This is a genomic window from Chloroflexaceae bacterium (assembly GCA_025057155.1).
GTDB lineage: Bacteria > Chloroflexota > Chloroflexia > Chloroflexales > Chloroflexaceae > JACAEO01.
Map to the genome: position 1 here is coordinate 1 of JANWYD010000002.1, position 57671 is coordinate 57671.

A 57671-nucleotide genomic window follows, 5' to 3' on the forward strand; every position below is an offset into this window, starting at 1 on the left:
CCCGGGCCCCCCGGGGGGCGGCGGGGGTTGTGCGGGGGGGGGGGGGGGGGGGTCCCCCCCGCCCGGGCGGCCGGCCCCACCCCCCCGCCTTTGGGTCGGCTCCCTCCCGCCATTGGGCCGGGGCCTTGCCACGATCAGGCGCCGCGATGGGCCGGCGGAACGCTCGAAAATAAGCCCTGGCAGACCAGGAACGAAAAATGATCCTGTCGCGCAACCATGCCGCCCCGGCCCCTGCTGCCAGAGGTGGACTTTGCACCAGCCCTGCCCCTCCCCGGTTGCGCGAACTCCCCGAACATGGTATACTTATGCCGCTGATATGAACACGACCCCGTAGCTCAGTGGATTAGAGCGTTTCCCTGCGGAGGAAAAGGTCGCGCGTTCGAGTCGCGCCGGGGTCGCCAGAAAGCCGGAGCCGTATGGCTCCGGTTTTGTCATCGTGAACACCGGCGCCCGCACGCCGACCCAGGCCTATGTCCGATATTTATGCCGCCTACGCTCCTATCTACCACGCCATCGGCCAGGGCGCGTTCGCCGAGGCCCTGGCGCGCCGCATCCTCGCCGCCCTCCCCGCCCCCCCCGAACGGGTCCTCGACCTGGCCTGCGGCGCCGGCGCCGCTACCCTGGTCTTTGCTGCCAGCGGCGCGGCAACGATAGGTGTTGATCGCTCCGAGGCTATGCTCGCCATTGCCCGCGCCCGCGCCGGCGATCTGCCCGTCACATGGCTCGCCGCCGACATCCGGCGCCTGCCCATAGGCGAGATGCTCGCGCTGGCGTCGTTTGATCTGATCACCTGCCTCTACGATAGCCTCAACTATCTCACCGGCGATGATGATCTGGCCCTGGCTATCGGCCACGCGGCGCGCCTGCTGCGTCCCGGCGGGCGCCTGATCTTCGATCTCAATACCGAACATGAGTTTGCCCTGTGGGGAGAGGGGTTGGATCAGGTCGTGCACGATGCCGATGGCCTCCTGGTCTACCACCGCCTCAGCTATGACGCCGCGGTGCGTCTGGCCCACGGGCGCGTGGTCTGGTTCGCGCACGAGGACGGACGCTGGCGGCGGGGGGAAGAGCGGCACGTTGAGCGGGCCTGGAGCGACGCGGAGGTGCTGGATGCCCTCGCCGGCGCCGGGCTGCGCCTCGCCGCGCGCCGCACGCCATCCTGGGAACCGGCGCCCCCCGATGCTCCGCGTGTCGTCTATGAGGCCATTCGCGCTTCCTGAAGGGGAAACCAGGTTTCTCCCGGTCTCCGCTCGCCGGGAGGGGTTAGCGAGGGCGAAACCACCGTCTGTGGAGAGGGCGTAGGAGGGCAAAGCCCTCCCACGAATTTCTAGCCCGCCGTTGACGCGGCGTTCAGGAGAGAGTGTGGGAAGGCTTTGCTCTCCCAAAAACATCGCGGATACGGCGCGCAGGCGCCACCCAAGACAAACGCCCCTGCTCAGCAGGGGCGTTTCGCTGAGAGCGGGGTCACCGGTTCGGTAAGACCTGGCGGGCCTCACCAGCGGCGACGCCCATACGCTTACTATCATTCATGGGCATCACCTCCTTCGCGCCTGGACGGCTTACCTGGTTGTGCAACAGCCAGCACTGGTACTATAACCAGGGAACGGGTTCGTGTCAAGATGGAGAAACCCTCGGCAGGGCTGGTGCAAAGGTTCGGGGACAGGCTCCAAACTCTGGTATTTGGAGGCGTAGCAGCTAATACCAGCACAAAGACCTTATCAGGCGTCTACACTGCCCTGGCCTCCCGTCCCTCTCTGCAAGCGACAATCGCATCAGGGCGTGGCGAGGGTGGGCGTCGGCGTCCCTGGCGGGACCGGCGTGCCGACCACCGGCGTTCGCAACAGCGAAGGGATCAACAGCGTCTGCCCTGTCTGCAACGCGTTGGGGTCGGTCAGGCCGTTGGCGGCTACCAGTTCGTCTACCGTGGTATTGAAGCGCTCGGCGATGGCGCTGAGGGTGTCGCCGGGCTGGACGGTGTAGAGCGCTGCAGGGGTGGGCGTGGGGCGTTCCAGCGAGGCGAGGGCCGTGGCCGTCGCGTCCACGTCGAGGGTTGGCGCAGGCGTGATGTCGAGGACCGCCGGCAGGGTTGGCAGGGTCGCGGTGGGGGGATCAGGAATGCAAGCGACGCAGACCAGTGCCAGACCAACGACCAGGGTGGCCCGCGGCGGATGCAGCAAGCGGTGAACTGCCATGGTATGACGAACCTTGTGGAAATGCGGATCGGTCAGGAGGTTTAAAATAGGTGAATAATCCATGCGCTGATGGATCGGAAACAAGTGTTGTTCATTCTACCAGTGTTTCGATGTGAATGTCAACGGTGAAAACTCGCGCGGGTCGGGCACAGGCAAGTTCGCGACCCTTTCCGGGGTAAGAAAGGAGGAATCCGGAAGGCCGTGGCATAGCGCGCGGCTGAGGGGAAATTGGTTTTCCTATGCCTCAAATATGGGGATGCGAGTCAAGATTGCGTCAGAAAAACCTGAACCTGAGAGGGGGGCCGCGGGTTTTCGATCCTCCTCCGCCCGGCGATAGAGTATACTATGACGTAGCAGGGAAGCGATGAAAGGCAGAACGATGGCAATTACATTAAAAAGCCCGCGGCAGATCGAGTTGCTCCGCGAGTCGGGGCGTCTGGTGCGGGCAACTTTTGAGGTCCTGCGCGAACATATTCGGCCAGGTGTCTCGACGGCAGAGCTTGATGCAATTGCCGAGGAGTTCATCCGTAAACACGGCGCCGAGCCGGTCTACAAAGGCTATGTGCCTCCCAGCCGGCGCGGCTGGTCGAATAGTCCGCCCTTTCCCGGCGCCATCTGCGCGTCGGTTAATGATGTGATCTGCCATGGCATTCCCAGCAAGAAGGAGCGTCTGCGCGAAGGGGATATCATTGGCATCGACATTGGCCTGCGCCTGAATGGCTGGATCGGTGATGCCTGCGAGACCTTCCCGGTTGGCAAGGTCAGTCCGGCCACGCAGCGCCTGCTGGATACGGCGCGCCAGTGCCTGCAGGTGGGCATCGAGCAGGCCTACGCCGGGAATACCCTTCGCGCCATCGGCGCGGCCATCCAGCGTCATGCCGAGGCGGCAGGCTTCTCCGTGGTGCGCGAATACACCGGTCATGGTCTCGGACGCAACCTGCACGAAGAGCCGACCGTCCTGCACTACGACGATCCGCGCAACACGCGCAAGATTATGGCCGGCATGGTTTTTACCATCGAGCCGATGATTAACGCCGGGCGCCCGGATACAAAACTCGACCGCGACGGCTGGACGGTGCGCACTGCTGATGGGTCGCTCTCGGCCCAGTTCGAGCATACCCTGGCGATCACCGATGATGGGCCGATCCTGTTGACGGCCTAGTGGCGCATCCAGCCGGTTTTCTCAAACAAGAGGTTATCGGCACGCCCTCCCACCGTGGAGGGGCGCAGAGAAATCTGGTTTTCCCGCCTTCCTCGCAGGTGGCATATGCATACATCTCCTTCACTGGAAGAACAACTCGTCGCCGCGCTGCAGGCCGGCGATGCGGAAGAGGCGCGCCGCCTGGCGCGTCTCCTTCACGAGCGCGGTTTCGATGCGACGGCAATGCAGCGAGCCCTGGCCGCTGATCCCCACCTCGAAGAGCAACTCTATGCCGTGCTGCAAGAGGTTATACCCCTGTCTCGGCGGGCGGCGAAACGTCGCGCGATCCGCGCCGCCGAGGAACGCGACTGGGGCAACTGGCGCGAGGGTAAACGCAAGCTCTGACGGGCGCGGAGCGCATGCCAGGCCGCTTGCCGCGGTCTGAAGAGTGCAATCCAGAATATGCGCTTTTCGTCGGAGAATTGAGACCTACTGCGCCCTCCCAGAAGGACGCCTGTGCGTTCGGTCGTTGTGCGGCGCGACCGCCTGAACCCCTGGCGCTTCAGTATACCCGGTAAATGACGAAGGCGTGGTCGCCGCTCGCGTCACGCAGCAGGATCTCGACCTGATCCTTGCCAATCACGCCCCGACTCAAGGGATCGAAGTTCTTCGCCCCCTCGACATAGTAGTAGTACACCTGACCGTCGAGTTGCAGGCCGCGCAGATTGCTGGCCCGGGCGCTGTAGCCGTCGCCTACGGGCACGAGCGGGTCGGCCACGGCGCCGCTCAACCGGTCGCGAATAGCGTCAACCACCAGACGCAGATCAGTAGCGGTCGCCAACGGTGTGGCAGGGGGCAGTAGGTGCAGGAGCGCCCACGCCAGCGCGCTTAGCAACAGCAGGAGTTCGATCCCGATCAGGACGTTCAAGGTGCGCGGGCCGATCCGTCGCACCGGAACGGTCCGCTCGTACAGGGCGCCCTCGGCGCTCGCATGGGTAGTGGCGTGGATCACGGCGGTTCCCCTTCGTCCTGTTGCGCCTGATCGGGTGGAGTAAGCAATGCTCGGGTGCGAAAAGGCTTCTTGATATATAGTGTATCAGAACCGTATTAACAGTGCCATAGGTCTTAGGTCATAGCACGCTGAGATGGCGCTGACAGCCTGACAGGCGCGCCGGCGGGCCGCCCGCAGGAAACCAACGGCGCCGGCAGGGCGCTATGACAGACCACAATCTGAAACGATGCAACCAGAGTAGCAATGATGTTCCGGCCATCCACACGGCGCCCCGCTACAACCTGGCTCGTCTGGCTTACCGGCGTCCTTGAGGCGTTGCTGCTGGCGCGCCTGGTGGCCCGCGCTCTGGCCGCCCGTCCCGATAATCCAGCCTTTGCATTGTTATACGGTGTTACTGACCCGTTGGTCACACCCTTCCTGGCCCTGCAGCCCGATCTGCCACCTTTTGGCGCGGCGCTGGAGTGGCCCACCGTCCTCCTGGCGCTGCTGGCGCTCCTCAGCGGCTTCGCCCTGTGGCGTTGGCGCTTGCCTCGCGCAACCACCTCGCGAGATCCAGCGTCTAACTCAGCGGTTTCTTCGCAACAGTAGGCGAAGGCCCGAACGTCGTCGGTCTGAGAGGACTTGCTGGAAGCGTCAAAACGTTGCTGGAGTGACGTCTATGCTCGAACATCTACAAAGTGTTATGACAGGGTTGTTCATCGCGATGATGGCGGCGCTGGCGCTTGCCAGTGTGGGGCTGGCGCTGATCTGGCGCAGCGTCAGGCGTCTTAACGTTCCTCAGGAGGCGGGCTTCTTCACCACCATGCACCACGTGCCGCTGCTGCTGATGGTGTTGCTCGATCTGCTCGACTTCGGGCTGGATATCTTCGCCGCGCCGGTGAGCTGGGTGCTCCTCGACCGCCTGGGCCTGCGCGGGCTGCGCAACAAGGCCGCGCTGGAGGCCCTGCTCCCCTTTACTCAGACTGTGCCGACCTTTACCCTGGCCTGGCTGGCGGCACGCTGGCTCAACCTGCGTGATGATCGCTTCACACAGATCATTGAGAGCGAGGCGGTGGCCCCCCCGCGCCAGTTGGAGGAGGGACGACAGGCTGGAATTCGCCGGCCCCTGACTTGAGAAGGGGACTGGGAGGGCGCAGCCCTCCCAGGGATCCTGTCACTCGCCGTGAGGCAGCGGGCAGGTTACTCTTCGCTGTACAGCGGAGTGCTGAGGTAGCGTTCGCCGTTGCTGGGGGCAATAAAGACGATCAGCTTGCCGGCGTTCTCAGGGCGACGGGCCACGCGCATCGCCGCCACCGCTGCCGCGCCGCTGGAAATGCCCACCATCAGGCCCTCCTCCCGCGCCAGACGCCGGGCCATATCGAAGGCGTCTTCGTTCGAGACGACCTGGATCTCGTCAATGATGCTGGTGTTCAGCACCTCAGGAATGAACCCCGCCCCGATGCCCTGGATCTTGTGCGGGCCGCGCTTGCCCCCCGACAGCACCGGCGAGCCTTCCGGCTCCACCGCCACCGTCTTGAACTCCGGCTTGCGCGCTTTGATGACCTCGCCAACCCCGGTGATGGTGCCGCCGGTCCCCACTCCCGCCACCAGGATGTCAATCTGGCCGTCGGTGTCGTTCCATAGCTCTTCGGCGGTAGTGCGACGGTGGATCTCAGGGTTGGCCGGGTTCTTAAATTGTTGCAGCATGTAGCCGTTAGGCAGATCGGCCAGGATCTCCTCGGCTTTGGCGATCGCCCCGGGCATGCCCTCGGCGCCGGGCGTCAGCACCAGTTCGGCGCCATAGCCGCGCAGCAGTTTGCGCCGCTCGATGCTCATCGTCTCGGGCATGGTCAGGATCAGCCGATAGCCCTTGGCCGCGGCCACGAACGCCAGACCAATGCCGGTGTTGCCGCTGGTCGGCTCGATCAACACCGTTTCGCCTGGCCGGATCTTGCCTTCACGCTCGGCGGCCTCGATCATCGCCAGTCCGATGCGATCTTTGACCGAACTCGCCGGATTGAAAAACTCCAGTTTGGCCACCACGGTCGCATCGCTGTCATTCACGCGGTTCAAGCGCACCAGCGGAGTATTGCCGACCAGTTCGGTAATGCTGTTATAGATGCGCGCCATGGGTTGCTCCTGATCACGAACCGCCGCGAGGCCGCGGCTGCCTGAGGAAATGCTGCAAAAATTGTAACGCCCCTGGGAGCATAAGTCAAATTATTGATGAAAATTATCAAGTACCGCTGATGCGGTATACTGGGTGTGGGACACCGGTTTCGGAAGGGCGCAACCGTTGCCGCCCCTTCCTTACCCATGCCGTAGCGAACCTATTCTGAGGAGCGTGTCATGCGTGGCCGATCAGTGCGAACAGCGGAGCGCGCGGGCGGCGGGGAGGAGGCCACTCGCCTCACGCGGTGCGCTGGAACCTGGCTGGCCCAGCCGCCCGATGCCGCCGAACAGGAGCGCATCGCCGAGGCTTCCCGGCGCCTGCAGCAGCAGCGCGCCATCGCGACCGAGTTTTACCGCGACCTGGACGCCGCGGGCGTCTTCTGTATCGAGTTGTTTCGCGGAGAGGAGTTTGCGCCGTTGCACTTCTCCGATGAACTGGTCGAGCAGATGATCGCCCGCGTGGGCGAACCGCCGGTGGTGGAAGCCGGCGAGGAGCATGTCTTCTCCGACTACCTGCGGCGCGCGGTGCTCAGCGTAGCCTCGCCCAACACCCGCCGGTTGCTTGCAGCCCAGTTGCGCCGCTACCTGCCCCGCTACGTCGAGGCCCGGCGCTGGAAAGAAGCCATCGCCATTGACTTCAGCGCCTTGCGCACCTCGCTGGGCAATGAGGTCTCGCCCTTTCTGGCGCAGATGGCCCTTGCCGGCCTGGCCGATTACTACGAGGCCCGTGAGGAAGAGGGGTAGACATAGTATGTGATTTTGGATTTCGGATTTTGGATTTCCGCTCCCTACCCCGCTGCGGGTATCGGGCCGGCCCGCAGGCTCCGGAGATCGTCGCCGCGCGACTTGATAGGATTGCGCCTGTTTGTTATAATGAGTGCTGCCGGCCCCCATAGTCTAGTGGCCTAGGACGTCACCCTTTCAAGGTGAAGATCGCGGGTTCGAATCCCGCTGGGGGTACCACAATGCACGGAACGCCAGGGTAACACCCTGGCGTTTCTGCTATCTGGCTCCGGGCGCCGCCTTGCCGGGTTGTCAGGGAGGCGCGAAGGGCCGCCTCACCGCGCCTCCCGTATCTTACACCTTGTCGAGCGCCTGCAACACGTCCTCCAGCGCGTCCACTCCGCCCTGGTTGTAGGCGACCCACTGGATGGCCGGGCGCTCGCGGGCCTGCTGCGCCCGCAGCGCCTCCTGCCACGTGGCAAGATCCTGCGCGACCAGCGCCCGGATGTCTTCACCCGCTGCCTCCCTGAGCCGCCGCCGGAGGGTGTTCAACGCCACCAGCCGCCCCTCGTCGTATTTCATACCCCCGGTCACGCGACCGTCCTGTTGCAACCGGCAGACATTCGTGCCGCCAGTCTGGTCCATCAACGAACGTTCCGCTGCCGCAATGCGCTGATCAAGCAGGTGGACGATTTCCTGGTCCATATGGCCTCCATTGTGTACCCATCAAGAAGCGGGAGAGCCAGGCCATTCGGGAAACCCGCTGTCCGGAAAAGCCGGCGCCGGCGCCGGGGTCCCATAGTCAATTCCCTTGCTATTCCCCGACGAGAACAGGTCAATCCTGGTCGCCCTTAGTTTACCGCAGATGTCTGCGAAAGAACCGGGTTTCCTCTCGTGGCGTGCGGAACAGGCGTATCTCCAACGCCCCGCCAACGGTTCACTGCATGCTATGCAGCGTGCACTGCCCGTTGTCGAGCGTGAATGAGAGGAAACGGCCATGCTCTGTCGCCACTCGCTCATCCTGACCCTGGTCGCTGCAATACTCGCGGCGTTTGCTCCCGCCCCCCTTGCCCGCGCGCAGACGGCGCGGCCGGCGCTGCCGGTGCTCGAGGCTGGCGATCACGTGGTTGAGGAGCCGTTCCGCAGCTTCATTCTGGCCCACGGCGGCCTGGAGTGGTCGGGCCAACCGCTGAGCGCCGCATTCTACGATGCTGAAGCTCACGCCTATGTGCAGTACTTCACCTACGTGCGCCTGGAGCGCCGGGGCGACAGGGTGGAACTGGCCAGCCTGGGACGCCTGTATACGGCTGATCGCCAGGACGAGACGCCGTTTCGCCCGGTGGCGCCTGCCGCCCTTGATGCTTCCGAGCGCGTCTTCATCGCCGCGACGGGGCATACCCTGGGCGGCGCCTTCGCCTGGTACCACGGTCAACATGGCGGCGCCGCCCTGCTCGGGCATCCGATCTCAGAGGAGTTTTACGAAACGCAGCCCGATGGTTCGCGACTGCTAGTGCAGTACTTCGAACGCATGCGTCTGAGCTACCATCCGGAGCATGCCGGCAGCGATAAGGAGGTGCAGCGAGCGCCCCTGGGGGCCTGGCTGGTCGAAGCCATGGCCCCCGCCGCAGCTCTTGCCCCCCAATCATTGAAGGTGCTGGCCAGCGCCAGTATGCGCTACCACGCCGGGAGCGGCAGCGGCGCCAACATTGAACTGGCCGCCGCGCGCCTCAACGGAGCCATCCTCGCTCCCGGAACGGAGCTTTCCTTCCTGCGGACCCTGGGAGGCATCTCTGCCGCCCGCGGTTTCCGGCCCGGTCCAGGCATTGTGGGTGGTCAGGTGGTGGAGAACATAGTTGGCGGCGGGGTCTGTATTGTGGCAACGTTGCTCTACCGCGCGGCCTGGGAAGCCGGCTTGCCGGTCACCGAACGGCGCGGGCATAGCCGCTGGCTGGCCACGTTTGCCGACCGGCCCGGCCTCGATGCGGCTGTGGCCGACCCCGGTCTGGATCTGCGCATTCGCAACGATACCGGCGCGCCGCTGTACCTGGTCGTCACGGCGCGCGGCGGCAACGTGACGCTGAGTCTCTGGGGACGCGGCGATGGCCGCGCGGTAACGCTCGGCGCGCCGCAGGTGAGCCGGGGCGCGTCGCTGACAGTGCTTAACACGCGGGTTGTTCGCGCAGGCAGCGGAGCGTTGTTGCGAAGCGAGCGTGTGGTAACGATGTACCGCCTGGCCGGGTAGAAGGCGCGAGGGCGTCCCTCCAGGGGACGCGGGCCGGCGAGTCTTCTCTGCAATCGCTTCGGCTCCTCCCAACAGCGCCTTACAGGGCCGCGCGGCGAAACCGGGTCCGAGAGATCGTGTTCGTATCTACCGGACACGTTCGCGCTGCAGAGGGCGTGGAGGGGCGTAGAGAGCTTCACGAAGCTCGCCTCTACGTTAATCTGCGTGCTCTGCGGTCAATCTGAATACGCAGGTCCGAGAAAAAAAGCCCCACCTCTCGCGCAGAGAGGTGGGGAAGCATGGGCAGACACCAGCAGGCCGCGCCGGCCATAACTTCAGCCGTGGTCTCCAGTTTTGTGCAGCGCCCGGCGCGTGCAGCGGATATCCCCGCCTGTCTACTGCACCTTTACGATGGTCAGTTTCATCACTCCGGAGGGGGTTTGCACCGTCACCTTCTGGCGCGGGCGTTTGCCCAGGATAGCAGCGCCGATCGGCGACTCATTGGAGATGCGACCCTGACGGGGATTGGCCTCGGCGCTCCCGACGATCATCCAGGTCTCCTCTTCACCATCTTCGTCAAAACGCACGGTGACGGAGGAGCCGACACGAACCTCGCCATTGCTGCTCTGCTCGTCATCAATAATCTGGGCGCGCGAGAGAAGGCTCTTCAGTTCGCGGATGCGCCCCTCAAGCAGGGCCTGCGCCTTTTTGGCATCCTCATACTCGCCGCTCTCGGAGATGTCGCCTAGTTCCTTGGCAGCGGCGATGCGCTCTGCAACATGTTTACGCTCAACTGTCTGGAGGTGCTCGAGTTCAGCCTCGAGCTTGGCGCGGCCCTCACGTGTGAGGTACGTCGTCTTGTCTGTCATTGTGTGGCTGCCTCTGTGCTGTCCAATCGCCGTGGGAGCTACAGCGTGGAAGGGCCGCAGAAGGTGCGAACCCTGCTCCAGGCGACGAAAAGAAGAAACCGAGAGCGTGGCTCTCAGTCAGATCAACGGTAGCAGTCCCCGTCGGCTGCTCACTTTTTTACCGTTGACACAACGATTATAGCGGATGACGCATCAGTTGTAAAGAACCTTGACGAATGTGCGCCGATACGCTACGATCACCCTCAGTCATCGGCTCCCAGGAGTGCGCCATGGGCGTACCGCTGAACCCCACGATCTTTCGCGCCTACGACATCCGCGGCGTTGTTGGCAGCGATCTGGACGCATCGATCTACGTCCGTCTCGGGCAGGCTGTGGGGGCCTATTTCGGTGATCAGGGCCTGCGGCGCGTGGTGGTCGCGCGCGATGCGCGGCTGAGTTCGCCGCAGTTTCAGGCGGCCTTGATCGAGGGTCTCCGCGCTACGGGCTGCGACGTGGTTGACATCGGGCAGGCGCCAACGCCGGTGATGTATTTCGCGGTCGAGCACCTCGGCGCCGACGGGGGAGCGATTGTTTCCGCCAGCCACAATCCTCCCGAGTTCAACGGACTCAAGTTGCGCCGCGCGCATCCACGCTACGGGAGTGAGCCGTTGAGCAGCGAGGAGATCCAGGCGCTTGGACGTATCGCGCTGGCCGGCAGGTTTCCCGACGGGGCCGGGAGTCTGAGCCAGGTTGACGTGAGCGCGGCCTATGTGGAGAGCATCGCCAGGGTGTTGCCCTTCAGCGGGCGGCGGCCACGGGTGGTGCTTGATGCTGGCAACGGTGTCGCCGGGCCGATCAGTCTGCGCCTCTACGAAGCGCTCGGATTGGAAGTCGTGCCGCTGTTCATCGAACCCGACGGCGCTTTTCCCAACCATCATCCCGATCCGCTCAAGGCGGAGAACCTCCAGCACCTGATCGCCGCCGTGCGCGCCCACCAGGCCGATCTGGGCATAGGCCTCGATGGTGATGGCGATCGCCTCGGGGTGGTTGACCGCGATGGCGCGATTGTGTTTGCCGACCGCTACCTGATCGCCCTGGCGGCCTACATCCTCGGCCGACAACGCGGGCCGGTCGTTTTTGACGTGAAGTGCAGCGCCGTGCTGCCTCGCGCCATCGCGGACCTCGGCGGCACGCCGGTGATGTGGAAGACCGGCTACCCCAATCTCTCAGCAAAGATGCGCGAGACCGGCGCCGTGCTCGGTGGCGAGCTTAGCGGGCACGTTATCTTCCCTGTCCCGCGCCATTTCTATGATGATGGCGCCTTCGCCGGCGCCTACCTCCTCTATGCCCTGGCCAGCCTGGGGACGACCCTCACCGAGGTGCTGGCGCCCTACCCCCAGTTGCCCTCCCTCGATGAGGGCCGTATCCCCTTCCCGGAGGAGCTCAAGTTCCAGGCCATCGAGTACGTGCGCGAACGGTTCAGCGCTACGTACCAGGTGATTGATGTTGACGGCGTCCGCGTTGACTTTGGCGACGGCTGGGGGCTGCTCCGCGCCTCGAATACCGAGCCCGCCCTGACCAATCGCTTTGAGGCCCAGACCATGGAGCGCGCGCTGGCCATTCGCGACCTGATGATGGGCGCAGTGGAAGAGTTCCGAAGGCGCATATGAGTGTTCGCTATCGGCCCTACGCCCAGGTCTGGGCAGCGGTGGTGGCTGCCGATTTTACGCTCGATCAGGTGCGCCGACGCGGCGTGGGCCTCGCCAGGCAGCTTGTCGAACGCGGGCTGAGCTGTCTGGTCGCCTACGATACGCGCTTTATGGGCGGTCTTTTCGCCCGTGATCTGGTGGCCCTGCTGCAAACGCACGGCGTCCGCGCTTCGCTGGCCGCCGCCCCGGTCCCGCTGCCGGCCGTGTATCACGCCCTCGATCAGCGCGTCGCTGATACGGCTCTGTGCGTCTCTGCCGGCAACCAGAGCTACTATATCAACGGCTTGATGCTCCTTGCCGACACCGCCGGTCTCTCGCTCGAACCCGTGGATGCAGCCCCGCCGGCCACAGTGTTCCCGCCGACGGTCGAGCCGCCTGTCGAACAGATCGTGGACGTGCGCAAGGTGTACCTCAAGGCGCTGCGTGATGCAGTTGAGATTGATCTCATTCGCAGGACGTCCCTGACCATCTTTGTTGATGCAATGAACGGCCCCGGCGCCGGCATCTTTCCGGCCCTGCTCGGCGAGAACGGGCAGACTCGGGCGATTGAAATCAACCGTGAACCTGATCCGCTGTTCGCCCGTGTGCCTCCCACGCCGGTTGAGCATAACCTCAGCCGGCTCAAAAAGCTGGTGCGTGAGAGTGACTCGCATCTCGGTCTGGCCATCTCTGCCGATGGCACCGCGATGGCCCTGGTAGACAAGCACGGCGAGCAACTCGACCCGGCCGAGACGGGGATGCTGCTCGCCGCCTATCTGGCGCGCCAGCATCGCCAGCGTGGAACAGTCATCATTCCGGCGCCCGCCGCCGGGACGCCGCTCGCCGGTCCGGCTAATCTGACCGCCTGGGAAGACGCGACCGGCCTGAAGATAGAGATCGCTGCCGACCCGGAAGCCCACCTCGCGAAACTCCTGACTCGTGATCGCACGGCGCCCGTCCTAGTCGTGACCGCCGATGGGCAGTTCACCCTCGGACGTTATGCCCGGTACCCTGATGGCATCCTGGCGGGCTTGCTCTGCGCCGAGATGGTCGCCCGGAGCAGCGGCAATCTGCGCGAGTTGATCGATGCTCAGCGGAAGCAGTTGCTCCAGACCTGACGCTATGGTCATCCGTCCTCAGGCGCATACCCCTCATCACCCTTCACAACCATATGCAATCAGTCACCCGTCGCCTCTCTTCCCTGAGTCATCTTACCTGGCCACTCGCGTTCATATTTGTCGGCGTTGTGTTGCTTTCGCTAGGCGTGGCCTACCTGTTCATCCATATCTATCGGACGGTTGAAGGCTTGCCCCCTTTTGTGTCTATATTAACTCTCCAGTTCCTCCCTCGCCCGCTACGGGGCGTGCTCCTGATGCTGGCGGGGCTGGGCGTGCTGGTCTTTGGGATCTGGCGCCTGAGCGGGGTCGTGGTCATCCCTATTCCTGATCCGCCAACCGAAGGCGGTGATGACCTGGTGCTCGGCTACCGGCGCGACACTCCTCCGAACATTACCGTGCTGTCAGGTGGTCCGGGGCTGCTGGTGCTCAGCGCGATAGGAGATCAGGTGCGCCGGATGACATGTATTGTGCCGGTGCAGGACCCGGTTGAGTACTATTACCGGGCCGCCAGTCTCTTCAATATGCAGAACGTGTACTACGTCGTGCCCACTCCCGAGCCGATCGGGGTCATCGCCGAACTCGACGATGGCACTCGCATGGACGTGCGGCGGCTCAACCTGGACCCGACCATTGCCGAGCGGCATGTGGAGCGACTGTTCCTCGAATACGACGGCGCTGAACCGCCCCGCATCACCCGGCTGGCCGCGGAGGCCATTCGTGATGCCGATGCGATCGTGCTGGGGCCAGGCAGCCTCTTCGAGAGCATTCTGCCCAACCTGTTGATTGATGAACTGCGCGAAGCGATTGCCAGGAGCCCGGCGCGAAAGATCTACGTCTGTAACCTCATGACTGAACCCGGCCGCACTACCGGGTTCGGGGTCGCCGAGCATATTGCGGCGATAAAACGCTTTGGCGGCTTCGCCCCCGATTATGTGCTGGTGAATGCCCAGCGCATTGACCCGGAGATCTACCAGCTCTACGCGGCGGCAAACCAGTCGCCCGTCTACCTTGACCCTGAGGAGTACGAAGAGACCACTCTGTTGCCCGGAGGCAAAGTCACCCAGCAACAGGTAATGATCGAGGGTAGCGTGGTTATTGAAGCCGACCTGGCTTCATCGGTGATTCAATATACTGCCTCGCTCAGCAATCCGACCGAGAGTCGCGCCGTGCGCGTGCTGCGCCACGACAGTCAGAAACTCGGCCAGGCTATTCTGGAGTTGATCCGGCGAACGTAACGTAGGGCGATTGCAGATTGCCGTTTCTAGATTGCGGATTGGGCGTGGCGCCTCTAAAATACCTGTCCTTTCCCTGGCCCTTCACCTGCCGAGAGAGCGCGTCCGGCGCCTCCCTTCAGCAGGGGTTCAGGGAATGTAAGACCACGCACGTTACAGGCGCAACAGGCCCCTGCAACTCCAGTCGATGCGAGAACTTACCGAATGAACAGCACCTCCTGCCTGACGCCATGACAATCATTGTTTTTGAAGACGAACTCTGGCGCAACTTCGCTGCGCTCATACAGGCCCGCCCGGTGTTCGAACTGCGCTGCGGGGCCTTTTCCACCCGCGAGCGGTCCGCTGCGGTTGCAGGCATGGCCCGGCCGCCGGAATGTGAGGTCCTGGGACTGGGCCGGTCGTACTTGATGGGTTACTATGGGCCGAAAGAGGGGATGGCAGCGTTCCTGCGCGTGGGTGAAGCGATTGTGCTGGTCAATGGCCGCGCGCTCGATCTGAGCTGGCTGGGGCGACTGCTCGCCGAGCCGCTGAATACGGTCTACCTTGCCGGAGCGACGCTCCTCGGCGCGCGCCTTTCACCGGCGCTGGCCTCGGCGGTGCTGTACTTTCTGCGCGAGCAGGCCGCCGCTGATGCCCGCGATGAACTGCTGCGCTTCGCCCGCGCCCGCGAAATCGGCCCGGATGAACCGCCCTTGCTGCTGCGCTACCCTTGGGACATGATCACCCACTGTGGCGAGCAACTGGTGCGCGACCTGCCGGCCCTGCAGCAGCGCCTGCCGCTCTACACTGGCGATGACCCGCAGGTGGTCGTGCGCGGCGAGCACGTCTATGTCGCTCCCAGCGCGCGCCTCGACGGGCCGCTGGTGCTCGACGCTCGCGACGGGCCGGTGTTTATTGACGCTGGCGCGCATATTGAGCCGTTCAGTTTCATCCAGGGGCCGGTGTACATTGGCGCGGGCACACTGATCGCCAGCGCCCGCATCCGCGGCGAAACCGCGATTGGCCCGGTCTGCCGCGTCGGCGGCGAGGTGGAAGCCAGTATTATCCACGGCTACAGCAACAAGCACCACGATGGCTTCCTGGGCCATTCCTGGCTTGGCGAGTGGGTCAATATCGGCGCAATGACCACGAACAGCGACCTGAAAAACAACTATGGCCATATTCGCGTGGTGCTCGAAGGTCTGGGCCAGTTCGACAGCGGGCTGATCAAGCTGGGCTGCTTTCTGGCCGACCATGTCAAGCTGGGCATCGGGCTGCACCTCACGGGCGGGACGGTTGTCGGCACGGGCAGCAATGTGTTTGGTCTGCACAGCGCGCCCAAGAACGTGCCGCACTTCACCTGGGGCGGCGAAGTCTTCCGCGAGTACCGTATTGACAGCATGATCAATGTGGCGCGCACGGTAATGGGCCGGCGCAAGCGGCAACTGGCCCCGGAGTACGAGGCCGTGCTGCGGGCGGCCTTCGAGCGTACCCGGCCCGTTCGCGGCGCGACGCCTCCCCCGACGCCCGAGAGCGAGGCGGCTCTGGCGCGCGCCGAGGCCGAGGCGCTGCGAGTGTAGGGCGCCGCGATGACCCGCCTGCGCGATCTCCCCAGCGTTGATCGGCTCATCCTCGCCGCGCGCGCCGAACTGGGCGACGCGGCGCCACAGTCTCTGTTGCGTGAGGCTGCGCGCGCTGAACTTGACGCCGCTCGCCGTGTCCTCCAGCACGGCGAGGCGCCCGATCCGGAGACCCTGTCCCTCGACGCCCTGGTCCGCAGGGTGCGCGCCCGCATCGAACAGTGGCTCGCGCCGAGCCTGCGCCCGGTGATCAACGCCACCGGCGTGATTATCCAGACCAACCTGGGCCGGGCGCCCCTCAGCGCCGAGGCTCTGGCGGCCATGGCGGCGGTAGGAACGGGCTACTCGAACCTGGAGTACGACCTGGAGCGGGGCGAGCGGGGCAGCCGCAATGTACACCTGGAGCGGCTGTTAACCCGGCTCAGCGGCGCCGAGGCGGCCATGGCGGTGAACAACAACGCCGCCGCGGTCTATCTGGCGCTGATCGGCCTGGCTGCCGGGCGGGAAGTGATCGTCTCCCGTGGTCAGGCAGTGGAGATCGGCGGTGGGTTTCGCATTCCCGATGTGCTGCGACAGAGCGGCGCCGTGCTGGTCGAGGTCGGCGCCACGAACCGCACCTATGCCCGCGACTACGCCGACGCGATCACCGAACGGACGGCGCTGCTGCTGCGCGTTCACAGCAGCAACTTCCGGATGATCGGCTTCGTGCACGAACCGACGCTGGCCGAACTGGCGGAGGTGGGTCGCGCGCACGGCGTGCCGCTGCTCGATGATCTGGGGAGTGGCACGTTCCTGCCCACCACACCCTATGGGCTGGCGCCAGAACCGACGGTGCAGGAAAGTGTGGCTGCCGGAGCGGATCTGGTGACCTTCAGCGGGGATAAACTGCTTGGGGGGCCGCAGGCCGGCCTGATGGCGGGCCGGCGCGAGTTGATCGAGCGGCTGCGCCGGCATCCCCTGGCCCGCGCCCTGCGAGTAGATAAGACCACCATCGCCGGTCTGGAGGCGACCCTGCGGAGCTACCTGCGGGGTCGTGCGACCGAGGAGATCCCGGTGTGGCGCATGATCGCCGCGCCCCTGGAGATGCTCAGGGCGCGCGCCACAGCCGTAGCGGCGGCGCTGAGCGCGGCTGGTCTCCGGGCCGAGGTTGTCGCCTGCCAGAGCGCCGTGGGGGGCGGTTCGCTGCCCGGCGAAACCCTGCCCAGCGCCGGAGTGGCGGTGGCGCCGGGGGCGACAGGCGCCGAGCGTTGCGCGGCGCGCCTGCGTCTGGGCGCGCCTGCTATCGTGGCGCGCATTGTTGATGAACGGCTGCTCTTCGACCTTCGCACCGTCCTCGCCGAAGACGAGCCGGCGCTCGTCCGGCGGGTGATTGAGGCCGTGGGTGAGGGGTAGAGGGATGGGGGTGTGGAGGTGTGGAGGTGTGGGGGAGCGGAAGAACATTTCTACATCTCCACACCTCCACATCTCCACACCTCTACATCTCCACACCTCCACATCTCCACACCTCAACGGACAGCGGAGCCAGTCCATGATCGTACACGGCATCCTGCTGGCCGCGGGGCGCTCGGCGCGCATGGGGCGGCCAAAGCAACTGCTGCTCTGGCAGGGGCGCCCGCTGGTGCGCCACGTGGCCGAGGTGGCCCTGGCAAGCCGCCTGGCGGAGCTGGTCGTGGTGCTGGGAGCCTACGCCGAGGAGGTGGCCGGCGCGCTGGAGGATCTGAACGGCGCGGTGCGGCGAGTGCGGTGCGTGGAGTATGCCCGCGGGCAGGCGACTTCGCTGCGTTGCGGCCTGGAGGCCCTGCCGTCCGGCGTCAGCGCCGTGGTAGTGTTGCTGGTTGATCAGCCTCGCGTTACACCGGAGTTGATTAACCGCCTGATCGCCGCCTTCGAGGCCGCGCCGGAGGCCGTGGCGGTGGCGCCGCGTTACCGGGGTCAGCGAGGCACGCCGACGCTTCTGGCGGAGCGTCTGTTCGCCGACGTGCGCGCCCTGGAGGGTGACCTGGGGGCGCGCCCGGTCCTGGCGCGCTATGCCGACGCGGTGCGCTGGCTCGATCTGGACGATCCCGCTGTCGTCGAAGATATGGACACGCCTGAGGATTATGAGCATCTCGTGAGAGAAGCTCAGTAGTCTGTAAACAAAGTCTTTTGCTAAATCCCCACCCCTTCCCAACCCTCCCCCTCCGGGGGAGGGAGTCCTGCTCCTCCCCTCCAACAAGGGGAGGTTGGGAGGGGGCCGAAATCCCAGGAAACTTAACTTTACAGACTACTCAGCAGACCCTGGCGCGGCCCGGACGCATCGGGCGATTCTGGATCGCCGTAGCCGGTTATGTTCAGATAAAGATCATCGGGAGGGCTATGCCCTCCCGATGATCGTTTACGGCAGGTAAGCACTCAGGCGCCAAAGAAGTTGCGGTTCTTCTCGATATAGCTCTTCCACTGCTCCGGGACCGAGTCATCAGGGAAGATCGCCTCGACGGGGCACTCAGGCTCGCATGCGCCGCAGTCAATGCACTCGTCGGGGTTGATGTAGTACTGATCCTCGCCCTCGTAGATGCAGTCCACCGGGCAGACAGCCACACACGACGCGTCTTTCGTTCCGATACACGGCTCAGCGATGATGTACGCCACGGCTCTACTCCTCCAGGAACAGTATACGGTAACGCCACTCGGCGTTCCGTGATGGTTGTTCAGATACAGATTACTAAGTTCGGTCACGGCGATCTACGACTAAAGTCTCATTGCAGTTCCTGGGAGAGCGAGGGTTTGTCCTGCGAGAGCAACCTGGCAGGGGGCCGGGTAAGGGCAACCTGGAAGGTCGCCCTACTCTTCGACGACGCGGGCCAGGCCCGCCGGGTCGAGCACGATGACGCGGCCACGCTCAAGGCGCACCAGGCCCTCCTCGGCCAGGCGGCGCAGCGCCCGCCCGACGATCTCGCGGACGGTGCCGGTGCGTTCGGCGAGTTCCTGGTGGGTCAGTTCGGCGGCGCCCTCGCCGGCCTCGGCCAGCAGCAGCCGGGCCAGGCGGGCGCGCACCGAGCGGAAGGCCAGATCCTCGACCAGGGTCACCAGCTCGCGCAACTGCCCGGCCATGGCGCTCAGGGCCGCCAGCGCCAGGTCGGGATGGCGCCGGATGAGGGCCAGCAGATCCTCGCGGGGCAGGAGCAGGCAGACCACAGGACTCATCGCTCTGGCCGTAGTGGGGTTAGGGCCGCCGTCGAAGAGCGGCACGGGGTTGAAGTGCTCGCCGGGGCCGACCATGGCCAGCACCTGTTCGCGACCGTCGGGCGCAGTGCGGGAGAGGCGCACGCGGCCGCGCAGCACCATGAACAGGCCGGGCGCCGGTTCGCCTTCCAGCATAATGTGCTGCCCCGGACGGAAGCTGCAGCGACGAACCCGGCGCGCCGTATCGGCAAGGGTCGGGCCGTCCAGGCTGGCAAACAGGGCAATGGCACGCAGATCGTCAATCGTCACCATACTGCTCATGATACACGAGAAACCCGGCGAGCCGGCGCGATGCGCGTTCAGGCTCACCGCGGAGCGCGCGGAGGAGTCTTTTGAGATGCTCTGCGCCCCTCGGCGCTCTCTGCGGTGAGTATGTGTTTGGTGGATGTGCAGCGCTATCCCGGCGAAGCGCCCCCCCGCGCCAGAACCTGCCCGGATGGATGGGCCACACAGAGCGGCCAGGGTCTAAAATACGACATGTAAATCGTGATACATTTCTCATACTACGAAGGAGACAGGGTGCGAGGCATGTACGAAGTGATCGTGATCGGCGGCGGACCCAGCGGGGTAACCGCCGCGCTCCGGGCGCGCGAGCTGGGCGCCACTGTAGCGTTGATTGAACGTGACCGGCTTGGCGGCATTTGTCTTAATGATGCTGTGGTACCTACCCGCGTGCTGGCGCGGGCGGCGCGCCTGGCACGGGACGCCGGGCAGTTCCCGTCGTATGGACTGACGGGGGCGGCGCCGGCGCTTGATTTTCCTGGGCTTCTGGAACGGGTGCGCCAGACCATAGAGACCGTCCACTACAAGAAGCACCTTCGCGAACACCTTCGGGCGGCAGGAGTGGTGGTATTTGAGACGGCGGGCGAGGCCCGCTTTCTTGATCCATACACGCTGGCGCTGCCCGCGGGCGAACGGCTGGAGGGGGAGCGTTTCATCATCTGTGCAGGCGGCCAGTCGCGCCGGCTTGATGTTCCCGGTAATGAGCACGCGCTCAGCTATCGCGACATCTGGACGCTGGAGCGTCTGCCGCGTTCGCTCGTGATTGTGGGCGGCGCCGCCACCGGTTGCCAGCTCGCCTCGATCTTTGCCGCCTTTGGCTGCGAGGTGACCCTCCTGGAAACCAGCCCGCGCCTGATGGGGCGCGCTGACCCGCTCATCGGCGCAGAACTGGAGCAGGCCTTCCTCCGGCGCGGCATCCAGGTAGTGTGTGGAATAACAGGCATCGAACGCATCGAACGCCGCGAAGCGGAACGTGTGGTCCATTTCACCCGTTCCGGCGCGCAGCACGCGCTCAGTTGCGACGCCGTGCTGCTGGCTGTGGGATGGGCAGGCAATATCGCGTCGCTGGGTCTGGAGGCCGCGGGCGTTGAGTGTCAGGGAGGCTACATCGTGGTGGATGACACCCTGCGCACCTCGGCGCCGCACATTTTCGCTGCGGGAGATATTACTGGCCGGGTCATGCTGGTGCAAAGCGGCAGCCACGAAGGCCGCATTGCGGCTGAGAACGCCGTGCTCGAAGCCAGACGCGCAAATTCGCTGGCCGTTGTGCCCCACGGCGGCTTTACCGATCCTGAGTATGGCTCGGTCGGGCTGAGCGAAGATCAGGCCCGCGCGCGCTACGACTGCGCAGTAGCGGTTGTGCCGTACAGCGACCTGGATCGCGCGGTGATTGACGGAGTCACGCACGGCGCCTGCAAGCTCATCGTTGCGCGCGACAGCGGGCGGCTGCTGGGGGCGCACGTGGTTGGCGTCCACGCGCTGGAAATCGTGCAGGTGGTAGCTGCTGGAATGGCGGCGGGCATGGAGGTGTCGCAACTGGCGGATCTGGAAATAGCCTATCCCACCTACACGGCAATCGTGGGGCTGGCCGCACGCCAGTTGGTGCGCGAACTTGGTCGCGTGGAGCTGGCGCCGTCCTGGCGGGCGCTCAGCCGGCTGCGGGCGACTGAATGGGAGCGCAGCGACACCCTTCGCAAACGCGACCGCGGCCCGCGGGGCGGGGAGGGCCCTCCGGTGTAGGGTTTTTCGAGCGAGAAGGGGTTTTCGGCATTCCGATGCACTTACGATCCTCGCCCCCCTTGCCCCCCCTCTCCCGCGAGCGGGAGAGGGGGGAGTTGGGCCTCCTAATGGCCCGGATGGCGCATGCGACGCGAAGATGCGCCCGAAAGCTCCCTACCTGTGAGAGTGGCGAGGCGTGCAGCGCCATGGGCGCGCCCGCCCCCTTCAAACGGGTAGGCGCGAAACTACTCGTCCGGCGATATACGAAAAATTAATCGTGATATATTTTTCGTATATCAGGAGTTCAGGGAGGACCAGCAATGAAACATCACGGCGCCCCTGGCGAGCATTTCCGCGCGGCAATGGCAGCCGAGCGCCCCCTCCAGATTGTCGGGGTCATCAATGCTTACAGCGCCCTGCTTGCGGCCCGGGCCGGCTTTCGCGCCCTCTACCTCTCGGGGGCGGGGGTGGCGAATGCGTGCTTCGGCTTGCCCGATCTGGCGCTGACAACCCTCTCCGAGGTGACGGAAGAGACCCGGCGGATTACGGCAGCCTGCCCGCTTCCGTTGCTGGTGGATATTGACACGGGTTGGGGCGGCGCCCTGATGATTGCACGGACCACGCGGGAGTTGATCCGGGCTGGCGCCGCAGCGATCCAGATCGAAGATCAGATCCAGGCCAAGCGCTGCGGCCATCGCCCCAACAAGGCGGTCGTCTCGACGAGGGAGATGGTCGATCGGCTCAAAGCCGTCCTCGATGCGCGCTCCGAGAGTGGTCTGGTCGTGGTGGCCCGCACCGACGCGGTTGCCGTCGAGGGGCTCGACGCCGCGGTCGAGCGCGCCTGCGCCTACGCCGAGGCAGGCGCCGATGTCATCTTCGCCGAGGCAGTAACCTCGCTCGATGACTATCGTCGTTTCGCTACGACCGTGCCCGTGCCCATTCTGGCCAACCTGACCGAGTTCGGTATGACCCCCCTGTTCACCACCGCAGAGCTGGCGGAGGCGGGTGTTGGCCTCGCCCTCTACCCCCTTTCGGCCTTCCGCGCGATGAGCGCGGCGGCCATGCGCGTCTACGAGAGCATTCGTCGCGAAGGCACGCAACGGAGCGTCCTGGACGGCATGCAGTCCCGCGCCGAACTCTACGAGGTGCTCGGGTACCACGCCTACGAACAGCAACTTGACCGTCTGTATGCGAAGGAGGATGGCTCGTGACCACTGCGAAGAGCACTGCCGGTCTGGCCGGCGTCATTGCCGGAGAAACCGCCATTTGCACCGTTGGCCAGAGCGGAGTTGGCCTGACCTATCGCGGCTATGATATTGCCGACCTTGCCGCCAATGCAACTTTTGAGGAGGTGGCCTATCTGCTGATCTACGGTCACCTGCCTAACCAGAAGGAACTGACCCGCTACATGCGCCAGATGAAGAAGCTGCGCGATCTGCCCGCCGCGGTCAAGGCGGTGCTGGAGCAGATTCCGAGCAGCGTGAACCCGATGGACGTGTTGCGCACAGGTTGCTCGATGCTCGGCGCGCTGGAGGCCGAGAACCGCTTTCACACGCCGCAGCAGGCCGCCGACCGGTTAATTGCGACGTTCCCGGCGATGATCTGCTACTGGTACCACTATGCCAACAATGGCAAACGGATTGACACCTCCACCGACGAGGAGAGTCTGGCTGGTCATTTTCTGGCGATGCTGCATCGCGAGAAGCCTGAGGAAGTCTTCCGCAAGGCGCTGGATGTGTCGCTCATTCTCTATGCCGAGCACGAGTTCAACGCCTCAACCTTCGTGGGGCGCACGGTGGTCTCAACGCGCGCCGATCTGCACTCGGCCATCACGGCGGCGATCGGGGCCTTGAAGGGCCCGCTGCACGGCGGCGCGAACGAGGCGGCGATGATGCTGATCCAGCGCTTCAGCAACCCTGATGAGGCCGAGGCCGGGGTCATGGACATGTTAAAGCGCAAAGAGTTAATTATGGGCTTCGGCCATCGCGTCTATAAGAAGTCTGACCCGCGCTCCGACATTATCAAGCCCTGGGCGGAACGGCTGAGCGCCCTGGTGGGCGAGCCGATGCTCTACGCGGTCGCCGAGCGCATCGAGGCGGTGATGCGGCGCGAACGCTCGCTCTTCCCCAACCTCGACTTTTACTCAGCCGTGGTCTACCACTGCTGTGGCATCCCCACCGAGCTGTTCACGCCGATCTTCGTTGTCTCGCGCACGGCGGGCTGGGCTGCGCACGCCTTTGAGCAGCGCCAGAATAACAAGCTCATCCGCCCCAGCGCCGAGTATATCGGCCCGGCGCCGCAGCCGTTCTTGCCGTTGAGTGACCGGCCGTAAAGGAGAACCGCCATGGGCAGCACCTACGACCTGAATGATCGCCCCGCTCCTGATGGATTGCTCACCACCATCGCCGACTATGTTCTCAACTACGAAGTTGAGAGCATTCTTGCGGAGGACACGGCCCGTTATACCCTGCTCGACTCGATCGCCTGCGCCGTGATGGCCTTTAGCTCACCTGAGTTCACCAAGTTGCTCGGGCCGATTGTGCCCGGCACGGTGACCCCGCACGGCGCCAGGGTCATTGGCACGCCGTACCAGCTTGATCCGGTGAAGGCCGCGTTCGACAACGGGATGCTCATCCGCGCCTATGACTACAATGATACCTGGCTGGCGGCTGAATGGGGCCATCCCTCAGATAACTACGGCGCCATCCTGGCAGTGACCGATTATCTCAGCCGGATGCGAGTGGCAAACGGGAAGCCGCCCCTGACGATGCGGTTGGTCCTGGACGCGGCCGTCAAAGCCTATGAGATCCAGGGTGTGCTGGCGTTGAACAACTCGTTCAACCGGGTGGGGCTTGACCATGTAATCCTGGTGAAGGTCGCCTCTACCGCCGTGGCGACCTGGCTCCTGGGCGGCGATCGCGACCAGATCGTGGACGCCCTCTCGAACGCCTGGATTGACGGTCATCCCCTGCGCACCTACCGCCATGCCCCCAACACCGGCTCGCGCAAGTCGTGGGCCGCTGGCGACGCCACCAGCCGCGGCGTGCGCCTGGCGTTGCTCACCCTGCAGGGCGAAATGGGCTATCCCTCGGCCCTCTCCGCGCCCCGCTGGGGGTTCCAGGACGTGCTCTTCAAGGGCCAGCCCGTCACCCTGGAGCGCCCGCTGGGCAGTTATGTGATGGAGAACATCCTCTTCAAGGTCAGTTTTCCGGCCGAGTTTCACGCCCAGACCGCGGTCGAGGCCGCGCTGCGGCTGCATCCCCTGGTGCGGGACCGGCTCGACCAGATCGAGCGCATCGAGTTGACCACCCACGAGGCTGCCATCCGCATTATCAGCAAGGTTGGCCCCCTGCACAACTACGCCGATCGTGACCACTGCCTCCAGTACATGGTCGCGGTGCCGCTGATCTTCGGACGGCTAACGGCGGATGATTACACCGACGCCGTGGCCGCCGATCCCCGCATTGACGCCCTTCGCGCCAGAATGGTGGTCACCGAGGATCCGCAGTGGAGCCGTGACTACCTGGATCCGGCAAAACGCTCGATTGCCAATGCCGTGCAGGTATTCTTCAAGGATGGCAGCGCGACTGAGCGGATCGCGGTGGAATACCCGATCGGGCATCGCGCCCGGCGCAGCGAAGGCATTCCGAAGCTGCAACGCAAGTTCGCCCAGGCCCTTGCCGGCCACTACTCGGCTCGGCGAGTGGATCAGATCGCCGACGTATGTCTCGACGCGCGCCGCCTGGAGCAAACCCCGGTCCACGAGTTTATGGATCTGCTGGCCTGGTAATGCTTCCCCGGCGCCAGGCGCCTTTGCCACAACCAGACCTCCCATCAGACGGCCAGGGGAAACCAGGTTTCCCCTGGCCTCTCCAACTGTCCGGGTTCACGCCGGGTCCCCCACGCGGCTATGCCGCGCACTAACCAGGCAACCGCGTCTTCCTGAAGGGCCGTCGCCCTCCTGGACCCTCCTGTGCAGGGCCTCTGTGGGTGCGCGGGTCTTAGCTGCACACCAGGGGCATGAAAAAGGTATACTTGAGAGGGCGAAGCCCTCCCAGACCCTCCCTTCCGGTAGGCAGGGCGTTGGGAAAGTCATCCCTGCCCTATGTTCAGGTTGGGTATATGCCTGATTTCCCTCTCCTCGACCGGGTGATTCTCGGCAATACGCTGTTACGCTGGCTGCTGGCGCTGCTCCTGGTGGTCCTCGTGCTGCTCGGGTTCGCCGTCGGGCGCTGGCTCTTCAGCCGGCGCCTGCGCTTTGGCCCGCCGATCACCAACGTCATTCTCGATGATATTGGCCACGCCGTGAGCCGAACCACGGCACGGCCCATCGTGTTCTTGCTGGCCCTCTACGCCGGCAGCCTGACGCTGGCGTTCGATCCACAGGTCAAAACCTTCCTCCGCGCCGGGGCGATTATCCTCCTCCTGGTGCAACTGGGCATCTGGGGCAACACGCTGATCGCCCGCTGGCTGGCGCGCTACGAAGCGCGCCAGCAGGACCCGGCCGCTGCCGGCACGGCCCGGCTGTTCGGTTTCGTCGCCCGGCTGGCGCTCTACGTGCTGCTCTTTTTGCTCATCCTCGATAACATCCCCGGCGTTGAGGTAACCGCCCTGCTGGCCAGCGTTGGCATCGGCGGTATCGCCATTGCTCTGGCGGTGCAGAACATCCTTGGCGACCTCTTCGCCTCGCTCTCCATCGCGCTTGACAAGCCGTTCGTCGTGGGCGACTTCATCAGCGTAGGGAGCGAAATGGGCACGGTCGAAGAGATCGGCCTGAAGACGACCCGCGTGCGCAGCATTTCGGGCGAGCAGTTGATCTTCTCGAATGCCGACTTGCTGGGGAGCCGCATTCGTAACTTCGGACGGATGCAGGAACGGCGGGTGGTTTTTTCGATCGGGGTATCGTATGAGACTGGCATTGAAACCTTGCGAACAATCCCCGATATTATCCGTGCGATTATCGAGGCCCAGGAGCAGGTGCGTTTCGACCGTGCCCATCTGGCCAGAATTGACGAGTATGACCTGGTGTATGAGGTCGTGTACTTCGTGCTTTCTCCAGACTATAAAATATATATGGATGTGCACCAGGCTATCAACCTGGCGCTGATCGAGCGTTTCCGCGCCGAGGAGATTGATATTATCTACCCGACCCAGCAGGTTTACCTGTACGATCAGACGCCAGGCCGGAACGATCGCTCTGCGGGAGGCAGGGCCCAGGCGGGGAGCGAACGCGACAGCTAGGACGATTTTGGATTTCGGATTTCGGATTTTGGATTTTGGCCGGCGCCGGGATGTGGGGGGCGTTGTGTTGAGGTCCGAACGGGTTGCCTGGAACGGTATGCACGTACTGGCGCGAAGCTGTGCGGTAATTGTCACTTTCGAGGCCGGTCGCCGTTGCGTCACAGCGGGTGACGCAGGCGGGAAGCCTCAATTCGAGGTGCGTGTCCAATGCTGAGGATGTACCGTTCTTTGTTGCTGCGGGCCGGGTGCGCTGGCCTGATCGTTGCGTTGCTCGCGGCCTGCGCCACCGGGTTGCCCGCCGCTCCCGCGCCGTCGCCGTCGCCGGTCGCCACTGTCCCGCCGCCCTCGCCCACGCCGATACGTCTCGACGCGACCCTGCGGCTGGAGGAGGCCGGGGTTGAGTTGCGTTACCCCGATGGATGGGCGACCCGAGTGGTGTCGTCAACGGCGACTCTGGCCCCCAGCGCGGCCACGCTGGCCGGCGTGACGCCCGGCGACGAACTGCTGGTAACGGTTGACGCCACGCCCCTGGAGGTGCTGGTAACGCGCTTCGGGCCGGGGGCGGTGACAAATCCGGAGAGTTTCTTTGAGGTGAGCAGCAGTGCCGCCCAGGAAGCCGGCTATCTCCTCAGCGCCACCAGCGCCATCAGCGTGGACGGCTATCCCGGCCTGTCCGCAGACCTGACCGCGGCCAGGGGGGCGGGGCGGCTTACCGTGCTGATTGGCCCCAACACGGCGGTGCGCATGCTGGGGCAGGCCGCGCCGGAGGCCTGGGCCGCCGACGGTGCGGAGTTGTATGCTGCGATCCTCGCCAGTGTGCGCTTCTTCCCGCCGACGACCTCCACGCCCGTAACGGTACAGCAGGCTGAACAGCCGCCGATCCTTACCGCCGGGCCAGCAGGGTTCGTGTTGCGCCTCGGCGGCGGCAGCGGCCCCCCCCGCGGGCGCTTCGTCTCGGCGCGAGGGCTGGCCACCGCCCCTGATGGCACGCTTTACCTGGCCGAGAGCAGCCGTGGCGTCTGGGTCTTCGCTCCCGATGGCGCGCTCGTGGGAACCTTTGGCGGCGAGGAGTTGCTCGACGCCTACGATGTGGCGCGCGCCCCCGATGGTGATCTGTTCGTGGCCGACTACGGACGTAACGCCATTGCCCGGTTCCGTGCCGACGGCACATTTGTGGGGCGCTGGGGCGGTCCTGGCAATGCCCCGGAGCAGTTCGGCTTCTCGTCGCCCCAGCGCATCGCTCTGGGGCCTGATGGCAGCGTCTACGCGCTCGATACTCGTCCCGGCCCCGAGAGCGGGCGGGTGGTGAGCAGCGTGGCGCGTTTCGACCCCGCGGGGAGCCTGCGCGAGCGCATCGAGCTGCCGGCCGATCTCGCCCCCGCCGACCTGGCGGTGGATGGCGCGGGCTATATCTACCTGGCCGATAGCTTCAGCGGCGTGGTGGTCAAGCTCGATCCGCGCGGCGCGGAAGTGGCCCGCTTTGGCGACCCTGCCGCCCGCGAGAGTTTTGCCAGCGGCGCGATTGACCTGGACGAGCAGGGCAACATCTACGTCGCCACTTACGCGGCGGGAGTGCTCAAACTTGCCCCGTCGGGCGTGGTCATCGCGCGGGGCGGGAGAGTGGTCGCGCCGGGCAAGATCCCCGCGCCCGGCGAATTCAGCCTGCCCAACGGCATCGCTGTCGGACCGGGAGGGGTGGTCTGGGTCAGCGACAACAGCGGCGAGTACAGCGCCGTCACTGCCCTGCGCCTCACGGTTGACGAGGCCGCTGTAGCCACCGCGCTGGCCCAGCCGGCTTCAGGTACGCCGGGTGTGGCGCTGCCCAGCGCAAGCCTGCTGCGCCAGTGGGCTGGCGAGGCCAGAGCCAGCAGCTTCTACGCCCCCGATTACGACCCCGCCGGGGTCATCGGCCCGCCTGACGTGGAGGGGTGCCAGGACAGTCCTGACGCCTGGGCCGCCGCTGCGCCGGATACGCTGGAGACCCTCGAGGTGCGCTTTGACACCCCGGTGTTCGCCGTGGGTCTCAACGTCTACCAGAGTTACCATCCCGGCTTCATCAGCAAGATCGAGTTGCTTGATGAGCGCGGCGAGGCCAGGACCGTGTACAGCGCCACGCCGGCCCCGGCGGAGGAGTGCCCCGGTGTGCTCAGCGTCACCTTCGCGCAAACCCTGACGCGCATCGTGGGCGCCCGCCTGACGGTGGACCAGCGAGCCGGGGCCACCTGGGCCGAGATTGACGCCGTGGAGTTGCTCGGAGTGCCGTAATTTTAGATTTTGGATTTTGGATTTTGGCACGGATAGGTCGTGCTTCTGCTGAGATATAAGGTGGGGAAACCTGGTTTCCCCCTACTCCCGCCGATGGAGCGCAATCCTCCGGGTTGCGCGCGGGGTTAGAGAGGGTCCTGGCTCTCCCAGAACGTAACCGGATGAATCTGGTTGTCCGATCACGCTCTATCCCTGCCGGACGGCTTTGCGGCGGGGCGCGGCGTACTCCGTCGGCTTAAGCAACCGTATGCAGAGGAACAGACAGACAAGCGTGAGGATCGCTGAGAGCGCAACGTAGACCATCCAGGGCGATGGCACGATGACCTCGCCCGTTCGCGTAGGGATGTCGAAGAAGAAGGGATTTTCGCCGCTGGCGAGCGAGGCCGCGGTGATGCCGAGGGCAATAAAGGGGTGAGTGGACAGGAACAGGCCCATCACATAAACATACCACGGTTCAAACGGGCCACTGAAGGCATCGGTGAGTGTGGAAATGATGACGTACAAAAACGGCACCCCCAGCAACAGAGCGATCACGATGCCCTGCGCCAGCACCGTGGCCGATAGGGTCGAACGCATCAGCCCCGATGCGAGTAAGCCGATGGTAGCGTAACATACGGCGGTGACCAGAACGCCGATGATGCCAATGATCAACTCTGCGCCGCTGACGCCGCCGAAGAGGAAGGACAGGCCCGCCAGCGGCAGGGCGGCGATGATCAGGAGCAGGGCGAAGGCCAGCGCCGCGACCAGTTTGCCCACGATGATCTGCCAGGGCGAGAGCAGCGAGATGAGCAGCAGATCGTAGGTCTGGCGCTCCTTCTCGCCGGAAATCGCCCCGGCGGTGAGCGCGGGGCTGATCAAGCAGACCTGCACCAGCGTTGCCCCCATGACGGTGAGGAAGATGCCTTTGCCGATGCCCCGACCGGCCTCGGGGTCGTTGATGCCGCGCTCGAACGTGCTGGCCGCCGCGGCATAGACCAGCAGAGTGACAATCGCGGTGATGGCGAGGTAGGCGACGAGAATAATCATCGCGCGCTGGCCGCGGATGCGCCCGCGCAACTCGCGGGTCAGGACGGGGTTTGAACGGAGGCGCATAGAGGCTCCTTTGTGCGACCTTTTGCGTTACTATTTGCGGTAAGGCGCGGAGGGCGCAGCCCTCTGCACCTCCCCTCCGGCAGTGGCATCGCCGGCCACGAAGACATCGCTTCGCTCACGGAACAGGGCCTCCAGGTTCCCCTGAATGGTGACAATTGCCCGAAACTGCTTCGTGTCGTCGGCCACTGGCATACCGTCGCTGTCGGGGTAGACGATCGGCGCGGTGGTCGCCGGCGTGCTGGGCATCATCCACACTCCTGGGATTATCTCTACTTTATCAATTCGCGCTAGCGTCACCTCAAGCGGGGTTTGGGGGCCGCAGGCTCCCAAAGATCTTCCCTTCCTGGTGCGGCGCAGTAAAGCCGCGCGGTGCCAGGAAGAGGAAAGCGTGGAGGAGTATAGCCCCTCCGAACCTCCTCGCAACGGAAACGGTGGCAGGCGACCAGGTAGAGTTATGACAAACACTTGTTGGATAGTATAACCTATGTGAAAACGCAGCGCCGATGCAAGGTCCGTCTCCAGCGGAGGGTTGGGGCGGCTACGCCGGTGGTTGCGGCGTCGCCGCAGGACTCCGGGTTTGACGGGGATCGGCCAGGCGCATACAATTGGCGAACGCGGCAGTTCAGCAGCAAAGGTCCGCTCTCTCCGGTTCACTTTACCACGACTATGCCCCGCAAGGCTTCCCACAACCAGCCTGAGAGTTCGCATCTCCCTCTCAATACGATCATTCAGGGCGACTGCGTCGAGGTGTTGAAGACCTTTCCCGACCGGTCGGTTGATCTGATCTTCGCTGATCCACCCTACAACTTGCAGCTTCGGCAGGAACTGCTGCGCCCGAACCAGACGGTGGTTGACGGGGTTGATGACGCGTGGGACCAGTTTGCCGACTTCGCCGAATATGACGCCTTTACGCGCGCCTGGCTCGGCGAATGCCGCCGCGTGCTGAAGGACGACGGGACGATCTGGGTGATCGGTTCGTACCACAATATCTTCCGCGTCGGGGCCATTCTGATGGATCTGGGATACTGGATTCTCAACGATGTCATCTGGCACAAAACCAACCCCATGCCCAATTTTCGCGGCACGCGCTTCCAGAATGCCACTGAGACCCTCATCTGGGCCAAAAAATCGGCCGAGCAGAAGAAGTACACCTTCAATTACCACGCCATGAAGCATCTGAATGATGAAAAGCAGATGCAGAACGTCTGGCGCATTCCCCTGTGCACCGGCCCGGAGCGGGTGAAGCTCAACGGCAAGAAGGCCCATTCCACCCAGAAACCTGAAGCGTTGCTGTACCGGGTGATCCTGGCCTCCAGCAATCCCGGCGATGTGGTGCTGGACCCGTTCTTCGGTGCCGGCACCACCGGCGCGGTGGCCCGCAAACTCGGTCGCAACTTCATCGGCATTGAACTCGAACCAGCCTACGTTGAGATTGCCCGGCGCAGGCTGGCGAGTCTGGCGATGCCCCTCTTCGGCGAGGCCGAACTGATCACCCGGTCCAGGCGCACCGCGCCGCGGGTCAGTTTCGGGCAACTGGTCGAGGCGCAGTACCTCGCGGTGGGCCAGCCGGTCTTCTCCAGGGATCGCCGGGTGGTGGCGACGGTCAAGGCCGACGGGCATCTGTTGTGGGGCGACGCCTCCGGCTCGATCCACCAGATCGCCGCCCTGGCGCAGAATAAGCCGGCCTTCAACGGCTGGGAGTTCTGGTACTGCGAGGATGAGTCAGGCAACCTGGTGAGCATTGATGCGCTGCGCGAGCGGTACCGGATGGAGCATGACCCGGAACAGGTCGAACAACCAGACATAGTGAGCGCCTGATGCTCCTTCACGGCGAGGAACGAGGGTTTCTGGGAGGGCGCAGCCCTCCCAGACCCTCCCTTCCGGCAGGAGCATGGGGAAATCTGGTTTCCCCATTTTCACATCAGGATAAACCTATGAACAACCCCCGTCTCTGGCCCTGGTTGATCGGCGCGGCGACGCTGGCGGCGCTGCTGGGCGCGGCGGGCCTGAGCGTCGTGCTGGCGTGGGAGTTGCGCGCCGGGCTGGAGCAGGGGGTCCCCTTTCGCGCCGCGCTATGCATGGGTTGCACCATGATCGGCGCCCTGGGCGGCGCGGTCGGGCTGCTGGTGGTGCTCACGCGCCGCTTTATTGACGGGCGCGGGCCGCAGCGGGTGGTCCTGGTCAGCGGCCTGGCCCTGTTGATGGGCCTGGCGCCCCTGGTGATAATTATGGTGGTCTATTTGCTGGTCAGCGGGCGCGGGCCATAGAAGATATGGGGAAACCCGGTTTCCCTACACCCCTGCGGGAGATAGGGTTTTCCTGGGAGGGCGTTACCCTCCCCGACCCTCCCCGGCGGCAATAGGGAAACCCGGTCCCCCCCGCGGGCAGGGGGATGGGGAAACCTGGTTTCCCCCAAGCTCACACCAGTTCCTCAGCCATATCAATGGCCCGCAGCAGCGCCGCGGCCTTGTTGCAACTCTCCTGGTACTCGGCCTCGGGGTCGCTGTCGGCCACGACGCCGCCGCCGGCCTGCATGTAGGCGACGCCGTTCTGGATGACCAGGGTGCGCAGGGCGATGCAGGTATCGAGGTCGCCGTTGAAGCCGACGTGGCCCACGCAGCCGGCATAGACGCCGCGGCGCGCGCCTTCGAGTTCGGCGATGATCTCCATGGCGCGGATCTTGGGCGCCCCGCTCACCGTGCCCGCCGGGAAGCAGGCCCGCAACGCGTCGAGGGCGGTCATATCGCTCCGCAGGCGCCCGGTGACGTGGCTCACCAGGTGCATCACGTGGCTGTACTTCTCGACGATCATGAAGGTGGGTACGCGCACCGTGCCCGGCTCGCTCACCCGCCCGAGGTCGTTGCGCCCCAGGTCCACCAGCATCAGATGCTCGGCGCGCTCCTTCTCGTCGTTCAGCAACTCCTCGGCCAGGGCGGCGTCTTCGGCCATGTCGCGCCCGCGGCGGCGCGTGCCGGCGATGGGATGGGTCTGCACCTCGCCCTCCTGCACGCGCACCAGCAGTTCGGGCGAGGCGCCCACCAGGTCGCCCTCGCCGGTGCGCAGCAGAAACATGTATGGCGAGGGATTGATCGTGCGCAGGGCGCGGTAGATCGTTATCGGGTCGGCGCTGGTGGGGCGGGTAAAGCGTTGCGAGGGCACCACCTGGAAGATGTCGCCAGCAAGGATGTACTCCTTGGCCCGCAGCACATTGGCGTGGTACTGCTCGCGGGTGACGTTGGAGACGGGCGCGGGCCGCGGGCGGGGCGGCTCCACCGGCGAATGCGGCTCGTAGTTGCGCGGCTCCAGTTCGCGGGCCCCCAGGCGGGCGGCGGGCGGCACGGGCTGCCGCAGGCGGGCCGCCAGGGCCTCGATGCGCGCCGTGGCGCGGCGGTACTCCGCCTCCAGGTCCTCCGCGTCCAGATGCACGTGCGAGAGCACCTTGAGCTTGTGGCGCAGGTGGTCGAAAATCAGCAGCGTGTCCACGAACATCCAGAAGCCCTCGGGCATCTGGTAATCGCAGGGCTCGGGCACGGGCAGCCGCTCGAAGTAGCTTGCCGTCTCGTAGCTCAGGTAACCCACCGCCCCGCCGACGAAGCGCGGCAGGTCGGGCAGGCGCACGGGCCGGTAGGCGCTGAGGTAACTGCCCAGCACCACCAGAGGGTCGTTGTAGGTGAGCGTCTGCTTGTAGCCGCCCTGGAGGGCCTGGGCCACGCCCCGGTCGAGGCGCAGGGTCAGATAGGGATCGCTGCCGATGAAGGAGTAGCGGGCAATGTGCTGCCCGCCCTCCACGCTCTCCAGCAGGAAGCTATGGGCGCCCTGGGCGACCTTCAGGTAGGCCGAGACGGGCGTCTCCAGGTCGGCCAGGATTTCGCGGTAGATCGGGCAGAGGTTGCCCTGGCCGCGCAGGGCGCGCACCTCTTCCAGTGTCGGGGTGTACATAGGTATGGCTTTCCAGCGTCACGCGCCATCAACGGAAGTATGTCAGACCCATAGCCTCCTCGACCATCTGAATGGTCTCGCGAGCCACGGCGCGGGTCCGTTCGTTGCCGGCGGCGATGATCTCGTCCACCAGGCGCGGTTTGGCCTCGTAGCGCGCACGGCGCTCGCGGATAGGGGCCAGGAAGTTCTCCAGGGCCAGAAAGAGCTTGCGTTTCACCTCCACATCACCCACGCGGCCCTGGCGGTAACGCTCCTTCAGGTCGTTGACCTCCTCAACATCGGGGTTGAAGGCGTCGTGATAGGCGAACACCGGGTTGCCTTCCACTCGTCCGGGGATGTCGGCGCGGATGCGATTGGGGTCGGTGTACATCCCGCGCACCTTCTGCTCGACGGTCTTCGTGTCGTCGGAGAGGAAGATCGCGTTGCCGGCGCTCTTGCTCATCTTGCCCTGGCCGTCGGTGCCGGGGAGGGTGCCCACCTCGGGCACCAGGGCCTCCGGCTCGGGGAAGACCTCGCCGTAGAGGTAGTTGAAGCGGCGGGCGATCTCGCGGGTGATCTCCACGTGAGCCTCGTTATCCTTGCCTACCGGCACCAGGTGCGCCCGCGGCATGAGGATGTCGCCGGCCTGCAACACCGGGTAGCCCAGCAGGCCGAAGGGCAGTTGCTCCTCGTCAATGTTGGCGTTGCGAGCCATGTCCTTGATGCTCGGCAGGCGCGCCAGGCGCGGCACCGTCACCAGCATCTCGAAGATCAGGTTGAGCTGGTAGATCTCCTTCACTGCCGATTGCACGTAAAATGTAACCTTATCTGGATCTATTCCCACCGCAAGATGATCCAGCACCAGATCACGGATATTCTGGGGGATCTCGGCAATATCCGCGCGGGTGGGCCTGGTGGTCAGAACGTGCAGATCAGCGATGATAAAGAAGCACTCGTAGGTGTCCTGCAGGGCCACCCGGTTCTGCAACGAGCCGACGTAGTGGCCCAGGTGCAGCTTGCCGGTAGGCCGATCTCCGGTCAGAATGCGTTTTTTCGTGGTCATTGAGCGTTTGTTCCTCCCTGTTACGCTTTCAGTTGCAGTGCGAGGGCGATGCCGTCCTGCAAGGTCGCCCGGGTTTCAATCGAACGCAGATCGGCGCCCAGCCCCACCAGGGTCTGCGCGATCTCCGCGCTGATGCCGGTCAGGATAACGCGCGCGCCGAGCAGGCGCACGGCGCGGGTCGCCTGGATGAGCATATGCGCCACCATAGTGTCAACGGTCGTAACGCCGGTAATGTCCATAATGACGATGCGGGCATTACGCGCGGCGACGCCTTCGAGCAGCGTCTCCATGATCTGTCCGGCCCGACGGGCATCAATCGCGCCGATCAGCGGCAGCGCCACGGCTTCATCGCTGATGGGCACGAGCGGCGTGCTCAACTCACGCAGCGCCCGCTCCTGAGCCGCGATGACATCAGCCTGCATCTGCAGTCGCTCAGCTTCGAGTTGTTTGATGGCGCTAATATTTTGCATCATGCCGATCATCCGCGCGGCCTTGCCGTCAGGACCGGGCAGGAAGGCGCCACGGTCAAGGATCCAGACGTATGTTCCGTCTTTGTGCCGGAAGCGGTATTCAACATCGTACTGGCCCACCTGCGCTTCCGCCTCGCCCAGCAACTCCATGGCCCTGGCGCGATCGTCGGGGTGGATGGCTTCTTCCCACTGGGCGATCCCGCCGTTCAATTCGGCCACGCTCATCCCGCAGACCTCTTCGGTCTCGCCGCTCCAGACAATTCCGCCAGTCGCCACGTCGTAGTCATAAATCATCAGCCTGAGCGCCCGCACCAACAAGTCGTAGCGCTGGCGCAGCCGGGTCAGTTCATCCGGCGCATCCCAGGAACCATTGCCGCTCGGTAGCACAGCCTCTCCTCCCTCATGCACCGAAAGCTAATGGATGGGTTTGACGAAAGAGCGACGCCTCTATGGAGGGACGACTGATGAAGATTCAGAACATAAACGGGTATTCGCCCGGCAGCCCGGCGGCTGAAGCCGCAGGCTTCCGATGCGAAGCCCGCCTGCGCGGGCTATGCCGGATTTAATTCTTAGTCTTCATTAGTCGTTGCCCTTGCACGGCCCCTGTCCGGCAGGGTCATCCTTGCAGGACGTTCCGCAACCACTCGCGTCCCTCCAACGGCGCCTATGGTATACTTGCCGCGCATCACGCATCAATGTTCTTGCCTGTGTCTGGAAAGGATGTGTTGTGCCGCGCCCGCGCCGTACCCTTCTGCCAGTCCTGCTGGTGGTGTTGCTGACCCTGGGATTCCCCCTTGTCCCCGTCCGCGCCCAGCGTGGCGCCTCGTTCGCCAGCGCCCGGCCCGTGGTCGAGCCGCTCATGCCGGTAGTGGTCAATGTAAATGTTCAGGACTACAGCGGCCCCGCGACGCTGCTGGTCTTCGACGCCCGCGGCCGCTTCGCCGGCAGCTTCGCCGTCACGCTGGCCGGCGGCTTCGGGGCGGTCGAGGTAATCCCGCGCGGCGCCCTCGGCGCCCACTGGGGGGCGCTGTTCCTGCCCTCGGGCGCGCAGGTGGCCGCGGGGCCCCTCTACCGCCTCGACGCGACCACCACGGTGCGCACGGGCGTGGCCGCGTTCGATACGCTCTACGACCGGGTGCGCGGCTTCATGGCCGCCAAGCGGCTGAGCTACCAGCTTGATGGCCGGACGGTCACCGGCTACCGTTCGCCGGACAGTCCGCTGCTCTGGCTGCGCGACCACTATTATCAAAACCGCGCCTTCCGCTATTTTGAGACGGAGTTGACCAGCCTGATTGAGGCCAATGCCCGCGCCCAGGCCCCCGATGGCAGCCTGCCGGATTTTGTCGCCCGCCCGGAGTGGAACATCCCCGCCCTGCGCACACCGGTCGAAGCTGACGTGGAGTACCTCTACGTCCAGTTGATCTACGAGACCTGGAAGACGACCGGTGACACCGCCTGGATGCTGCGCATGCTGCCCTCGGCGCAGAAGGCTATCCACTACACCCTTACCTCGCCCCTGCGCTGGGAGCCAACCCTGGGCCTGGTCAAGCGTCCCTTCACGATTGACACCTGGGACTTCGAGTACGGGCCTGCGACCCGCGATCCGACCACCGGCCAGCCGGCGCCGCGCCACTGGATTGACGAGCAGACCCGCTGGGGCATTTTCCACGGCGACAACACTGGCCTGGCGGAGGCCCTGCGCTCGCTGGCGTCCATGGAGGAGCAAGCGGGCCAGCGCGAACTGGCGGCGCAGCGGCGCGTCCTCGCCAACGACATCATGGTGCGCCTGAACCGCTTGAGCTGGAACGGCTCGTTCTACACCCATCACGTCAAACTCGTTCCCTTCGATGTGCCCGGGGTGGACGAAGAGCGGCAACTGAGCCTCTCCAACGCCATCGCCCTCAATCGCGGCGTGCTGACGGCGGAGCAGGGGCGCGCCATTCTGGCCGAGTACCGGCGGCGGCTGAATGACCCGGAGCGCACCGCCTTCGCCGAGTGGTACAGTATTGACCCGCCCTTCCCCGCCGGCGCCTTTAGTCTCGCCGGGCGCCTGGGGGAGCGCCCCGGCGAGTATGTCAACGGCGGCGTGATGCCCCTGGTCGGCGGCGAACTGGCGCGGGGCGCCTTCCGTTTCGGTTATGAGTCCTACGGCTTCGATATTCTCTACCGCTACCACGAGTTGATCAGCCGCACCGGTTCGACCTACCTCTGGTACTACCCCACTGGCGGGGTGGCCCCGGCGCAAGAGTTCCTGCCCACCGATGGATGGGGGTCGAGCGCGATGCTCGGCGCCTTGCTGGAGGGCGCCGCCGGGCTGAATGACGAGGGGATCGCCTACAACGCCGCCACCATCAGTCCGCGCTGGCTGGCCGCCCCCCGTGACGCGATTACCAGCGCCTACGCCTCGGCGCGCTACGCCGCTTCCGATGGCTATGCGGCCTACCGCTGGACCTACGAGCCGGCTGGCGGCGCCGCCGAGGGCCGCGTCACCCTGGAAGCCACTGGCTCGGGCGAGACGCTGCGGGCGCGCATGCTGCTGCCGCCCCTGGTCCGCGAGGCACGCGCCGTAACCCTCAATGGCCAGCCCGCGCCCCCGCGCCTGGAGACCATCGGCCCGAGCCGCTACGTGGTGGTAGAAGCTCCGGGACCGATTGTGAACGTACAGGTAACCTTCCGCTAACGGGAGGTTCCGGGAGGGCATGGCCCTCCCGGAACGCCTCATTACCCCACACTGGGCAAGCCGGCCAGGGCCATGGCCACCTCGGCATCGGAATACTCGAAGTCGCGGAGCTTGCCGGCCTGATAATCCATGTACGCCTGCATGTCGAAGTGGCCGTGGCCGCAGAGATTGAAGAGAATGGTGCGGCTGACGCCCTCTTCCTTGCAGCGCAGGGCCTCGCGGATCACTCCGGCGATGGCGTGGTTGGCCTCGGGCGCGGGCAGGATGCCCTCGGTACGAGCGAACTGGATGCCAGCGGCGAAGGTCTCGAGTTGTTGAACGGCAATCGGCTCGATGCGCCCCAGTTGCACCAGATGGCTCACCAGCGGAGCCATGCCGTGGTAGCGCAGTCCGCCAGCGTGGATGGCGGGCGGCACGAAGGTGCTGCCCAGCGTATGCATCTTCACCAGCGGGGTGAGGTGGGCCGTATCGCCGAAATCGTAGGCATATTTGCCCCTGGTCATGGACGGGCAGGCCGCCGGTTCCACGGCCACGGCGCGCACGGCCCGTTCGCCCCGCAACGCCGCGCCGATAAAGGGGAAGGCGATGCCGGCGAAGTTGCTGCCGCCGCCGGTGCAGCCCACCACCACGTCAGGGTAATCGCCGGCCATCTCGAGTTGCGTCAGGGCCTCCTGGCCGATGACCGTCTGGTGGAGCAACACGTGGTTGAGCACGCTGCCCAGGGCATACTTTGTGTCCTCGCTCTGGGCCGCCACCTCTACCGCCTCGCTGATGGCGATGCCGAGGCTGCCGGTGCTGTCGGGATGCTCGGCGAGAATGGCCCGCCCCGCGGCCGTCTCCTCGCTGGGGCTGGCGACCACGCTGGCGCCGTAGGCCTCCATCAGCGCGCGACGGTAGGGTTTCTGGTCGTAACTGACCCGCACCATGTAGACCTTGATCTCCAGGCCGAAGAGCGCTCCGGCAAAGGCCAGGGCCGAGCCCCACTGGCCCGCGCCGGTCTCGGTGACGATGCGCCTGACGCCCTCCTGCTTGTTGTAGTAAGCCTGGGCGACGGCGGTATTGGGTTTGTGGCTGCCCGCCGGGCTGACGCCCTCATACTTGTAGTAGATCTTCGCCGGCGTATCGAGGAGCCGTTCCAGGCGCCGCGCGCGGAACAGTGGCGTCGGGCGCCACTGCCGGTAGATGACCTGCACCTCTTCGGGGATCGCGATGGCTCGTTCGGTGCTGACCTCCTGCATGATCAGCGCCATGGGGAAGAGCGGCGCCAGGTCGGCGGGGCCGATGGGCTGGCCCGTGCCGGGGTGCAGCACCGGGGGCGGCGGCGCGGGCAGATCGGCGGCGATGTTGTACCAGGTGGCGGGCATTTGCTCTTCATTGAGTAGATACTTGACGGTGTCCATCGTTGGTGCGTTCCTCCTGTCTAAAGCGGGGAAACCCGGTTTCCCCATGCCCCTGCCCGCAGGGGAAACCGCAGGACGGTGCCATCGGGGTCTGCCAGGATGACCCTGCGCCCCTACCCACAGGGGCGGCCCGGTTGCCCCTGTGCCCCTGCCACGTGGGAGGCGCAGACGGGCTGCACTCTCCCGGGAACATCCCTGTCCAACAAAAAGCGCCTCTCAGACCCTCTGGCGGGTCGAGAGGCGATCAGGGATCGCGGTGCCACTCTCTCATTCGCGGGCGCTCACGCGCCGCGCGCTCTGCGGGTACTGTCGCTGCGGCCCACGGGCCTTGGGCGTTCCATACCCCTCGCCCTGGTAACGGTGGCGTCTCCGGCGGCTCCTACTAGGATGCTGGCTTTCTATGCATCCGTTCGCTCCGCAGCTCCCGGGTCCATTCCACGGCGCCGTGCGCTCCGGCCTCGCACCATGCGCCGGCTCGCTGGGCCGCCGTGCGCCGTGTACTCTTCCCGATCATGGCTGTTGGCATATGTACTGTGAAGGAGTATAGCACGCTGGAGGCGGGGGTGTCAAACGAGCCTGACGCCTGGCCGGTTGGAGGGATACGGGGAGACCTGATCAGTCTGCAAAAAAGTGTTTTGTTAAACTCCCGCCCCCTCCCCAACCCTCTCCCGCTGGGGGAGGGAGTCCGGCGCCTCCCCCCAACAGGGGGAGGCTGGGAGGGGGGGCAGAAATGCCAGGAAACTTGCTTTACAGACTACTGATTTCCCTACGCCTCTTTAACCGGTATCGGGACATGGGGAAACCGGCTTCGCCATTCCTCTCCCACCTACCGAATAAACTCGTTCGTAAATGCATCGCCCACTTCCACCGGGCTGGCCAGCAACCCGGCGTCGCGCATGAACTTCTCCGTCGCTTCCCAGAGGGCGGCATCGGTGTAGCCCAGCCCTTCGACGTTGGTCTTCTCGCTATACCAGTAGGGCAGGCTCTCCAGGAGCACCTGACGTTGCAACGCTGCGTCGCCCAGATTGGCCTCGGGTATGAAGCCCAGGCTGACCTCGAAGGCTTCATCGGGGTTGTCCAGGGTGGCGCGCAGGCCCTTCAGCGAGGCGGTAACGAAGCCCCGCACCACCTCGGGGGCCTCGGCGATGAGGCGCTCGCTGACGACGATGCCATTGGCGGCCAGGTTGTACACATCGGCGACGCGCAGCACATCCACCTCGACGCCCTGCTGGCGCAGGAGCACCGGCTCGTTCATCGCGTAGCCGGTTGCCGCCTGCACCTTGTCCTCCAGCACCGCCTGGGCCTGGGTAAAGCCGATCTCCTGCACGGTGAACGCGCTCTCGTCGAATTGATTCGCGTAGCGAATGGCCAGCAGGCCATAGAAACTCTCGCCGAACTGGCCGGGGATGCCAACGGTCTTGCCCTTGAGGTCCTCGGCGCTCTTGAGGCCGGTGCTCGACTTGGCGAAAAAGACGATCGGGAACTGCTGGTAAAGGGTCATGACCGTTTTGACCGGCAGGCCCTGCTGGCGGGCCAGGAGGGTGGAGGTGCCGGAGGCTGTGGCGAAATCAACGCCGCTCTCGGGCCAGCTCGCCACCCGTTGCACCACATCGCTCTCAAAGTTGTAGTCGAAGGTCACCTCAAGTCCGGCCTCGGCGTAGTAGCCTTTGGCCGCGGCCATGTAGTACGGCGCGAACTGCACGTTAGGAATGTAGGACATCGCCAGGGTCACCTTACGCAGCGCCGGGGCCGGCGTGGCCGCGGGCGCCGCCGGTTCGGTCGGTGTGGCCGCAGGCGCTGCCGCCTGCCCGCAGGCGGCGAGGAGCGCGGCCAGGGTGAGGATTAGATAGAGACGCTTGAGCATAGCACTCCTTTATTCAGATTGTGGAGGTGTGGAGGTGTGGAGGTGTAGAAGTGTAGAGATGTAGAGGTGTGGAGGTGTTTTTTCGACCCGACAGCTCCACAGCTCCACAGCTCCACACCCCCACACTCCTCATGACCCCATCTCCCACCGCACCAGGGCTCGTTCAAGGAGCGATGCGATCAGGTACAGGCACAGGGTGATGGCCGCGAGGGTGATCAAGGACACGAAGATCAGCGGCGTATCGAAGAGGCCGCGGGCGATGTTGATCAGCGCACCCAGGCCCTCGCGCCCGGCGACGAACTCGCCGACCACCGCCCCGGTGGTGGCCAGGGCCAGCCCGGTGCGGACGCCGCCGAAGAGCACCGGCAGGCTGAGGGGCGCTTCGACGTGGCGCAGCATCTGCCAGCGGTTCGCCCCGCTGATCAGGGCCATTTCGCGCAACTCGCGGGGAATGGAGCGCAGCGCCACGATGGTGTTGATCAGCACCGGCAGGAAGGTGATCAGCGCAGCGATCAGCAACTTGCCGGTCAGCCCAGGACCGAACCAGAGGATGACCAGGGGCGCCACGGCCACTACCGGTATCGCCTGGCTGGCCGCCAGCACTGGCGCCGTAGCTCGCTCCAGCCAGGGCAGGTGCGCCAGGATGTAGCCCAGGCTCAGACCGACGACCAGGGCCAGGCCGAAGCCGCCCAGGGCCACCAGCAGTGTTGCCGCGGTGTGCTTCCACAGCAGGCCGCTCTGCGCCGCGCCTATGAAGCGTTCGGCGACCAGGGCCGGGCCGGGCAGGATGAAGGGGCGGTAGCCCCCCAGGCTGACCAGCGCCTGCCACAGCAGCACCAGGCCGATGATCGCCGCGGGCAGCCCGGCCCACTGCAAGCCGCCCAGGGCCACCCACGGCGCGCGCGCCACCCGCGGCGCCCGGATCTCCTGCTGCATGGGTAACGTTTGCTGCATCGCTTACCCTCCCAACAGAAAGCCCCGCTGTGCGAGAGCACACCGGGGCAGAACTGACCAGACAGCGCATAGCAGCATGGAATGCCGTATGCACCGGATCACAGTACGCGCGAACGAGCGCCCGCTCTGTCGCGCGTCACTGCGTCGTCTGGATCTTCTTTACATCCGGACTGTAACCGTCGGCCCCGGAGTTGCACCGGATCCTGCGTGCCTCGCAACACGCTCGTGGGCTATACCACCGATCGGGAATTTCACCCTGCCCCGAAGATCGTTTGTTACCGGTACATTACCGCGGTCATGGCGAACTGTCAAGGGCGTCAGGTGGTGGTGTGACAACCGAATCCCATTTCGGATTTCGGATTTTGGATTTTGGATTTTGGATTGGTGCGCGAGCGCCGTATTCAACATAATCGAGGGGCCGCGAGGGCAACGCCCTCGCGGCCCTTAGAGGGGGGTAGGGGGAAGCGGGGTTTCCCGGCTGTTCCGTTCAGAGGTCTAGGGTTTTTTACTTTTGGGGCAGGGCATTTCGCATCAGGACGCGGAAAAAGGCGATTCATGCGAGAGGGCCATTTTTTCGCATTAGGACGCGCTCCACCAAAAACCCCACACCTGAGAGGGCCTCCGTTCCTGGCGCCCCACGAAACGCGCCATGATGGTAAATTATAGGTGGATGTTCGCCTTTCACGCCCGTTGGCGCCAGGCGCGCCGGGAAACCGCCAGGGCGGGCGCTGCGCCAGCCGGCAATCCAACATCCTATGCCTCTGAACCCCTACGCCGAAGCCGCGCGCCAGGCCATCGCCGCCCATCTGCCGGAACTGCTGCCCGCGCTGCGCGAAGAGGAGGATGGCTCGCTGCTGGTGGAGCTCCGATCGCCGTCCGGGCGTCAGTTCTGGCTGAGCACGAGCGGCGATGAGATCACCGTGGGCTTTGACCTGCACCACCGGCATTTCGGCAATTCCGCGCACCCGGACGCCGAGGACGACGTGGCGCAGGCCAGCGCGTACATCCGCAACCTGATGAGCGGGCGCTACCGCATCGCCGTCTGGAAGCGCGGCGAGCATTTTGTGATGTCCGAGACGCTAGAGGAGGAGAGCGTTCCGGCGGTCGAGTCCCGGTCGTGGGGTGAGCGCAGGTTGCTGCGGGGATGTTCCGTGGAGGTGTACGGCTGGTAGGCCGTGCAGCGCCTCAAAGCGTCATATCCAGGGCGCCGGCGAAGAGCGTTGCGACCGTCAGGGGCGCATCAGGCAAACAGGTGAACAGGATCTGCTCATCTCAGCGTAGACAAGGGGGTCGCCGTAGGAACCCTTGGCAAGCCGGTAATACCGCAGGACGCGCGTCGCGGGATTGACCGCGGCGTACTCCGCCACGCCGCTGCGGGCGTACATGGCGCATTGTTTGGCCATCTCTTCCGCGCTGTTGCCCGGTGAGAGCATCTCGACCACCAGGTCGGGAGCGCCCCGCACCCGCCGCTCCTGCACCAGGCCGGCAAACCGTTCCGCGCGAATCGAGGGTATGGTCAGGCAAGGGACGAGTCGGCAACCAGATCCGGCTGCAGCACATAGGCCCACCAGTTGTTAAGCACGCCATCGGTCTCGCCAGCGGCGCGGGGGAGGTGCGCCAGCCACCAGAGGTGATGCAGGCGCATATCTCCTCCGCCCCACTCGCTGGCGTTCATCATCCGGGGCGGGGCGCTCAGGTCGGGGAAACTGTACCAGGCGTCGGCGTGACACAACACGGGGCGCGGGTTGCCCCAGTCGTAGTCGGCGAGACTATTCGGCGCGAAGTGGACGTTGCCGCACTCAGCGCGGCCAGGGTGGGTCAGGTCGTAGCGGGTGAAGCGTTCCCACAGGTTGCGTTCGCCGCGCCGCCCGCGGTAGACCTGCTCCATGATCGACTCGACGCGGTGCCCGAAGTTCTCCAGCATACAGCCAACGTCGCGTTCGTAGTTGAAGCCCATCACCACGAACCGCCGCGGGCAGCGCTCGCTGCCCGCCAGGGGCGGCGAATTGCACCAGAAGGCCCCCGCGCCAGCCATGTGGCTCTCGTAGAAGCCGGCGTAGGGGAAGGCAAAGAGCCAGACTTCGTCAATCTCGCCCGCCAGCACCTTCTGGGTGATGGCGAAGTCGTCGAGTATGCGGTGGTAATCAGCGGCGTCGGGCTGATGAAACCCGCCCTGGCGCACCCAGCAGGCCAGATAGCGCTCGTCGTCGTAGGCGAAGCCGTCAACCTTCACCGGGTAGCCGTCAACCAGGTGCCGTTCGACGATGCGGTAGCGGGCGATGCCGCCGGAGCAGGCGTGCAGGTCGGCGCTGTACTGCCGGGCCAGGAGCTCCGGGTCGTGCCAGCGGAAATGCTCGCGCAGGCGCTGACCGCCGCGGCTTTCTAGCACCGGGTCGTAGATGATCATCGCCACACGCAGTTCGATCGGCGCGACGCCGGCAGGGCGCTCCCGGACGGGAGGCGCCGCAGGCGCGGGCGGACGACGTTTGCCAAAGAGCCAGTCAAACATGACAGTAACCGGCTGTGCGCAACCATCCAGGTTGCGGCCAGGGGCAACCGGGTTTCCGCACCCCGGCCTGCCAGGAATCAGGGTATCATCTGTTTACGCCTTACGGCAAAAGTATACGCCCGCTCCGCTATGGTCGCCAGGTTCTCCCAGGCATAGCGCGCCGCTGCCTGGCGCGCCCCGGCGGCGAGGCGCGCGCGCAGGGCCGGGTCGTCGAGCAGGCGCAGGGCGGCGGCGGCGAAGGCGCCGGGGTTGCCTGGAGGGACGAGCAGGCCGCTCCGCTCGTGCTCGATGAAGGATCGCGTCTCGCCCACGTCGCTCGCCACCACCGCCAGCCCGGCGCCGAGCAGTTCGAGCAGTTTGGCCGAACAGCGGGCGCGGTTGATCAGGGTGTCGCGAGCCGGCGCCAGGGCGATCTCGGCCTCGGCCAGCGCCGCCGGGATCTGCGCGGGTTCGAGCCACCCCCGCTCGTCGAGCATGGGGAGAAAACCTGCGCGTTCGGCGCGGGCGCGCAATTCCCGCTCTTCGCCCCGTTCGCCCCGTCCTATCACGATCAGCCGGGCGTCGGGGCGCCGCAGGTGAATGGCCGCCAGTGTGGCCGCCAGTTCCGCCACGTCCAGTTCCCAGAAGCGCGTGTATAGCGCCAGGGCCGGCGCCGCCGCGTCGTTCGCGCGGCCCGCGAGCAGTGTCGGAGCGGCGGCCAGGCCATTGGGCAGGTAAAAGACCCGCTCAGGCGCGACGCCCATGGCCCAGACGAGGCTCTCCAGGGTCCGGCTGGCGACTGTAACGGCGGCGGCGCGGCGGGGCAGGTCGCGTTCCTGCCAGGCGAAGAGCCGTTTGGCGTAGCCCGGATAGGGCAGCAGATCGTTCCAGCCGCCCCGGCCCTCCCAGTCATCGGCGTCCACGACGAGGGGCAGGGCAGGCCGCAGCGCGCGGGCGAAGAGCGCCGCCAGACCGCCAAACCCCCGTGGCTTGAAGAGGTGCAGCAGGTCGGGCCGCTCGGCCAGGGCCTGGCGCAGCATCGCGCCACTCTGGTGCAGCGCCCCGGCTGGTCCGGGGCGAAGGGGCGCGGTGTGGATGATCGGCACACCATTATATACAACGCGCGTGCCGGCGTCCTCCGGGTTATGCACCGGCGGCGCCACAATGCTCACCGCGTGGCCCCGGCGGGCGAGGACGCGCGCCAGCGGCAACATGCGCGCCAGCAGCGTCCCCTTGGGACGAATGCCAAACGGGGCCAGCATAACGATGCGCATTGTGGGATGAGGGGGTGGAGAGACCTCACGTTTCTTTAAGATAGGGTTCACATCTACCGAACACGTTCACACCGCAGAGGGCGCGGAGAGGCGCAAGGGGCTTCAAAAAGCTCATCCTCTCCGTGCTCTGCGGTAAATCTGAACATGTACGTCTCAAAGATCTATGAGGTCTCACCTGCTTATTTCTGCCGCCCGGCGTGAATAATCTCCATCATCTCTTCCACCCGCGTGACCTTCACCCGCGGGCGACCCTGGGCCGCGCCCTGGCTGGTCTCGTGGGTATCGAGCCTCTTCCAGTCCTCGTAGCTCACAAAGTCCACGCCGCGCTCGCGCAGCAGGCTCTCGATGTCGCCATTGCCGGGCGCGGGGGTCAGGTTCGGCGCGTCTTCCAGCATCAGGGCGACCGTGGCGGCGGCATCGGGCTTGTTGGTGCCAATCACCCCCGAAGGGCCGCGCTTGGCCCAGCCGACCACGTACTCGCCGGGCACCGGCTCGCCGGTGGCCGGATCGATCACCCGCCCGCCGCGGTTGGGGATGGTGCCGGTAGCCTCATCGTAGGGCACGCCGGGCAGGGGCACGCCCTTGTAGCCCACCGAGCGCAGGATCATGCCGCACTCAAGCGTCTCGTACACGCCTGTGCCTCTGGGCCGCAGGCTCCCGTCAGGCGCCTGGAACAACCGGTTGCGTTCGATGCGCACCGCGGCGACCCGCCCGTCCTTGCCGATCACCTCTACCGGGGAAACCAGGAAGCGCATCACGATCCGCCGCGGCGCGCCGGTGCTCCCGCGGGCGGCGTAGGCCCGCAGCATCTCGACATTCTTTGCCGCGGTCTTGTCTTCGGCCAGACTGGCCTCGCTCAGCGGGTCAAGCTCAAGATCGGCCGGATCAACAATCACATCCACGCCAGGCAGTTCGCCGAACTCTTTCAACTCGGGATTGGTAAAAGCGGCCTGCGCCGGCCCGCGGCGGCCCAGCATCACCACTTCGCGCACTTTGCTCGCTCGCAGCACCTCCAGCGCATGATCGGCAATATCGGTCTTCGCCAGTTCTTCAGGGTCGCTCACCAGAATGCGCGTGACATCCATGGCCACATTGCCATTGCCCACCACCAGCACCCGCTCACAGGAGAGATCAATCGGCAGGTCGCGGTAATCGGGGTGGCCGTTGTACCAGCCGACGAAGATCGTCGCCGGCATACTGCCCTGCAGATCTTCGCCGGGGATGCCCATCTTGCGATCCGACTGCGCGCCGACGGCATAGACAATCTGGTCGTAGTGCCGGCGGAGATCCTCGTGCAGCACATCCCTGCCAAAGGTCACGTTCCCGAAGTAGCGCACGTTCGGCGCGGCGGCGAGTTTGTCGTACACCCGGGTCACCGACTTGATTGACTGGTGATCGGGCGCGACACCCTCGCGCACCAGCCCATACGGGGTGGGCAGCCGGTTGAAGAAGTCTATCCGACAAGCGAGATCTTTTTGCTTCAGCAGGGCCTCGGCGGCATAAAACCCGGCGGGGCCCGCGCCGATAATCGCAACCCGCAACGGACGCTCAGGGGTTCCCAATCGCTCGCTCACGGCTCTCTCCTTCGCGTGCGGTTACAGCTCAATCCTGCTTACCCTTGCCAGCCAGCCGACACGTCAAGGCCGGACGAACCGGCGCCTGCACTGTGTGAGAAATATCGCAGATAGGCGCGACTCTAACATGCCCCTGGGAGGGTGTCAAACTGCCAGTGGTGGGTGCGTGTTCAGATGTACAGCAGAGCACGGTGGCGCAATCGTGACATCAGGTAATGCCCAGGCCCGCCAGCCACCAGTCCCGGAAGCCATAGGCCAGCACCAGACCGCCGAGGAGCACGAGGGCCAGAGCGGCGTCAACGGCGGTGAGACGCCAGCGGCGGCGCGGCAGGGCCAGGTGCAGGGTCGCCCAGAGCAGGATCAGGCTCGCCCCGGCATAGAGCGCCGCCGTGGCCCGGTATAACGGCACAGCATCGGTTACACCCGCCATTCCCAGGTTGGCCACTCCCCGCGTCAGAGGGATCAGCAGCGCCAGGGGGCGCAGGCCGCCAGTGAATGACATCACTGGCGGCTGAGTCTCGCTTAGCGCCGCCCCCATCGCCGACAGCGGATTGGCGACTACGAAGACCGGCGGGGCCAGTTGCATGCCGTTTATGAGTGACCAGACGCTGGCCGCGAAGAGCGTTCCGGCGATCAACGTGAACAGGACCGCGTAGCAGAGCAGTACGGCGCTGTAGGTCTGCCGGGTGAGCGCCGAGCAGAATAAGCCGAACACGCTCCCCGTCACCATGGTGATGAACAGGATCGCCGCCACACGGGCGATGTCGGCGACAGTAACGCCGCCAAAGAGCGCCACGACGCCAAACACCGGCGCTGCTGCGAGTTGCAGGAGGAACAGGAACGCCAGTCCGGTCACCCATTTGCCGAGCACGAACTGCAACGGCGGCACGGGGGTGAGCAGCAACATCTCGAAGGCGCCCCGTTCGTACTCGCGACTGATGGCATTCAGGGTGATCGCCGGGCTAAGAAACACCGTCAGCGCCTGCAACCCCAGGCTGATCCCGATGAACAGCACCTGCCCGATCTGGGCGCTGAGCAGGGGCGTGCCGCGGTCGAGTTGTTCCAGCACCGCGCTGGCCAGCAGGCGCGCTGCAATGATCGCCAGCCCCACGTACAGGGCCAGTATGAGCGCGGCGCGACTGCCGCGCATGAAGACCTTGAACTCTTTGAACAATACGGGAAACGCAGGTCTCCGTCCGCTCACGGCAGCACTCCCCGCAGCGTCGCGTCAATGTAGAGGCACCGCGCCTCGGTGATCCGCCCGTAGAAGCGCACGAGCAGTTGGCCGTCGCGCAGATAGGCGGCGGGATTGGCGACCTGTAGATCGCCGGGGCCATCGAAATCCTGCTCCACCCAGCGCCGGGCGGTCCAGTCAAAGAGCACCGTGGTCAGCCCCGCGTTTGGCCAGCGGCCGGCGCTATCCATAGTCAGGGTCAGTTCCTCGGCCCGCAGGCGGCCCATTCCCGGCGGGAGCCGCAGCAGCACTGTAAATGGCTCGGCGGTAACGGCGATGCCGGCGCCCTGGTCGCCAGCGCAGGCAATCTGGCCGCTGGCGGCCAGATCGGGGCGCATCCATCCCGGCGGCAGCGTCACCGCTCCGCTGCCCTCGAAGACCGGACGGAGCGCCAGCAGCGTGGTCTCGCGCCAGGCGGCGCCGGGCGCCGCCACCTGCACCGGCAACGGCGAGCGATCCAGCCAGGCGAATGCCACCGGCCCCTCATCGTTCGTTACGCCACGCGTAGTGGCGGCATTGATGAGCGCCTCGCGCACCAGCACTGCTCGATCCGGCGCCTGGCCAGGGACGCGGCCAGCCTCCAGTTCATCGCGCAATACCAGGTAGCTGATCGCCGTGCCGCGGCGCGCGCCGGGGGCCGCCGTTGCGGGCCAGGTCTGGATGGCGCGAGTTCCGGGCGCGACATCGCCGAACCGCACCAGGTATTCGCCGTAGGCGGCCACGGCATCGCGCAGAACCTCTGGGCCGAGATTGTCAATCTCGACGGCCAGTTGTCCATCCTTGAGGGTGAGCCGGGCAGCGACGCCAGGGAGCGTCACCTGCCGTTCCACCAGCAGACCCTGCAACTGCCAGGGGGCCGCGTCGAATGCCAGCGTTGCCCCCTCCTGGGCCAGATCGCCGCTCACCCCGCTTACGCCACCGTACTGCCCCGCCGCAGGACGCACCGGCCGCGCCAGCCCCCCGGCGTCGAGCATGGCCTCAAAGGCTTGCTGGCGCGGAGTGATCACTCCAGTCACAGTACGGGCGCGAGCCTGATCATCGCCGATCACCTCGATCAGACTCAGTTGATGCACCACGCGCTGATCGGGGCGCAGCGCGAAGGCCAGTCCAAACACCGCCGCGCCCGTGACCAGCGCCAGGGCGGGTGCGGCGAGCCACATCAGCGCCTGGGCGTCGAAGCGCCGCAGCAGCAATGCCAGACCAGGGCCGACCAGCACTGCGTAGATCGCCAGCAGGCCGAAGATCGGCCCGTCGGGCGGAAGGTTGACCGTGGGCGTGGCGCTCAAGGCCCCTGTCAGGATGCCCTCCTGGAAGGGGTCAATGCCGGGGACGGCGCCGAGCGGGGAGGAGGCCAGGATCGGGGAACGCAGCAACTGATCCCAGAAGCGGGGCGCCGCCTCCCAGGCGGCCAGTTCCGGCGCGCCGGGGTCAAATGCCAGTTGCGTGACCATACCCACGCCAAGGGGTCGCTGCACCCAGGCCGGCGGATCGCGCTCGAAGGCGGCGCGGGCATCCGGGGCCGGAGTCAGCGCCACGCCGGGCAACGCTCCAGGGCCGGGCGCGCTGGCGAGGGCCGCCAGCGACGCATCGGGCGTCTGCACGCGCCCGCCTGGCGTCGCGGGTTGCAACTGCGGCGGCAGACCGGCCAGCGTGCGAGCGGCGGTCGGGCCGCCGCCCAGCACCAGGTGCCCCCCGGCGCTGACCCACCCCAGCAGCGCCTGGCGCTGCGCCGGGCTGAGTTCCTCGGTGGGCGCGTCGGAAAGCATCAGCAGGCTCAGACTGCTCAGGCCGGCCGCCGTGTCGGGCAGTTCGGCGAGAGACAGGCGCACCACAGTGAATGGCAGCGCATTGAGTTCCTGGCGTCGCGGCAGGGACAGGCGCAGGTCGCCGCTTGAAACCAGACCCAGCAGCCGCTCGCCGGCGCGCGGACGCACCTCGAGTTCCTGCTCGGCCAGCACTGCCCCGTCGGCTTCCACCGTGACGCGCAGGGAGCGCGTTTCCTGCTCCATCGCCGCGTAGAGCACGATCTGCTTCTCGGCGCCCGCGGGCAGGTCCACGGGAGCGGTGTTGCGGAAAGAGGCGTTGGCGATGGCCGCGGCAACAACAACGACGCGCGCCGCGCCGCCGTTCTTGAGGCGCACCTGGATGGGCAGCCAGGCGCCCGGCAGATAGTTGCCCTCAAACGCGGGAACGGCCGTAAGCTCCAGCCCGGCCTGAGCCCGAGCGGGCCCGGCTTGCCCTGACAGGAGCATGATGACCGCCAGCGCGACGAGGAGACACAGGCGTGCGGACCGGGCAAGCCAGAGGGGCCGCAACAGTCCTGCACGCCTCAAACCTGGCTGCATAGATTGGCGCTTCTGTTGCTTACAACCCTGCGTCGCCGTTCGGAGGGGCGCGGGGAGGCCGTTTCTTCCTGCAATCCTGTTCCGCCCACAGCGGCGGGCTCGTCCTGTCCTGGTCGGGGCGGACCCGCAGGCGGGCCGTCTCCGGCCGGCGATTCGTGGCAGCCTTGCAGAGCGTAAGCCGTCTGTTAGCGTGACTGCCTTGCCCCACTACCCCAGTCATGCTATGATCAGCCAGTATTATAAAGTCTCAGGACACGCTGGCATGACCAACAACGTCCAGATCAGCGACCGCGAGCGCGAGATCTTGCAACTGGTCGCCCGGGGGGCCACCAATCAGCAAATCGCCGATCAGCTTAACATCAGTGTCCATACTGTCAAGGTTCACCTGCGGAACATCTTCAGCAAGATCGGCGTCGTCTCGCGAACCGAGGCGACGCTCTACGCGATTCGCAACGGGATTGTCAGCGTTGATGCGCCGGGCGACATCTTCGGCGAAGCGGCGCAGGTGAAGCCCGCCCTGGCGGAGGAGTCCACCCCCATAGCGCTCATTCCTGTGGAGGTTGAGGAGGCCGCGCCCACGACGCTCGCCGCGCCCGATACCGCGCCGGCATCACCCGCGGCGGCTGCCTCGACCGCCAGCGCCATACCCGCGCCCTCCCCTTTGCGACGACGGTGGCAGGCGCTGGCATTGGTCGCGGGTCTGGTCCTGGCCGGCGCGCTCGTCGCTGGCTGGCTGCTCTCGCGCCTGCAACCTCCGCTCACCCAACCGACCGCCGCGGCGCCGACCAGCGGCAGCGAACCGTCAGCGGAGGGTCGCTGGATCGCCCACGCGCCGGTTCCCACCCCACGACAGGCTTTCGCCCTGGTCGCCAATCCCTCGGAGGGGCGGCTGTACGTGATCGGCGGGCGCCATCAGGGACAGACGCTGCCAGCCCTGGATCGCTACGATCCGCGCACGAGACTCTGGGTTTCCCTTGCCGATATGAACGTCGCCACGAGCGCCATGCAAGCCGCTGAACTGCGCGGCCGGATCTACGTCCCTGGCGGCGAACTGGCCAGTGGCGGCGTGAGCAACCGCCTGGAAGCCTACGACCCGCGCGAGCAGCGCTGGTATGAACTGGCGCCATTGCCCGCCCCGCGCAGCCGCTACGGCCTGGCGGTATGGGAAGGCAAACTCTATCTCTTAGGCGGATGGGATGGCGAACGGATCAGCGCGGAGGTGTTCGTCTACGACCCGGTCGGTGATGCGTGGTCGTCCGGCCCGGCCCTGCCCTCTGCGCGCCAGTATGCCGCCGCCTCAGTGGTAGCCGGCCAGTTATACCTCATCGGCGGCGAAGGCCCTGGCGGCCCCCTGCGCGAGAGCCTGCGGCTTGACGTGGAGGGTGCTACCGAACGCTGGCAGTTCCTGCCCCCGCTGCCGCAGCCGATTGGTCGCCCGCAGGCCGTGGCTCTGCTCAACAGCCTGCTCGCCATAAACGGCCAGGATCGGGCGGTCTGGCAGTACGACGCGGCCTCCGACGCCTGGGTGCCCTATCCCATCACGGCTGACGTCGGAGCGAACAGCAGCGTGTCGCTGCTCAACACGAGCCTGTACTTCGTCGGCGATGATCAGACCCCCGAGCCGGGCGCGGTAATGGAGTACCGCGTGCTGTACACCATCTTCGTGCCGGGGGCCGGAGGCCCGCCCGGCGCGCCGTGAGTAGTCTGTAAACAAAGTCTTTCGCTAAACCCCGCCCCCTCCCCAACCCTCCCCCGCCGGGGGAGGGCGCCTGGCGCTTCCCCCCAGCGGGGGGAGGCTGGGAGAGGGATTGAACCTCGCTTCCAAGCCTCCCGGCGCGCCACCTTCACCATCGCCGGACGCCGCATTGCCGATCATCTGCAACCCGCCCCGCTCAAACCGAACCCTGCCCATCCTCTCAGGTGTAGGGTTGTTCGAGCGAGAAGGAGTTTTCGGCATTCCAATGCGCTTCCGATCCTCACCCCCCCGCCCCCCTCTCCACCGTAGGCGGAGAGGGGGGAGTTGGGCGTCCCAATGCCCCGGATGGCGCATGTGACGCGAGGATGTGTCGGAAAACCCTACACCTGAGAACCCCGCCCCTCCCCAATCCAAAATCCAAAATCTAAAATCCAAAACGTTCCGCCTTCTGCAGAAGCGCAACCTCTAGCGGCCGCATGGCGTAGCCATCCAGCGTGGCGCGCCAGCGCAGGCGCGCCAGGGAAGCATCGCCCCGCGCATAGTCGCGGACGGCGCCGAGGGCGGCCTGGGCCAGCAAGACCATAAGCGTCAGACCGGGGAACGGCCCGTGGGGGTGCTGCCGGTAAAACCGCGCCCGGCCCCAGGCGGCGATGGCCCGGCTGATATGCGGGACCTTGCGGGCGCTCTGCGACACCCGATGCCACATCCGCGCCTCAGGCACGCACCAGATCTCAAAGCCGGCCGCCCGAGCGCGGTAACAAAAATCGGCATCCTCGTAGTACAGCGCATAGCGGTTATCGAACGAGCCGATCTGCGCGAACACCTCGCGACGCACCAGCATCGCGCATCCGGTGACCGCGTCAACCCGCAGGGGGCGCCCGCGGGCGCGCCGCAGCATGCCCGCGCCCAGGTTGAGAGGAACCGGCAGCAGCGGGTAACGGCGCGACCCTGCCTGCCACAGACGCGCGGGCGCGTCGTAGTAGAAGATCGCCGGCCCCAGAATGCCCGCCCGCGGCAGCGTAACGGCCGCCTCCAGCAGGCGCGAGAGCATTTCCGGAGCGATGATGGTGTCATTGTTCAGGAGCAGCACCGACCCCGCGCCGGCGCGCAGCGCCGCCGCGATCCCGGCGTTCATTCCCCCGGCAAAGCCCTGGTTGACCTCCAGCGCCAGCAGCACGACCTGATCGCCAAACGCCTGCCGGAACTGCCGCAGCGAATCATCGCTTGAGGCGTTGTCAACAATAATAATCGCACTCCCCGGCAACAGCCCTCGCTGAAGGGAACGCACACAGGCGATCGTATCGCCCGGCAGGTTCCAGTTGAGCACCACAACATAGACTGGCTCCCAGCCGGCTGCCGCTCCCTCCATGTGCATAGCCCTTTGCCTTTCCCCCCAAGTTGCCCTATAATGCCTTCGATCCGCCTACCACAACACACTACGGAAGTGCAATGAAGGTGCTGTTTATATGCGGTCGCGAACCAGAATACGTTCGAAACCAGATTATTCTCAGATCGTTACATCAGTTTGCGGAGGTCAATGCGATCACCGACAGCGGAAAAACCTATCTGGGCCGCCATCTTCGCCTTCTACTCAAACTGCTCTGGCGCTATCGGGAGCATGATATTGTCGTCGTCGGGTTTTATGGCTACCTTCTGGTGCCGCTGTTGCGCCTGTTGAGCCGAAAGCCGCTTGTTTTCGATGCGTATCTTTCAACATACAATACGCTTTGTTTTGATCGCCGCGTGATCAAACCAGAATCGCTCCTGGGCAGACTGGTGTTTTTGATGGATCGCCTGGCATGTCGCCTGGCCGATATTGTCATCCTCGACACACGCGCCCATAGCGCCTACTTTTCCAACCTGTATCATCTTCCGCCGGACAAGTTCCGCGTGCTCTATCTCGGCTACGACGAAGAACTCTTCTACCCCCGCAGCGCGCCGCCCGAGCGCCCATTCAGGGTATTTTACTACGGCTCCTTTCTGCCGCTTCAGGGCATCGAGTACGTGGTGCGGGCGGCCAAGCTGCTGGAGGATGAGCCGGACATCGTCTTTCAGATCGCCGGCGACGGCATACGCTCCGCCGAGATCCGCGCCCTCGCCGAGTCGTTGAACTGCAAGAACATTGGCTTTCTAGGCTGGATCCCCTACCATCAACTGCCCGATGCCATCGCCCAGGCCTCGGTCTGTCTGGGCGGGCATTTCTCCGATACCGCCAAGGCCCAGCAGGTGATTGCCACCAAGACATTTCAGTTTCTGGGCATGGCCAAGCCGACCATCGTCGGCGACAACCCGGCCAATACCGAGATCTTCACCCACGGCGAACACGTGTACATGTGTCGCGTAGCCGATCCGCGCTCGCTGGTTGACGCTATCCTCACCCTGCGCGCCAACCGCGCCCTGCGCGAGAAGATCGCCTGGGGCGGCTACCGGCATTCGTTCGAGCGCTACAGCAGCGCGCGCATCGGCGCGGCGCTCCACGACATTCTGCGAGAAGCGCATGCGGCTGTGCCTGGTAAGCCTTGACTTCGCCCCGGTGCGCACCTCGGGTCTGACTATTTATGCCGAACGGCTGGCCCGCCTCCTGGCGAACCACGGGCACCAGGTTACGGTCGTCGCCGCGCGCCGCCCCGGCCTCGCTCACCGGACCTTCGTCGAGGACATCGTGGTTGACCGCCTGCCCATCGGACGCAGCGACTGGATCGGCTACGGGCTGCGCGCCGCGCGCCACGTCGCGCGACGCCGGGCCAGGGGGGAGTTGGATCTGGTGCACTTCCTGGATGTGCATTTCGCCTGGGCTTACCACGGCCCCTTCGTGGCCAGCCTGCTCCAGTCGTTCCGGCAGCGCCTCACCGCCGACGGCGGCCGGCCCTACGCCTCCTCCTGGCCCAACCGCGTCTTCCGGCGCGGCTACTACAGCGGCGCGTTGCGCTGGATGGAGCGCCCGGCCCTGCGCCGCGCCGGGGCGCTGGTCTCCCTGAGCGAGGCGACACGCCAGGAGTTCATCCAGCACTACCGCATTCGGCCCGAACGGATTATGCTCACCCCGCCTTCGATTGACCCCACGCGCTTCGCCCCCCCGCCCCCGGAGGCGGTCGCCGCCCTGCGTCGGCGCCTGGGCCTGGAGGGCCGGCGCGTCCTGCTGCACGTCGGGTTTTCCACCCCCCGCAAGGGTCTGGAGTACCTGGTCGCCGCCCTGCCCGCCCTGCCCGCCGACGTGCGCCTGGTGCTGGTCGGCGCCTGGGAGCCGGGCTACCGCGAGAAGGTGCGGGCCGCCGCGGGCGCGGCCTGGGAACGGGTGCTCGAAGCCGGCAGCGTGCCCGATGCAGAGATGCCCCTGTACTTCGCCCTGGCCGATACGCTGACGCTCCCCTCGCTGCTCGAAGGCTTCGGCTTGCCCGCCCTCGAAGCTATGGCCTGTGGAACGCCGGTGATCGCCGCCGCGTCCGGCGCACTGCCCGAAGTGGTCGGCCCCTGCGGCGTCCTCGTTCCCCCACGGGACACTCCGGCCCTCGTTGCGGCCATCCGCGCCCTGCTGGACGATGAACCGCGCCGCGCTCGCCTGGCCCGCTGCGGGCGGGAGCGCGCCTGTACGGTTTTCTCTCCCGAACGGGAGTACGCGACGGTGATGCAGGCCTACCGGCGGATGATGGATGTGGTGTAACGGTGGTATGGTGATATGATGACGCTGTGCATTACCGCGGTGGGGCAGAGACGGCCCACCGGGCCGTCTCTGCCCCTGCTAACTATGCACAGATACGGCCTACCGGGCTGTATCTGCCCCACCCTGTGGTGCATGCGCTGGAACCTGTATGCTGCATCTGCTCTGGCATCTCATCAGCGCGAGCGCGCTCACGGCGCTGATCGGCGGCGCGGCCCTTGGCTTCGGGGCGCTGGCTCTGGGCCGCCTGCACCTGCCGGGCGCCCGGCCCGCCGAGCGTCTGCTGTTCGCCCTTGCTGCGGGCGCCGCCGCCCTTTCGCTGCTGGTGCTCCTGCTCGGCGCCCTGGGCCTGCTCTCGCCGCCGGTGGTCGCAACCCTCCTCCTCGCCGGCCTGGCCCTCGCCATCAGCCGGCGCGAGAACTGGTCGCCTTCCTTCGAGCCTGGGGCGCCGGGGCCGGTCAGGGGCCGCAGCGCCAGGCCGCGTGAGAAGACCGTTGGCGCCTCTACGCCTTCAGATAGCCAGTCGGTAGAGCGGTGGAGCGGCGGAGCGGCGGAGGTCGAGAGCAATGCTATAGAACGAGGCGTCTGGCTGGGATTGCTGGCGGTCATTACCCTCCCGCTGGCGTATGGCCTCTTCGCCCACGCTCTGGTTCCTCCGACAGACTACGACGTCGTAGCGTACCATTTTGCCATTCCCAGGCTCTACGCCGAAGCCGGCCGGATCATCTATCTGCCCTACGTGCTGCACTCCAACTGGCCCCTCGGCACGGAGATGCTGTATCTCATCGCCTTGCAGCTCGGCGCCGAGAGCGCGGCCCACCTGGTAACCCTCGGCTTCGCCCTGATGCTCTGCGCCGCGCTGGTGTTGTTCGGCGAGCGCTGGTTGCCCCGTGGCAGCGGCTGGCTGGCGGCGGCGGTCTTTTGCGCCATGCCCATGGTGGCGCGGCTCGCGGGCACCGGGCTGGTGGAGATGCCCCTGGCCTGCTATACCTTCCTGAGCTTCTACGCCCTGTGGCACTGGCGCCAGAGCCGCGCCCGGAGCTGGCTGCTGCTCTCGGCGGGGATGGCCGGCGCCGCTGCCGCCACCAAGCTCAATGGCGCCGCCGCGGCGATCATCTTCGCCACCCTGGCCGCGGCCCTGCTGGTCCTCGAGGGCCAGCCCTGGCGCGCTATAGGGGCGTTCGCTGGCTACGGCCTGGTCAGCTTCCTGGTAGTGCTGCCCTGGTACCTCAAAGCCTGGATCCATACCGGCAACCCCATCTGGCCCTTTCTCTACCCCCTGCTGGGCGGGCGCAACTGGGACGAACTGGGCAGCATCTATCTCATCGGCTACCTGCGCACGACCAA

Annotated in this window: 48 protein-coding genes, 2 tRNA genes, 1 pseudogene and 1 riboswitch (1 of these 52 running past the window's edge); of the genes and pseudogenes, 29 read left to right on the forward strand and 22 right to left on the reverse strand. The window is 65.6% G+C overall.

Translation table 11 applies throughout. From position 1 onward, the window contains the following. Positions 1-324: 324 nt before the first annotated feature. Together NZU74_01335 and NZU74_01340 are read left to right on the forward strand one after the other, a co-directional pair. A tRNA-Arg gene (locus tag NZU74_01335) sits at positions 325-401 on the forward strand. 69 nt (positions 402-470) lie between these two features. After that, positions 471-1220 (forward strand): class I SAM-dependent methyltransferase, encoded by a 750-nt coding sequence (locus tag NZU74_01340; protein ID MCS6879954.1) that lies wholly within the window; start codon positions 471-473, stop codon positions 1218-1220. A 552-nt stretch (positions 1221-1772) separates the two neighbouring features. Here the strand turns inward: NZU74_01340 and NZU74_01345 are convergent. Then, positions 1773-2192, reverse strand: coding sequence for a LysM peptidoglycan-binding domain-containing protein (locus NZU74_01345; GenBank protein ID MCS6879955.1), 420 nt, complete (start codon positions 2190-2192; stop codon positions 1773-1775). A 379-nt stretch (positions 2193-2571) separates the two neighbouring features. Here NZU74_01345 and map point away from each other — a divergent pair, with 379 nt between their 5' ends. Both map and NZU74_01355 read left to right on the forward strand, forming a co-directional pair. Continuing rightward, positions 2572-3354 carry a type I methionyl aminopeptidase gene (gene map, locus NZU74_01350; protein ID MCS6879956.1) on the forward strand — a complete coding sequence of 261 codons (783 nt, stop codon included), beginning with the start codon at positions 2572-2574 and terminating at the stop codon, positions 3352-3354. 105 nt (positions 3355-3459) lie between these two features. Then, the gene (locus NZU74_01355; protein ID MCS6879957.1) at positions 3460-3738 is read left to right on the forward strand and encodes a hypothetical protein; all 279 of its coding nucleotides are present in this window, start codon (positions 3460-3462) and stop codon (positions 3736-3738) included. 157 nt (positions 3739-3895) lie between these two features. Here NZU74_01355 and NZU74_01360 read toward each other — a convergent pair whose 3' ends face one another. After that, positions 3896-4345 (reverse strand): hypothetical protein, encoded by a 450-nt coding sequence (locus NZU74_01360; protein MCS6879958.1) that lies wholly within the window; start codon positions 4343-4345, stop codon positions 3896-3898. A gap of 243 nt (positions 4346-4588) precedes the next feature. Between NZU74_01360 and NZU74_01365 the strand changes: the two genes are divergently transcribed. Beyond that, complete coding sequence (locus NZU74_01365; GenBank protein MCS6879959.1) at positions 4589-4933, forward strand: YggT family protein; 345 nt, start codon at positions 4589-4591, stop codon at positions 4931-4933. Between the two features lie 70 nt (positions 4934-5003). Beyond that, entirely contained in the window at positions 5004-5459 is a 456-nt protein-coding gene (locus NZU74_01370) for a hypothetical protein (GenBank protein ID MCS6879960.1), read from the forward strand. 65 nt (positions 5460-5524) lie between these two features. Here the strand turns inward: NZU74_01370 and cysK are convergent, their stop codons facing one another. After that, on the reverse strand, positions 5525-6454 hold the full coding sequence (gene cysK, locus NZU74_01375) for a cysteine synthase A (protein ID MCS6879961.1): 930 nt from the start codon (positions 6452-6454) through the stop codon (positions 5525-5527). A 219-nt stretch (positions 6455-6673) separates the two neighbouring features. Here cysK and NZU74_01380 point away from each other — a divergent pair, with 219 nt between their 5' ends. Both NZU74_01380 and NZU74_01385 read left to right on the forward strand, forming a co-directional pair. After that, positions 6674-7240: a hypothetical protein gene (locus NZU74_01380; protein ID MCS6879962.1), complete on the forward strand. Its 567-nt coding sequence runs from the start codon at positions 6674-6676 to the stop codon at positions 7238-7240. Positions 7241-7382: 142 nt separating this feature from the next. Next, a tRNA-Glu gene (locus tag NZU74_01385) sits at positions 7383-7459 on the forward strand. Positions 7460-7573: 114 nt separating this feature from the next. On the opposite strand, the gene NZU74_01390 is transcribed toward NZU74_01385, so the two are convergent. Next, positions 7574-7924, reverse strand: a complete 351-nt coding sequence (locus tag NZU74_01390; protein MCS6879963.1) for a hypothetical protein — start codon at positions 7922-7924, stop codon at positions 7574-7576. Between the two features lie 292 nt (positions 7925-8216). Here NZU74_01390 and NZU74_01395 point away from each other — a divergent pair, with 292 nt between their 5' ends. Then, positions 8217-9461 carry a VanW family protein gene (locus tag NZU74_01395; protein ID MCS6879964.1) on the forward strand — a complete coding sequence of 415 codons (1245 nt, stop codon included), beginning with the start codon at positions 8217-8219 and terminating at the stop codon, positions 9459-9461. A gap of 374 nt (positions 9462-9835) precedes the next feature. On the opposite strand, the gene greA is transcribed toward NZU74_01395, so the two are convergent. Continuing rightward, positions 9836-10309: a transcription elongation factor GreA gene (greA, locus tag NZU74_01400; GenBank protein ID MCS6879965.1), complete on the reverse strand. Its 474-nt coding sequence runs from the start codon at positions 10307-10309 to the stop codon at positions 9836-9838. A gap of 269 nt (positions 10310-10578) precedes the next feature. Between greA and NZU74_01405 the strand changes: the two genes are divergently transcribed. From NZU74_01405 to NZU74_01430, 6 genes are all read left to right on the forward strand, one after another. Beyond that, a complete protein-coding gene (locus NZU74_01405) occupies positions 10579-11958 on the forward strand; it encodes a phosphomannomutase/phosphoglucomutase (GenBank protein MCS6879966.1) in 1380 nt (459 codons plus the stop codon). After that, a complete protein-coding gene (locus NZU74_01410) occupies positions 11955-13094 on the forward strand; it encodes a phosphoglucomutase (protein ID MCS6879967.1) in 1140 nt (379 codons plus the stop codon). The genes NZU74_01405 and NZU74_01410 overlap by 4 nt, the downstream gene beginning before the upstream one ends. A gap of 200 nt (positions 13095-13294) precedes the next feature. After that, on the forward strand, positions 13295-14329 hold the full coding sequence (locus tag NZU74_01415) for a 2-phospho-L-lactate transferase CofD family protein (protein ID MCS6879968.1): 1035 nt from the start codon (positions 13295-13297) through the stop codon (positions 14327-14329). 227 nt (positions 14330-14556) lie between these two features. Continuing rightward, on the forward strand, positions 14557-15885 hold the full coding sequence (locus tag NZU74_01420) for a putative sugar nucleotidyl transferase (protein MCS6879969.1): 1329 nt from the start codon (positions 14557-14559) through the stop codon (positions 15883-15885). Positions 15886-15894: 9 nt separating this feature from the next. Further along, complete coding sequence (gene selA, locus NZU74_01425) at positions 15895-17277, forward strand: L-seryl-tRNA(Sec) selenium transferase (protein ID MCS6879970.1); 1383 nt, start codon at positions 15895-15897, stop codon at positions 17275-17277. A gap of 136 nt (positions 17278-17413) precedes the next feature. Further along, complete coding sequence (locus NZU74_01430; GenBank protein ID MCS6879971.1) at positions 17414-18013, forward strand: nucleotidyltransferase family protein; 600 nt, start codon at positions 17414-17416, stop codon at positions 18011-18013. Positions 18014-18276: 263 nt separating this feature from the next. Here the strand turns inward: NZU74_01430 and NZU74_01435 are convergent, their stop codons facing one another. Together NZU74_01435 and NZU74_01440 are read right to left on the reverse strand one after the other, a co-directional pair. Next, a complete protein-coding gene (locus tag NZU74_01435) occupies positions 18277-18513 on the reverse strand; it encodes a ferredoxin family protein (protein MCS6879972.1) in 237 nt (78 codons plus the stop codon). 192 nt (positions 18514-18705) lie between these two features. After that, positions 18706-19359, reverse strand: a complete 654-nt coding sequence (locus tag NZU74_01440; protein ID MCS6879973.1) for a Crp/Fnr family transcriptional regulator — start codon at positions 19357-19359, stop codon at positions 18706-18708. A gap of 276 nt (positions 19360-19635) precedes the next feature. Between NZU74_01440 and NZU74_01445 the strand changes: the two genes are divergently transcribed. From NZU74_01445 to NZU74_01470, 6 genes are all read left to right on the forward strand, one after another. Beyond that, positions 19636-21129 (forward strand): NAD(P)/FAD-dependent oxidoreductase, encoded by a 1494-nt coding sequence (locus NZU74_01445; GenBank protein MCS6879974.1) that lies wholly within the window; start codon positions 19636-19638, stop codon positions 21127-21129. A gap of 299 nt (positions 21130-21428) precedes the next feature. Further along, complete coding sequence (gene prpB, locus NZU74_01450; protein ID MCS6879975.1) at positions 21429-22319, forward strand: methylisocitrate lyase; 891 nt, start codon at positions 21429-21431, stop codon at positions 22317-22319. After that, complete coding sequence (gene prpC / locus NZU74_01455; protein ID MCS6879976.1) at positions 22316-23440, forward strand: 2-methylcitrate synthase; 1125 nt, start codon at positions 22316-22318, stop codon at positions 23438-23440. The genes prpB and prpC overlap by 4 nt, the downstream gene beginning before the upstream one ends. Positions 23441-23452: 12 nt before the next feature. Beyond that, complete coding sequence (locus NZU74_01460; GenBank protein MCS6879977.1) at positions 23453-24898, forward strand: bifunctional 2-methylcitrate dehydratase/aconitate hydratase; 1446 nt, start codon at positions 23453-23455, stop codon at positions 24896-24898. A 332-nt stretch (positions 24899-25230) separates the two neighbouring features. Then, positions 25231-26349: a mechanosensitive ion channel family protein gene (locus tag NZU74_01465; GenBank protein MCS6879978.1), complete on the forward strand. Its 1119-nt coding sequence runs from the start codon at positions 25231-25233 to the stop codon at positions 26347-26349. A gap of 216 nt (positions 26350-26565) precedes the next feature. Continuing rightward, entirely contained in the window at positions 26566-28614 is a 2049-nt protein-coding gene (locus NZU74_01470) for an NHL repeat-containing protein (protein MCS6879979.1), read from the forward strand. 186 nt (positions 28615-28800) lie between these two features. Here the strand turns inward: NZU74_01470 and NZU74_01475 are convergent, their stop codons facing one another. Together NZU74_01475 and NZU74_01480 are read right to left on the reverse strand one after the other, a co-directional pair. Next, positions 28801-29706 carry an ABC transporter permease gene (locus tag NZU74_01475; protein ID MCS6879980.1) on the reverse strand — a complete coding sequence of 302 codons (906 nt, stop codon included), beginning with the start codon at positions 29704-29706 and terminating at the stop codon, positions 28801-28803. 87 nt (positions 29707-29793) lie between these two features. Continuing rightward, a pseudogene (locus NZU74_01480) lies at positions 29794-29952 on the reverse strand (Uma2 family endonuclease). A gap of 420 nt (positions 29953-30372) precedes the next feature. Here NZU74_01480 and NZU74_01485 point away from each other — a divergent pair. Both NZU74_01485 and NZU74_01490 read left to right on the forward strand, forming a co-directional pair. Then, positions 30373-31524 (forward strand): DNA methyltransferase, encoded by a 1152-nt coding sequence (locus NZU74_01485; protein MCS6879981.1) that lies wholly within the window; start codon positions 30373-30375, stop codon positions 31522-31524. A 116-nt stretch (positions 31525-31640) separates the two neighbouring features. Next, entirely contained in the window at positions 31641-31973 is a 333-nt protein-coding gene (locus NZU74_01490; protein ID MCS6879982.1) for a hypothetical protein, read from the forward strand. Positions 31974-32124: 151 nt separating this feature from the next. Here the strand turns inward: NZU74_01490 and trpE are convergent, their stop codons facing one another. The 3 genes from trpE to NZU74_01505 are packed head-to-tail and all read right to left on the reverse strand — an operon-like array spanning position 32125 to position 35544. Beyond that, positions 32125-33645, reverse strand: coding sequence for an anthranilate synthase component I (trpE, locus tag NZU74_01495; GenBank protein MCS6879983.1), 1521 nt, complete (start codon positions 33643-33645; stop codon positions 32125-32127). Between the two features lie 28 nt (positions 33646-33673). After that, positions 33674-34687 carry a tryptophan--tRNA ligase gene (trpS, locus tag NZU74_01500; protein ID MCS6879984.1) on the reverse strand — a complete coding sequence of 338 codons (1014 nt, stop codon included), beginning with the start codon at positions 34685-34687 and terminating at the stop codon, positions 33674-33676. 20 nt (positions 34688-34707) lie between these two features. Then, complete coding sequence (locus NZU74_01505; protein MCS6879985.1) at positions 34708-35544, reverse strand: PAS domain-containing protein; 837 nt, start codon at positions 35542-35544, stop codon at positions 34708-34710. Positions 35545-35884: 340 nt separating this feature from the next. Between NZU74_01505 and NZU74_01510 the strand changes: the two genes are divergently transcribed. Further along, a complete protein-coding gene (locus NZU74_01510; protein MCS6879986.1) occupies positions 35885-37837 on the forward strand; it encodes a hypothetical protein in 1953 nt (650 codons plus the stop codon). Positions 37838-37878: 41 nt separating this feature from the next. Here NZU74_01510 and NZU74_01515 read toward each other — a convergent pair whose 3' ends face one another. The 3 genes from NZU74_01515 to NZU74_01525 form a co-directional block, all read right to left on the reverse strand. After that, on the reverse strand, positions 37879-39237 hold the full coding sequence (locus NZU74_01515) for a TrpB-like pyridoxal phosphate-dependent enzyme (protein MCS6879987.1): 1359 nt from the start codon (positions 39235-39237) through the stop codon (positions 37879-37881). A gap of 826 nt (positions 39238-40063) precedes the next feature. Next, positions 40064-41101, reverse strand: a complete 1038-nt coding sequence (locus NZU74_01520) for an ABC transporter substrate-binding protein (GenBank protein ID MCS6879988.1) — start codon at positions 41099-41101, stop codon at positions 40064-40066. 129 nt (positions 41102-41230) lie between these two features. Then, a complete protein-coding gene (locus tag NZU74_01525; protein MCS6879989.1) occupies positions 41231-42037 on the reverse strand; it encodes an ABC transporter permease in 807 nt (268 codons plus the stop codon). A gap of 166 nt (positions 42038-42203) precedes the next feature. Next, positions 42204-42328, reverse strand: a riboswitch (FMN riboswitch). 482 nt (positions 42329-42810) lie between these two features. On the opposite strand from NZU74_01525, the gene NZU74_01530 reads away from it, so the two are divergent. After that, positions 42811-43227, forward strand: coding sequence for a hypothetical protein (locus NZU74_01530; GenBank protein ID MCS6879990.1), 417 nt, complete (start codon positions 42811-42813; stop codon positions 43225-43227). 57 nt (positions 43228-43284) lie between these two features. Here NZU74_01530 and NZU74_01535 read toward each other — a convergent pair whose 3' ends face one another. The 6 genes from NZU74_01535 to NZU74_01560 form a co-directional block, all read right to left on the reverse strand. Next, positions 43285-43518, reverse strand: a complete 234-nt coding sequence (locus tag NZU74_01535) for a Uma2 family endonuclease (GenBank protein ID MCS6879991.1) — start codon at positions 43516-43518, stop codon at positions 43285-43287. Between the two features lie 53 nt (positions 43519-43571). Next, the gene (locus NZU74_01540; GenBank protein MCS6879992.1) at positions 43572-44564 is read right to left on the reverse strand and encodes a hypothetical protein; all 993 of its coding nucleotides are present in this window, start codon (positions 44562-44564) and stop codon (positions 43572-43574) included. 77 nt (positions 44565-44641) lie between these two features. Further along, a complete protein-coding gene (locus NZU74_01545; protein ID MCS6879993.1) occupies positions 44642-45805 on the reverse strand; it encodes a glycosyltransferase in 1164 nt (387 codons plus the stop codon). A gap of 191 nt (positions 45806-45996) precedes the next feature. After that, positions 45997-47391 (reverse strand): FAD-dependent oxidoreductase, encoded by a 1395-nt coding sequence (locus tag NZU74_01550; GenBank protein MCS6879994.1) that lies wholly within the window; start codon positions 47389-47391, stop codon positions 45997-45999. Between the two features lie 208 nt (positions 47392-47599). Next, a complete protein-coding gene (locus tag NZU74_01555; protein ID MCS6879995.1) occupies positions 47600-48595 on the reverse strand; it encodes an ABC transporter permease subunit in 996 nt (331 codons plus the stop codon). Next, complete coding sequence (locus tag NZU74_01560; GenBank protein MCS6879996.1) at positions 48592-50877, reverse strand: hypothetical protein; 2286 nt, start codon at positions 50875-50877, stop codon at positions 48592-48594. Before NZU74_01560 ends, NZU74_01555 begins: the two co-directional genes overlap by 4 nt. Before the next feature lie 355 nt (positions 50878-51232). Here NZU74_01560 and NZU74_01565 point away from each other — a divergent pair, with 355 nt between their 5' ends. Continuing rightward, entirely contained in the window at positions 51233-52669 is a 1437-nt protein-coding gene (locus NZU74_01565; GenBank protein ID MCS6879997.1) for a LuxR C-terminal-related transcriptional regulator, read from the forward strand. A 421-nt stretch (positions 52670-53090) separates the two neighbouring features. Here NZU74_01565 and NZU74_01570 read toward each other — a convergent pair whose 3' ends face one another. Then, positions 53091-54041, reverse strand: a complete 951-nt coding sequence (locus tag NZU74_01570) for a glycosyltransferase family 2 protein (GenBank protein MCS6879998.1) — start codon at positions 54039-54041, stop codon at positions 53091-53093. 74 nt (positions 54042-54115) lie between these two features. Between NZU74_01570 and NZU74_01575 the strand changes: the two genes are divergently transcribed. The 3 genes from NZU74_01575 to NZU74_01585 form a co-directional block, all read left to right on the forward strand. Beyond that, positions 54116-55189, forward strand: a complete 1074-nt coding sequence (locus NZU74_01575; GenBank protein ID MCS6879999.1) for a glycosyltransferase — start codon at positions 54116-54118, stop codon at positions 55187-55189. Next, on the forward strand, positions 55164-56327 hold the full coding sequence (locus NZU74_01580; protein ID MCS6880000.1) for a glycosyltransferase family 4 protein: 1164 nt from the start codon (positions 55164-55166) through the stop codon (positions 56325-56327). Before NZU74_01575 ends, NZU74_01580 begins: the two co-directional genes overlap by 26 nt. 148 nt (positions 56328-56475) lie before the next feature. Next, positions 56476-57671 carry the 5' portion of a hypothetical protein gene (locus NZU74_01585; protein ID MCS6880001.1) on the forward strand. 817 nt of this gene lie beyond the right edge of the window, so the window shows 1196 of its 2013 coding nt (coding positions 1-1196); it begins with the start codon at positions 56476-56478; its stop codon lies off the right edge, out of view.

Bases quoted from the DNA above. Each gene is read 5' to 3' on its own strand.
- NZU74_01420 (MCS6879969.1), top strand. From the start codon at position 14,557: ATGACAATCATTGTTTTTGAAGACGAACTCTGGCGCAACTTCGCTGCG.
- NZU74_01380 (MCS6879962.1), top strand. From the start codon at position 6,674: ATGCGTGGCCGATCAGTGCGAACAGCGGAGCGCGCGGGCGGCGGGGAG.
- trpS (MCS6879984.1), bottom strand. From the start codon at position 34,687: ATGACCACGAAAAAACGCATTCTGACCGGAGATCGGCCTACCGGCAAG.
- NZU74_01515 (MCS6879987.1), bottom strand. From the start codon at position 39,237: ATGGACACCGTCAAGTATCTACTCAATGAAGAGCAAATGCCCGCCACC.
- NZU74_01440 (MCS6879973.1), bottom strand. From the start codon at position 19,359: ATGGTGACGATTGACGATCTGCGTGCCATTGCCCTGTTTGCCAGCCTG.
- NZU74_01395 (MCS6879964.1), top strand. From the start codon at position 8,217: ATGCTCTGTCGCCACTCGCTCATCCTGACCCTGGTCGCTGCAATACTC.
- NZU74_01570 (MCS6879998.1), bottom strand. From the start codon at position 54,041: ATGCACATGGAGGGAGCGGCAGCCGGCTGGGAGCCAGTCTATGTTGTG.
- NZU74_01490 (MCS6879982.1), top strand. From the start codon at position 31,641: ATGAACAACCCCCGTCTCTGGCCCTGGTTGATCGGCGCGGCGACGCTG.
- NZU74_01560 (MCS6879996.1), bottom strand. From the start codon at position 50,877: ATGCTCCTGTCAGGGCAAGCCGGGCCCGCTCGGGCTCAGGCCGGGCTG.
- NZU74_01430 (MCS6879971.1), top strand. From the start codon at position 17,414: ATGATCGTACACGGCATCCTGCTGGCCGCGGGGCGCTCGGCGCGCATG.
- selA (MCS6879970.1), top strand. From the start codon at position 15,895: ATGACCCGCCTGCGCGATCTCCCCAGCGTTGATCGGCTCATCCTCGCC.
- NZU74_01365 (MCS6879959.1), top strand. From the start codon at position 4,589: ATGATGTTCCGGCCATCCACACGGCGCCCCGCTACAACCTGGCTCGTC.
- NZU74_01540 (MCS6879992.1), bottom strand. From the start codon at position 44,564: ATGTTTGACTGGCTCTTTGGCAAACGTCGTCCGCCCGCGCCTGCGGCG.
- NZU74_01465 (MCS6879978.1), top strand. From the start codon at position 25,231: ATGCCTGATTTCCCTCTCCTCGACCGGGTGATTCTCGGCAATACGCTG.
- NZU74_01525 (MCS6879989.1), bottom strand. From the start codon at position 42,037: ATGCAGCAGGAGATCCGGGCGCCGCGGGTGGCGCGCGCGCCGTGGGTG.
- NZU74_01390 (MCS6879963.1), bottom strand. From the start codon at position 7,924: ATGGACCAGGAAATCGTCCACCTGCTTGATCAGCGCATTGCGGCAGCG.
- cysK (MCS6879961.1), bottom strand. From the start codon at position 6,454: ATGGCGCGCATCTATAACAGCATTACCGAACTGGTCGGCAATACTCCG.
- NZU74_01580 (MCS6880000.1), top strand. From the start codon at position 55,164: ATGCGGCTGTGCCTGGTAAGCCTTGACTTCGCCCCGGTGCGCACCTCG.
- NZU74_01345 (MCS6879955.1), bottom strand. From the start codon at position 2,192: ATGGCAGTTCACCGCTTGCTGCATCCGCCGCGGGCCACCCTGGTCGTT.
- NZU74_01565 (MCS6879997.1), top strand. From the start codon at position 51,233: ATGACCAACAACGTCCAGATCAGCGACCGCGAGCGCGAGATCTTGCAA.
- NZU74_01530 (MCS6879990.1), top strand. From the start codon at position 42,811: ATGCCTCTGAACCCCTACGCCGAAGCCGCGCGCCAGGCCATCGCCGCC.
- trpE (MCS6879983.1), bottom strand. From the start codon at position 33,645: ATGTACACCCCGACACTGGAAGAGGTGCGCGCCCTGCGCGGCCAGGGC.
- NZU74_01470 (MCS6879979.1), top strand. From the start codon at position 26,566: ATGTACCGTTCTTTGTTGCTGCGGGCCGGGTGCGCTGGCCTGATCGTT.
- NZU74_01485 (MCS6879981.1), top strand. From the start codon at position 30,373: ATGCCCCGCAAGGCTTCCCACAACCAGCCTGAGAGTTCGCATCTCCCT.
- NZU74_01520 (MCS6879988.1), bottom strand. From the start codon at position 41,101: ATGCTCAAGCGTCTCTATCTAATCCTCACCCTGGCCGCGCTCCTCGCC.
- NZU74_01355 (MCS6879957.1), top strand. From the start codon at position 3,460: ATGCATACATCTCCTTCACTGGAAGAACAACTCGTCGCCGCGCTGCAG.
- prpB (MCS6879975.1), top strand. From the start codon at position 21,429: ATGAAACATCACGGCGCCCCTGGCGAGCATTTCCGCGCGGCAATGGCA.
- NZU74_01545 (MCS6879993.1), bottom strand. From the start codon at position 45,805: ATGCTGGCCCCGTTTGGCATTCGTCCCAAGGGGACGCTGCTGGCGCGC.
- map (MCS6879956.1), top strand. From the start codon at position 2,572: ATGGCAATTACATTAAAAAGCCCGCGGCAGATCGAGTTGCTCCGCGAG.
- NZU74_01575 (MCS6879999.1), top strand. From the start codon at position 54,116: ATGAAGGTGCTGTTTATATGCGGTCGCGAACCAGAATACGTTCGAAAC.
- NZU74_01405 (MCS6879966.1), top strand. From the start codon at position 10,579: ATGGGCGTACCGCTGAACCCCACGATCTTTCGCGCCTACGACATCCGC.
- NZU74_01340 (MCS6879954.1), top strand. From the start codon at position 471: ATGTCCGATATTTATGCCGCCTACGCTCCTATCTACCACGCCATCGGC.
- NZU74_01475 (MCS6879980.1), bottom strand. From the start codon at position 29,706: ATGCGCCTCCGTTCAAACCCCGTCCTGACCCGCGAGTTGCGCGGGCGC.
- NZU74_01460 (MCS6879977.1), top strand. From the start codon at position 23,453: ATGGGCAGCACCTACGACCTGAATGATCGCCCCGCTCCTGATGGATTG.
- NZU74_01410 (MCS6879967.1), top strand. From the start codon at position 11,955: ATGAGTGTTCGCTATCGGCCCTACGCCCAGGTCTGGGCAGCGGTGGTG.
- NZU74_01445 (MCS6879974.1), top strand. From the start codon at position 19,636: ATGTACGAAGTGATCGTGATCGGCGGCGGACCCAGCGGGGTAACCGCC.
- greA (MCS6879965.1), bottom strand. From the start codon at position 10,309: ATGACAGACAAGACGACGTACCTCACACGTGAGGGCCGCGCCAAGCTC.
- NZU74_01370 (MCS6879960.1), top strand. From the start codon at position 5,004: ATGCTCGAACATCTACAAAGTGTTATGACAGGGTTGTTCATCGCGATG.